We start from the raw sequence: 53,567 nt of genomic DNA on the forward strand, positions 1-53,567 counted from the left end.
ATGCCTACAGGACAGTTTCGGAGAAACAAGAAGAAATGGACAATAATCAGTAATTGGAAATAAGATGAAAAATAAAATTAAAAATATATTCAAAAAAGAAAACGATCCACTATCTCCTGAAGATAAGTTGAAGCTTATAGAAAGCTCTTCCAAATTAGTAGGCCCAGGTGTTTTCTACTCAACAATAATTGTAATTACATCCTTTTTGCCTGTATTTCTTCTCACAGGAATGGAAGGCAAGTTATTTGGACCATTGGCTTGGACGAAATCTTTTATTCTGATAGTTGATGCCTTTTTAGCCATTACACTTGTACCAGTGCTAATTAGTTTTTTACTAAAAGGAAAACTTCGTCCAGAAAATAAAAATCCAATTAACAAAAAATTGGAAAGCATTTATACACCCATTTTGATTTTTTGTTTAAAATGGAGGAAAACGGTATTGGGCATCAACATCATTGCCTTGCTGATTGGTGTATTAATGTTTACTCGTTTAGGTTCAGAATTTATGCCCCCTTTAGATGAAGGATCTGTACTGTTTATGCCAGTAACCTTACCCGATGTATCCAACTCCGAAGTAAAGAGAATTCTTCAAGTTCAAGACAAATTGATTAAGTCGATTCCCGAAGTGGCTCACGTGTTGGGAAAAGCAGGCAGGGCAAATACGGCAACTGATAACAGTCCAATAAGTATGGTTGAAACCATTATTTTGCTAAAACCTCAAGCAGAATGGCGAGAAGACAAAACCAAGAATGATATTATCACGGAAATAAACAACAAACTGCAAATCCCTGGTGTGACCAATGGTTTTACGCAACCTATTATCAACCGTATCAATATGCTTTCAACAGGAATCAGAACCGATGTAGGAATCAAAATCTACGGAGCAAGTTTAGACACCATCAATGTTTTGGCTCAAAAAATTAAAAAAACATTGGAAGGAACTTCTGGAGTTAAAGATTTGTATGCGGAACCCATAACAGGCGGAAAATATATTGACATTGAAGCAAAAAGAGACGTTATTGGTAGATATGGATTGACCATAGACGACATTAATAATGTGGTTGAAGCTTCTATTGGAGGTATGAAACTAACCACGACTATCGAGGGAAGACAGCGTTTTTCTGTAAATGCAAGATATGCTCAAGAATACCGTAACAGCATTGAAGCCTTAAAAAAACTACAGGTGCAAACAATGGATTTTGGCCCAATACCATTAGAAACTGTAGCTAATGTAAAAATAAGTGATGGCCCTCCAATGATAAATAGCGAAAATGCAATGCTTCGGGGCACTGTGTTGTTCAATGTTCGGGAACGTGATTTAGGAAGTACTGTAAAAGAGGCGCAGAAAAAACTCGATGCAATGATGACTAAAATGCCAAAAGGATATTATGTGGAATGGAGCGGTCAATGGGAAAATCAAATTAGAGCCAACAAAACATTAAGTTTAATACTGCCTATTGTTGTGGTCATTATATTTCTTGTTTTATATTTTACGTACCATTCAATGAAAGAGGCATTAATCACGATGATTACAGTACCCTTTGCTTTAATTGGAGGAATATTTATGGTTTATTTTTATGGCATTAATTTATCCGTTGCTGTTGCCGTTGGATTTATTGCCTTGTTTGGAATGGCAATCGAAACGGCAATGTTAATGACCATCTATTTGAATGAAGCAATGAATAAAATGGTAGAAAAGTACGGAAACACGAAGGAAACCATAACTGAAGAAATATTGAAACAATATATTATTGATGGTTCAGCCAAAAGGTTAAGACCAAAATTGATGACGGTTTCAGTTTCCTTATTTGGATTAATCCCTATTCTTTGGGCAACAGGAACAGGATCTGATATAATGCTTCCCATTACTGTTCCACTAATTGGAGGTACAATTACTTCCACGATTTATGTATTATTAGTAACACCGATTGTTTTTGAAATGGTAAAACTTCGAGAATTAAGAACAAAAGGAAAAATAGATCTTATAGATGTTAAAGAATAAATTATATATAGCAATAAGTTGTTTGATTTTGAGCGCCACTAATTTGGCAGCACAAACACTTTCCTTGGATAATGTCTTGAGTACAATCAAGACAAACAATCCTCAACTAAAAATGTACGATGCCGACATTCAAAGTATGGATGCAGCGGCAAAAGGTGCCAGAAGTTGGATGCCACCACAAGTGGAAACGGGTTTCTTTATGACTCCTTACAATTCCAATCTTTGGAAAGCAAGCGAAATGGGACAAGGAATGGGAAATTATATGTTGGGTGTTACGCAAATGATACCCAATGCATCCAAGTTAAAAGCTGATTTTAATCTTATGAATGCAATGTCATCTGTTGAAAAAGAAAACAAAAACTATACAGTTAATCAATTGAAAGCATTGGCAAAAACAAATTATTATCAATGGTTGGTTTTAAATAAAAAAATAAAAATAGCCGATGATAATTTGTTGCTTTTAGATTATATGATTAAAAGTATGGAAATACGCTACCAGTATAATATGGATAAATTGCCTACTTATTACAAAGCAAAATCGCAATACAGCGCATTAGAGAGTATGATTCTAATGTTGCAAAATGACATTTCCCAAAAGCGAATTATGCTAAACACCTTGATGGCAAGAGATAAAAACACCAAATTTGAAATTGATGAAACTTACGAAATAAAAGATTTTAATTTGGCCATATCAGATACAACTTCTCTTTCTAAAAACCGAAGCGATGTGAAAGCCATAGAAAAAACGATGGAAATAAATCAGCTCAAAATTGCAGCCGAAAAAACAAAATTATTGCCCGAGTTTGGTATAAAATACGACCATATGTTTGCTTTTGGAACACAACCTCAACAGTTCTCCTTAATGGGAATGATTACCATTCCTATGCCTTGGTCAACCAAAATGAATAAAGCCAACATCAATAGTTATCATATTAAAAATGAAAGTCTCAATTGGCAAAAAGAAATGATATTGAATGAAGCCACAGGAATGATTTCGGGTATGAGCAATGAATTGAACGCTTTAAAAAAACAATACGAAGTTGCCCAAAAAAGTATTATCCCTGCTTTGAAGAAAAATTATGAAACAGCAATTTTGGCTTGGCAAAATAACACCGGTGATTTATTTGCCACTCTCGATGCTTGGGAAGCATTAAATATGGCTCAAATTGATGCTTTAGATAAATTGCAAAATATTTTGGCAGCACAAGTAGAAATTGAAAAACAATTAGAAACCAAATAATTATGAACAAGTATATAAAGTATGGTTTAGCTCTTATTGGAATTTCCATTATCGGAATTGCAATCTATTTCTTTGCCAAAAAATCAGATAATCATTCGGAAATGGAGCATCAAAACGAGGTTTACACTTGTTCGATGCACCCGGAAATCATTAGAGATAAACCCGGAAATTGTCCCATTTGCGGAATGACTTTAGTAAAAAAAATAACGGAGAATAATTCAGTTGAAGATAATTCAATCGACAATCTTATAAAACCTACCGACAATTTTATAGTAGGAAATTATCAAACGACAACGGCAATAGACACTACTTTGAGCAGTGAAATAAATCTACCAGGAATTGTGGGGTATGATCCCAATTCATCGGTAAATATTGCAGCTCGAATGAGCGGAAGAATTGAGCGAATGTATGTCAATTATAAATATCAAAAAGTAAATAAAGGACAAAAACTATTTGATTTATACAGCCCTGAATTACTGACGGAACAACAAAACTTCATTTATATGGTCATTAATGATGTTGAAAATCCTTCGATTATTGATGCGTCCAGACAAAAATTGTTGCTTTATGGAATGACTCAAAATCAAATAAATGCGCTGTCTAATTCCAAAAAAGTAAACCCGCTAATAACAATTTATAGTCCTGCTTCCGGGATTATTGATGGAACAGCAACGATGGATAATACAACTATTCCTGTGATGCAAAGTGCGAATAACAACACTGAAGTTTTGAATGTTAAAGAAGGGAGTTATATAAAAAAGGGAGAAGTCATTTTTAAACTATTAAATACGGATAAAGTATGGGGAATATTCAATGTTATCCAAGGATACAATAGTCTAATCAAAGCCAATCAATCCATCAGAATTACTTCCGAACTTGACAAAGATGAATTTATGGATGCAAAAATAAATTTTGTCGAAACACAATTAAACGCAGCTGATAAAACCAATAGAATTCGAGTTTATTTAAATAACAATAAATTGAAATTACCAGTTGGTTTGCGATTGCAAGGCGCAGTGAAAACAAATGCCGTAAAAGGAATTTGGATTCAAAAACAGGCAATGGTAAGTATTGGAAACAAGAAAATAGTTTTCTTAAAAATGGAGAATGGCTTTAAGGCATCGTCCATAAAAACAGGAATTGAAATAGATGATTTTATCCAAATTATGGAAGGTATTTCAGTAAAAGACACCATTGCCAAAAACGCACAATATTTAATTGACAGCGAAAGCTTTATTAAAACCGAATAATGATGAAGACAATAAAAAAAATAAGTTTACTATCAATACTATTTATGGTAATGGTGGCTTGTAATACTAAAGAAAAAGAAGACCATAGCAAACACAATAAGAGTGCAGCAACAACATTTTACACTTGCTCAATGGATCCACAAGTCAAGGAAGACAAACCCGGAAAATGCCCTATTTGCCATATGGAGTTAACCCCAATAAAACAAGATGATACAGAGGCAAACGAAATAAGTTTGAGTAAACAGCAAATACAGCTGGGAAATATCACTACCCAAACTATTTCAGAAACCCAAAGCAGTTTAGAGCAAAATTATACGGGAGTCCTGACAATTAATCAAGAGAAAATCAAAACCATTTCTTCAAGAGCAATGGGAAGAATTGAAAAGTTGTATTTCAAGACCGTTGGTGATTATGTGGCTAAAAACCAAGCCGTATATCAATTGTATAGCGAAGATATTGCTATTGCTAAACAGGATTATTTTACGGCATACAAACAACTAACAATGCCTGGCGATTTTGGAAAGAATGCCCGAAATATGCTCAATGCAGCTAAACAAAAGCTGTTGTTCTTTGGTTTAACCAATGCCCAGATTGAAAGTATAAAAACCAGTAAGGAAGTTTCTCCTTATACCATTTTTTATAGCACTGCCAGTGGAACAATATCGGAAATAAGTACCACAGAAGGCAGTTATGCAATGGAAGGTTCCCCCATCATTAAATTGGCGGATTTAAACAGTCTTTGGTTAGAAACACAGGTAAACGTAAACTATGCCAAGAATCTAAAAATAGGACAAAAAGCCCAAATTACATTTTCCGATTTTCCTGATAAAACCATAAATGCGCAAGTTTCTTTTATCAATCCTGAAATAAATCCAGATACTCGTCTGCTTTTAATTCGAATGGAAGTGCCCAATCAAAACTTGCTGTTGAAACCCGGAATGCAGGCAATTGCAAGATTGACACAATCCAATATAAAAGGAGTATTCATACCTACTGATGCTGTAATCAGGGAAGAAAATGCTTCTTACATCTGGATTGAAAAAAGACCAGGAGTATTTGAAAGCATAATGGTGGAAACAGGAGTAGAAACCAATGGGATGATTGAAATTAAATCAGAAATGGATCCATCTAAAAAAGTAGTCATCACTGGAGCGTATGCCATAAATAGCGAATATAAATTCCGAAAAGGAAATGATCCTATGGAGGGAATGAAAATGTAGTGTTTAGAAAGAAATGACACATACCTATAGTATTATTGAGACGGCACGTGTTCAAAAATAATATTATATTCGATCTGCGTGCTTTGCAAAAATCATAGCCAAAGGTTGAAAACCATAATAAATAGAAAACGAATTGAAACTAGTATGAATGAATTATGTTCTACTTGCAATTTTAAAAGTGATGAAAATGGACAATCAAAAAGTAGATACCAATTGGTATGTTATTACAGGTGGACCTAGTACAGGTAAAACAACAGTAATTGATATGTTATCGAAAAGGGGCTACAAAACAACTATTGAACACGCCAGACATTACATTGATAGCATGAGGGAAGAAGGTAAAAGTCTAGAAGAAATAAGAGAAAATAAAAGACAATTTCAATTAGCTGTGCTAGATATGCAAATTGAACAAGAAGCGGAATTATCACCTATTGAAACTGTTTTTCTTGACAGGGCTATTCCTGATGCGATGGCCTATTATCAGTTTTTAAATCTTGATTATGACGAAAAATTACTTAATGCCATTAAGAGGGTGTCTTATAAAAAGATTTTTATTTTAGACCGATTACCTTTTACAAAAGACTATGCAAGAACAGAAGACCAAGAAGCACAAAAAACCATTCATAGATTAATTTTCGAGGTTTACAATTCATTAAGTTTTCCAGTCATTTTTGTTCCATTATTAACACCAAATGAAAGAGTAAATTTTATTTTAAAAAACATATGATACATACCTATAAAATTACCGGAATGACTTGCGATAGCTGTCGTTCTAAAGTGGAAAAAACATTGAATGCCATCGATGGAATTCAAGCAACGGTTACTTTGAATCCTCCAATTGCAACTATAACAATGGAAAAACACATTCCACTGGATCAATTTCAAGAGGCATTAACAACCGTTGGAAAGTACACTATAGAAATGAGTAGCGCTAACGATACAACTCACAAAACTGTCAATGAGCCAATAACAAAATCGTGTTGCAGTACTAAAACTAGTGATAACATGGATACAATACCTTCACTAAGTAATGCTCAAGGCAAATACTATTGTCCGATGCATTGTGAAGGAGACAAGGTTTACGATAAGCCCGGGAGTTGTCCAGTATGCGGAATGAATTTAGAAAAAGTTCATGAATTAAGTGCGGTTAAAAAATTATACACCTGTCCGATGCACCCGGAGGTAATCAAAGAAGAACCTGGCTCCTGCCCTATTTGCGGAATGGATTTAGTACCAATGGAACCTACAGATAGTGAAGACAAAAAGGTTTACAATGATTTGCTTAAGAAAATGAAAGTAGCAACAGCCTTTACAATTCCTGTTTTCGCAATAGCTACTATAGAAATGATGTCAAATAATCCGTTAGAAAAGATAATGGGCATTTCATACTGGAATTGGGTACAATTGATTTTGACGCTTCCCGTGGTTTTTTATGCGTGTTGGATGTTCTTTGTTCGCGCTTGGAAGTCAATTGTTACCTGGAATCTCAACATGTTTACGCTGATAGGAATTGGTACTGGAGTAGCTTTCTTGTTTAGTTTGGTTGGCATGTTTTTTCCTGATATTTTTCCAAATGAATTTAAAACCGAAAGCGGCACAGTGTTACTTTATTTTGAAGCAACAACGGTCATATTAACCTTGGTTTTGTTAGGCCAATTATTAGAAGCAAGAGCACACAGTCAAACTAGCGGTGCCATAAAAGAATTATTGAAATTAGCGCCCACCGAAGCGACTTTGGTTATCGAAGGAGGGGACAAAGTAATCTCGATTCACGACATCAAAAAAGGAGATTTATTACGAGTAAAACCGGGAGATAAAATTCCAGTAGATGGAAAAATTACTGATGGAGAAAGTACTATAGATGAATCTATGATTTCAGGAGAGCCTATTCCTGTTGATAAAAAGATTGATGATTCAGTTATAGCGGGAACCATAAACGGAAATAAATCCTTTGTTATGATTGCCGAGAAAGTTGGTTCGGAAACCTTGCTTTCGCAAATTGTTAAGATGGTAAATGATGCGAGCCGATCCAAAGCACCCATTCAAAAACTCGCGGATAGCATTGCAAAATATTTTGTACCGATTGTAGTTGTAGTTTCTGTCTTAACCTTTTTTGTTTGGGCAAAATTTGGACCGGAACCTGCCCTAGTCTATGGTTTTATCAATGCCATTGCAGTATTAATAATTGCCTGTCCTTGTGCTTTGGGATTAGCCACACCAATGTCGGTAATGGTCGGCGTAGGTAAAGGAGCACTATCAGGTGTTTTGATAAAAAATGCTGAAGCATTAGAGAATATGAACAAGGTAAATGTTCTGATAACTGATAAAACAGGTACCATTACCGAAGGAAAACCTTCTGTCGAAAAAGTGTTCTCCTTACAAAATGACGAAAATGGGCTATTGCAAAATATCGCTTCTTTAAATCAGTACAGCGAACACCCATTGGCGCAAGCCGTAGTCAATTTTGCAAAAGCAAAAAATATTTCATTAATCGAAGTCAACGATTTTGAAGCCATTGCTGGAAAAGGAGTTATTGGGACGGTAACCAATAAAAAAGTGGCCCTCGGAAATAAAAAACTAATGGAACAAGTGAACGCCACAGTTTCTGATGAATTGGAAAATAAAATTGTAGCCGAACAAAAACTAGGAAAAACAGTTTCTTATATTTCCATCGATGGGGTTGCTTTGGGTTTTGTAACCATTACAGACAAGATAAAAGAAACAAGCAAAGAAGCAATAAAAGAACTGATGCGTCAGGGTGTTGAAGTAATAATGATAACGGGCGACAATGAAAACACCGCAAAAGCCGTCGCTGCCGAACTCGATCTTAGTTCATTCATCGCAGGAGCCCTCCCCGAAGACAAACTAAATGAAATTAAGCGCCTCCAATCCCTCGGAAAAATTGTCGCGATGGCAGGAGACGGCATCAACGATGCCCCTGCATTAGCACAGTCAGACATCGGAATTGCCATGGGTACCGGAACTGACGTGGCGATAGAAAGTGCTAAAATAACTTTAGTAAAAGGCGATTTACAAGGTATTGTGAAAGCCAAAAAATTGAGCCACGCAGTAATGAGTAACATTAAACAAAATTTGTTTTTTGCCTTTTTCTACAATGTTTTAGGTGTGCCAATTGCAGCCGGAGTTTTATATCCATTTTTCGGGATTTTACTTTCTCCTATGATAGCAGCTTTGGCAATGAGTTTTAGTTCAGTATCCGTAATTGTAAATGCGTTAAGATTAAGACGTTTGAAACTTTAGAACATGTGAATAGAAATTTATATGGTAAATTAAAATGAATAACCTTACTCAAATAGTCCAACAATACAAAACCGATGCCGAAAGTGTTTATAATACTTGGTTTGTCGATAACGACCAAAGGCTAAAAGCATTTCGAACCATTCGTAGAGGAATTTTACAAGTCATTGACGATATCAAAGACAAGACTTTTCCAAATGATTTTAAAGGGAGTAGTTTAGAATTTGTGTTGAGTTGTATTGCAGAACAAAAACAAATTTTTGTAGGTGTGGCACATCCTTTTTATTGGAAACCAAAATTAAGAATTCCAGATATTTACGAAAATCCAAACAATAAAATTGCTTTCGGCCAATTTCTCGAAAACTGCATCAATGCCAAAACCGAAGAACAGATTATAAAAGAGATTGTTAAATTGGATGAGTTAAAAATAAAAGGTTTAGGTCCGGCGGTAGCCAGTATTTTATATTTCTTGCACCCCACTTGGTTTCCGCCATTCAATACGGCAATTCTCAACGGATTTAATTTTTTATTCAAAGACAAAAAGAAGTTAGGAAGTTGGACAGAATATTTAAAAATCCGAGAAACATTAATTGAAACTAACAGCAAACACAAAGCAGAATTATCTAACGATTTAGGAGCGATTGCCGGATTGTGTTTTGAGATTGGAACACAAAAAATGCTAATTGGTAACGATGAATATTTAAGCGAAGACGAACGCACAAAGTTCGAAAAGAATATACTAAAACGCCAAAAAGAAATTCAGGAAGAAAAATTAGCAGAAAACCTTCATAACGAAATGCAATACCATTTGTTAAAAATTGGCAGTTCATTAGGTTACGATGTTACTCCGGCCAGTAATGATAAAAGCAAAGCATTCAATGGTCAAAGTTTTTCGTTTATATCAATTAGTAAATTTCCTGAATTACCAACAGATAAGGACACCCAAAATACGATTAAACTCATTGATGTACTTTGGTTTAAAAAAGGAACAAACAAAATCATTGGAGCATTTGAAGTAGAAAAAAGCACCAGTATTTATTCAGGTATTTTACGTTTATCCGACTTGTATTTTAGTATTTCCAATGGCGAAGAGGTATTTTATATCATCATTCCAAACAGTCGCGAAAAAGATGTGATACAACAATTGAATAGACCTGTTGTTAAAAATTCAAAAATGAATATCAAATACATACTATTTTCAGAATTGCGAAGTCAATGTGATGCGATTTGCAAGTTTGGTTCAGATTATTCCATTATGGAAAAAATAGCAAAATCAACTTAAATAATAAAAAAATGAAAAATCTTGTAGTACTCAAAAAATTTCAGATTATGGTAGTATTAGTAGTGGCTGGCTTAATAATTGGCAGCTGCAATAATCCTAAAAAAACAATGCAATTAGCAAAAGTATATGTAGCCAATGAGGATGGAGGTAGCATTTCTGTTATAAACCTTCAGGACAGCACAAAAAATACAGAAATATCAATTAGTGACTCTTCAGGAATGATGTTTATGGCTCATAACGTACAAGTTGCACCTGATGGGAAATCCGTTTGGGTGACGGCGATACCTATGGATAGTACAGCAACAAATCAATTGATAGTAATCGATCCAAACACTAATTCAATAAAAAAACGTATTGAACTTGGTAAGGATTTGCATCTGGCTCATGTAGTTTTAGATAATAAATCTGAATATGCTTATGCAACTGCAAATGAAACAAATCAGATATTTCAAGTCGATGCTAAAACATATAAAATAACTCAAAAATTTGAGTTAGGAAAAGGATATTTACCACATGGTTTTAGACATCAAAACGGAAAACTTTATGTTGCAAATATGGATGCAAAAAGTATGTCGATTATTACTATTTCTGATGGCACAATAACAGACATTCCACTGGGAGGAGTGGCTGTGCAAGTTGCAACTACACAAGATGAAAAATTTATTTTTGCGAGTTTGTATGATACTAAAGAAGTAGTAAACTATGATATTAAAAATGCTCAAATAACAAGAATAAAATTACCAAATGATGCGCAAGGTCCAATTCAATTATATGCCACGCCCGACAGTAAATTGTTATATGTAGCCGATCAAGGGGAAACAATGGGTAGACCTGTTTCAAATAAAGTTTTTGTAATTGACATAACCAGTAACAAAGTTATTAAAACTATAACCGTAGGTAATAAGGCACACGGTGTAGTGGTTAGTAAAGACGGAAAAACAGTTTATGTTACCAATAGTGGTGACAATACTGTTTCAGTAATAGATGTGACAACTCAAAAAGTAATTAATACAATTGCAGTAGGCAAAAAACCGAATGGAATAAGTTATTCGTCCGAAAATGGCGGAATGGAATAGAAAATTAGGCAATGAATATTCTAATATATTCTGTTTTATATAATTGCAATTTTAATGCGATTTTCAAAGTTGGTTCAGTTTATTTAACAATTTAAAAAAAATTAAAAGGTAAATGATTAAAGGAAAAAAAGTAAAATGGATTAGAAAATCTCACCGATATTTAGGAATATTTTTAGGTCTTCAATTCTTAATGTGGACCATTAGCGGTCTGTATTTTAGTTGGTCTAATATTGATGATATTCATGGAATTCAATTTCATAAAAAAGGAATTGTTGCCGAGTCGTTTTCAGGTTTAATAAGTCCTTCCCTACTTCATCCTTCGATAGCAATTCAATCTATAGAATTAAGGGTAATAAATAATCAACCTTTTTATTGGGTTAATGACAAGATGCTTTACAATGCCAAAACAGGAGACTTAAAAAAAGGAATCACTAAAGAAGAAGCATTAGCAACTGCGGATAAAAATATTGTATCAGGTTTAAAAGTAAAAGAAATACAACTTATTAAAGAAGTAGGGAAACACCATGAATATAGAGAGCATTTACTACCTGCCTATGTTATTTCATACCAAGAACCAAATAATTTAAAGGCTTATATTTCAGCAAATGATGGAGCTTTTCAAACGATTAGACACCGCGATTGGAGATGGTTTGATTTTTTATGGATGACCCATACCATGGATTATGAGGGTAGAGACAATATGAATAATATTGTTTTGCGACTATTTTCATTATTGGGGTTAATAACCGTTTTAAGTGGTTTTTTACTTTGGTATATCTCATCGCCTACTATTAGAAAAATTTGGAGGAAAATAAAAAAATAATTTAAAATAATAAAAAACAGTAAAATCAATTTAAAATCAAAAACCATGAAAAAAGTAATTCTAATACACTTCTTTATTTTGCAAGCTTTAATAATTTCGGCACAAGAAAAAGTTCAAATAAAACTAACTTCTCCAAGTCCATCCGCATCGTTTGAACAAGAATTGGGTAGCACAATAATCAAAGTTTCTTACAGCAGACCACTAGCAAGAGGCCGTAAAATATTCGGTGAATTAGTACCTTTTGAAAAACTCTGGCGAACTGGCGCTAGTGATTGTACTTCAATAACTACCAACGAAGATATTGTATTTGGAAATACTACTTTAAAAATGGGTAGTTACTCAATATTCACAATACCTTCTAAAAAGGAGTGGACAATAATTGTAAATACAGATACTACATTACATGGAGAAACCGGATACGATGCCAAAAAAGATGTTTTTCGTTTTACAGTTCCAGTAGAAAGCATACCCAATTTATATGAAACATTTACAATCGAAATAAATGATGTTAACAGTAAAGGGGAGGGATTTCTAAAAATAATATGGGAAAATTCGATGGTGAAAATTCCATTGAAAAGCAAAGCAGATGAAAATATTTTAGCAGTAATAGATAAAAACATCATTAAAGAAAAAACTCAAGATGCTAATTTATTATTTCAAGCAGCAAACTATTATTACAGTACAAACAGAGATTCCAAACAAGCAATAGCTTGGCTTATTGAAGCCGAAAAATTAGATCCGCAGAATTTTTACTATCCTAATTTGAGACAAAAAATAGCAACGGAACTAAAAGACTATCCAAGTGCAATTGAAGCAGGGAAAAAAGCTTTATCAATAGCAGAATTAAAAAAAATGAAAAGTGTTGAATCACTTAAAAAACAAATTTTAGAGTTGGAGTTACTATTAAAAAAATAAATTAATTTTAAATCAAAAAATTATGGCAATGAAACACACAACAGAAGAGCATTCAAAAGAATTAAGTTTGACTATGTACAAGAAATTAGCGATTATGATAGTGTTATCATTTATAGCGATGTACATACTAATGTATTCAATGGTAGATGTTTTTGCCAATGTAATACCCAATATAAACCAATTTTACATGGCTGGACTGATGACCATGCCGATGCTCATAATTGAACTTCTAGTGATGGGTAGCATGTATGGAAATAAGAAATTAAATATTTCACTGCTTGTCACTGGTTTTATTGCTTTGATTCTATTTTTTGCAGGTATTAGGCAACAGACGGCAGTTGGGGATAAAGAATTTTTAAAATCAATGATACCACACCATGCCGCAGCAATATTAATGGGAAAAGAGTCATCGGTTACCGACCCTGAAATAAAGGAATTAATTAAAAATATTATTACCAGCCAACAGGCAGAAATTGAACAAATGAAAGCAAAGCTTAAAGAATTAGATAAATAACTCCAAAATAATTTGTAAATCAATTTTAAACTTAAAAAAATGAAAAAAATTATAGTATTAATATTCATCATGTCTATTTATTCCTTTGCCCATGCACAGGATATGAAAGGTATGGATATGTCAAAAAAGGAAAAGGCGCAAAAGGTGCAGCCCACAACGTATACCTGCTCAATGCACCCCGAAATTCACGCTGACAAACCGGGAAAATGTCCTAAATGCGGAATGACGTTGATAAAGGAGAAAGCTAAAACGGGTAAAAAAACGGTGGTGAAGAAGCATGATGAAATGCAAATTCCCATGAAAAAGACTTCTGAAAAGAAGGGTAGCATGGACAATATGAAAACGGATGCTAATGCTTCACATCAAAATCATAATATGAGCATTATGGATATGACAAAAGCAACTCTAGAAACCGTAACTAAAATTGAAAACAACACACCACCAAGAACAGTGCGTTACGATTTATATGTGCGAGACACCATCGTAAATTTTACAGGTAAACCTAAAAGAGCCATTGCTGTAAACGGACAAATACCGATGCCTACACTTACATTTACCGAAGGCGATACCGCTGAAATTTATGTACATAATGAACTGGATGAAGAAACATCGTTGCATTGGCACGGTTTGTTTTTACCTAACAAAGAAGATGGTGTGCCAAACTTAACACAAATGCCAATAAAGCCCAACACGACACACAAATATACATTTCCGATTATCCAACAAGGAACACATTGGTACCACAGCCATTCAGGATTGCAAGAACAAATCGGAATGTATGGTTCATTTATTATGAATAAAAAAACGGATGATCTAACTTTTAGAAAGGGTATTGATGATTTGCCAACCGTTCCTATAGTATTGAGCGAATGGACAGATCTAAATCCAAAAAATGTACATAGAATGTTGCACAACGCAAACGATTATCCAGCAATCAAAAAAGGAACAACCCAAAGTTATACAGAAGCCATAAAGCAAGGTTATTTAGGTGTTAAATTAAAAAATGAATGGAAAAGGATGAATGCAATGGATGTAAGCGATGTATTTTACGATAAAATCCTTATGAATGGTAAGCAAAGTACGGATGTGAAAAGTATTGATGGAAAACCTTTAAAAGCAGGTGATAAAGTACGTTTACGCGTATCTAATGGTGGGGCTTCTTCCTATTTTTGGCTTACTTATGCCGGTGGAAAAATAACGGTAGTTGCAAATGACGGTAACGATGTAGAACCTGTAGAAGTAGATCGATTAATTGTTGGTGTTTCTGAAACTTACGATGTTCTAGTTACTATTCCTGCCGATAAAACTGCTTTTGAATTTTTAGCCACCACCGAAGATAGATTGTATTCAGCTTCTTCTTTTATTGGGGATGGTATCAAACAACTTATTACACCTCTTCCCAAGCTTAAATATTTTGAGGGAATGAAAATGATGAATGGGATGATGAAAATGAACGGCGATTTAGACGATATGGGAATGAATATGTCCTACAATCAAATGGATATGAATGTAGTAATGTACCCAGAAATTACCGGAGAACAAAAAAAGAAAAGCGATAAAAAAATGAAGGATATGAAAATGACCGAAGCCGATTATAATAGTAATGCGCTTTCGGATATTACTACCTTAAATTATGCAATGTTAAAATCGCCAACTAAAACGATACTTCCTAAAGATGCACCAGTAAGAGAATTAAAATTTGAATTGACAGGAAATATGAACCGTTATGTTTGGAGTTTAGACAACAAAGTGGTTTCCGAAGCGGATAAAATATTAATTAAAAAAGGCGAAAATGTTCGCATCACAATTCACAACAATTCTATGATGCGACACCCAATGCACTTGCACGGTCACGATTTTAGACTATTAAATGGTCAAGAGGATTATGCTCCTCTAAAAAACGTTGTGGATATAATGCCAATGGAAACCGATGTATTCGAATTTAATGCCAATGTAGAAGGCGATTGGTTTTTCCATTGTCATATTTTGTATCACATGATGAGCGGAATGGGCAGGGTTTTTAGTTATGAAAACCAAGCACCAAATCCCGAAATACCAGATCCTAAATTAGCACGACGAAAATTGTTTGCTGACGATAGAGCTTTTCACTTTATGGCAGAAAATGATTTTGCAACAAACGGAAACGATGGAGAAGCTATGTATCAAAGTACACGTTGGAGTATTGGAACAGAATGGAGATTAGGATACAATGATATGCACGGTTACGAAACCGAAACCCACATAGGTCGATATATTGGTAAAATGCAATGGCTAATGCCTTTCATTGGTTTTGATTGGAGATATAGAAAAGGGGGAATAGACAATCAAGAAAGAAATCTTTTTGGGCAAACCAATACCAAAGACAACAGAGCTGTTTTTAGTGCAGGGGTTAATTACACATTACCAATGCTTATAGTCGCTCAAGCCGAAGTTTTTACCGACGGAAATGTACGTTTACAGTTTGAACGAAAAGACATTCCAGTTTCAAAAAGACTACGAATGAATTTAATGTGGAATACCGACAAAGAATATATGGCAGGTTTACGCTACATTGTCAAAAGAAACTTTGGAATCACTACACACTATGATAGTGATATGGGAATGGGATTAGGTGCTACTTTTAATTATTAAGAAACTCAAATTTCAAATTTGTATGGAGGATGCTTGTTCTAAAAGACAAGCGTCCTTTTTTTGCAATTACATTTTTTACAAACCAATATACATTCCTGATAATGTGTGAATTATATAATTTTTATTAGAATTTCACAATACTTTTTCAAGTTAAAAAGCTACCTTTAAACTGCGAAAATTAATTCGCAATTTAAATTTAAAAAAGATGAGTCATCAAAAATTTAAAGATTGTATCGATGCATGTTCAGAATGTGCAGTAGAATGTTCGCATTGCGAAAGTGAATGCTTGAATGAGCAAGACGTAAAAATGTTAGCGCGTTGCATAAAACTAGATCATGATTGTGCAGCTATTTGTTTATTTGCAATGCAGGCTATGGCAAGCGGAAGTGAGTTTACGGAAAAAATCTGCAAATTATGCGCCGAAATTTGTACAGCTTGCGCCGAAGAATGTGAAAAACATGCACACATGGAGCATTGCAAAAATTGTGCGGAATCCTGTCGAAAATGTGCTGTTGAGTGCAGTAATATGAGTAAGTTAAGCACCGTAAAATGAGTAAAATGTGAGTATTTCAATCTCTTAAATAAAGTTTCGTTTAGAGGAATTATTTAAGAGATTTTAAACAATCAAAATTATAAACTATGAAAACATTACAAAAAATCACATTAATTATTGTATCGATTGGTTTGTTTACATCGTGCCAATCCAAAACTGATGTAAATCAAATTCTTTCAAATTCAGATACAAAAAAGGCAATTATGGATACTATTGCTAACAATAGCGATATGTCTAAAGATATGATGCAAGCAATGATGAACAGTAGTAAAGGAAAAATGATGATGACAAATCACGAAAATATGATGAAAATGATGAAGGATAATCCAGCTATGATGAAAGGAATGATGACCGAAATGATGGAAGCATCTAAAACAGATACTACGATGATGTCTGAAATGTGTAAATCGATGATGGATAATCCTAAAATGATGGATATGATGAATGATAAAAAAATGCAATCACACAAAATGACTGGAATGGATAAAAATATGGATATGTCCAAATAATACAAATACAAACAACATTAAAATATAAAAAAAATGGAAACTCAAAAAACGTATACCTGCCCCATGCACCCAGAAGTTACTTCGGATAAACCCGGAAAATGTCCCAAATGCGGAATGAATTTAATGGAGAAAAAAGAATGAAAATTCTACTAGCAACCGATGGTTCAAAATATAGTAAAACAGCAATTAATGAAATTGCCAACAGGCCATTTCCGCCCAAAACCGAAGTGTGCATTCTTGCCGCATATGAAATTACCTCCATTTTAAACACTTTAGAACCAATGGGTGTTTCTCACGAATACAATGCGAAATTTGATGAAAACGCATTTAAAAATGCAGAAAAAAATGCAAAAAGTGCAGCCGAAATTCTTGAAAATAAAAATCCAAATCTGTTAGTAACCACAAAAATAGTTGCAGGTTCACCAAAAAGTGTAATACTTAACGAAGCCGAAAAATTTAAAGCCGATTTGATTATAGTTGGTTCACACGGATATGGAGCAATCGAGCGTTTTGTTTTAGGCTCTGTTTCGCATTCAGTTGCGTTACATGCAAAATGTTCGGTAGAAATTGTTCGTAAATAAAAAACTTAACAATGGACAAACACATTTCCATTTTGTAGTACGGTATTATTGAACTTACTGTTAGATTTAAGAACCTAATGTAAGTTCGTTACTGAAAATATATTGTGAAAAAGATTTATATTCATTAATTTTTCTTGGTCTGTTGTTTAATTCATTACCAATAGAGAATCTAATTTTTTTTCGGACGCTTGTGTCCATTAATAGGTTTTATGGGATAATTATCAAGAATGTCATACACAGCAGGATGTAAGTTATCCCCAATATAAGATGGGTCATATAAATCCCCTTTAGCAGTTCCTGTCCATACAAGTTTATTCAGTTTCCTGTCAATTATATTCAGCGTGATTGCGCCTTCTGTATATTCGACCTTTTGGGTTACATAAGTGGTATAGTTGTAATTATAGTGATGGAGGTAATAGTGATTGCTGGGATAATGATAGTAATAGGGGTTGTGATAATACCAACCCGAAGGATAAGTGTAACCAGGAGTACTGACTGATTTCTCCTTTTTAACGGCAGTGATAACTAAGTCAAGAAAAAACATCCGGTGTATCAATGCTTATTTTGTATCCTCTCTCTCCCATGCAATGAGTGAAATAGTTGCGTGTATTGTTGCGAATAATCTGATTATTGTATTCGCCTTGAGCTGTGTCTTTATTCGGTAGCCACGCAAACGTTTTGTATTTTGTAAAATCAACACTGCGATCATAATCGGAAGTGATTTTCGTATAAACCCCGCATCCGGCAATAGCGAGGAAAAGAAGACCAATTAAATAGTTAAATAATTTTCTATGTGTTTTCATGTTTCTATTTTTTTATGCAACACTTTCTTAGTGAAGCTATTGTTATTTGATTTGAATGGATTTCATTAGTTTGATTTCTTAAGTACAGTCTGAAAAATTTGTATCGTTATTTCATTGTTCCATCCTTCTGGCAAATCGATCCCAAAATCACTTAAACGCAATTTAAAGTTGAGTGTAAGTAAACAGGAAATGGTTTCGTTACTTGCAATGTGTATAAGCAATCCGTTTATATATATTCTTTTCGCCTTTCCATTCAAATGCAACTCAGCTTCAAAATTTAGTTTGTGATCTGGATGTTGTAATGTCTCCACGTAAGGAATGTTCAGTTGTCCTTTCAGGACTACCTGCCCCATGTTTGAGTTGATAAGCTTCACATTCAATGAATCTGTTTTAGTACGTAAAATAGCTGGATTAAACGTTAGTTCCATTACAGCAGTTTCATAATTGATTAAAACAAACAAACGATTGCTATAGGCTATTATTATGGAATCTCTGTACGAGCCAATAACCTCTATACTTCCTTCCCGGGTTCGGTATCTTTGCTGTGCCTTAGCTGAAAAGCTCCATAGTAGTAATACTATAGTGCATATCCATACTGTTTTTAGAATTTTTGCCATTACTTTTTGCTTAATTGCGAAATATATTTGTATGTAATTGCTTTTCTGAATCGGTTATTATCATTTGAATTATTTATGTTTTTTTCATTCATTTTCCTAATGATTTTGCCCTTGGTGTTCCATCATTTCGCCTGAATTTTTCAGAGAATTTACATAAACATAAACCGAAAGGATTTCTTCTTCGCTTAAAATGTTTTCCCATGCTGCCATTGCAGTTCCCTTCATTCCTTTTTTTATGAGGTATATTCGCCCCTGATCTGAATAAAATGATGAATGTTCAGGGTCAGTAAAATCGGCTGGCTTTGGTTGTAATGTTGCTGCTCCAGGACCATCGCCTTTACCGCCACTTCCATGACAAGTAAGACAATATTTTGTGAATATGTCTTTACCTTGTGCAAGTTGTTCCTCTGTGCCGAGAGATACGGACTGATTATATTTTTCGCCCAATTCCTGTTTTAACCATTTGCGCGTTTCATTCATTTGTTGTGAATGCCCACTATGTCCATAGTTGTCATTTTCTTCTCCCTTTTGTTGAGGGTGGTTCTGTTCAATTTGTTCTTGGTTTTTTTCGGAATTTCGGCAAGAAGTAAGCATCAGCAGTGCATACATCAATGCGGTAATGATTACAAACTCGATTTTGGCAGTTCGGAGCAGTTTACACAGAGTGTGACTGAAGAACTCACCATATTGTTTAGATTTTTTCATAGTTCTGTTTTAGTTTTTAAATTAAACCATCAACGAAATACAAATTCTCGATACTTTTTACTAAAAAACACTTGAATTAGATATAAAACACTATTCTTCAGTGATTTAATATAAATTTACGATTTATTTAAGTATGTAACTTGGAATTTTTTATTTTTTTATTTCCACAAATAAATAATATATATCATGCTGTAGGAATGATTAACTTCATAAAACGATTACGAGTTTTAGGATCTTTCCATCCTGCCATTACCGTCACCTCTCTCTAATAACACTTTGTCAATGCTTATAATGACTCAAGTCAAAGTATTTACCGATGGTAATTTGAGTACAGTTTGAATGAAAAGCAATACTAAATCATTTACTTTAAAAATTGAAGTATTCATTTCAAAGTAAAATGTTAAACTTATTTTTATTATTTAAGCATTTGCTTAAATAATAAAACAATTAACTACATTTGTTTAGTATTCAATTTAAACAATTACAACAATGGACAATAATCAAACGTGTATAAGAGTTTTGGCTGATAAAAATCAAATCAATACCTGTAAAAACAAATTAGAAAATAACAGCAACGCTTTTGAACAATTGAGTGGTTTATTAGCATTAGCTGGCAATGAAGTACGACTAAAAATAATGTTTCTTCTTGAAGAAGAAAATGAACTTTGTCCTTGCGACCTTGCCGATATTTTAGAAATGAGTATTCCTGCCGTTTCACAACATCTACGCAAAATGAAAGACGGAAATGTTATTGAAGCAAGACGGTCTGGCCAAACTATTTTTTATTCTCTAAAATCAGAACAATTACAAATACTTCGTCCCTTTTTTAAATACATTATTAGTCAAAATTCAAATTTAGAACTCATATGAACACAAATTCAAAATCAGGAAAACTTGCTGTAGCAAGTATTTTATCAGCAGTGACAGCATCACTTTGTTGCATAACGCCCGTTTTAGCTCTTATTTCTGGAGCTTCTGGCGTAGCATCAACGTTCTCGTGGTTAGAACCTTTTCGCCCTTACTTAATTGGAATAACTGTTTTGGTATTGGGCTTTGCTTGGACTCAAAAACTAAAACCACGAACGACCGAAGAAATACAATGTACTTGTGAAGAAGAGGATAAAATACCATTTGTGAAAACTAAAAAGTTTTTAGGCATTGTAACGGTGTTTACTTTTTTAATGATGGCTTTCCCATACTATGGACAAGTTTTTTATCCAAAAGCGGACAAACAGCTAATTGTTGTTTCTTCTGATAATATACAAGAAGTAAAATTTAATGTGAGTGGAATGACTTGTGCCAGTTGCGAAGATCACGTTAAAAATGAAATAAACAAATTACCGGGAATTGTAACCGTTTCTGCTAATAGCAACGAAGGAATCGCAGTTGTAAAATTTGACAATAGTAAAACGAACAAAGAGGCTATCATAAAAGCTATTAATACCACAGGTTACAAAGTATCAGGAGAAGTACCAACATCCGTAAATCCTCCACACTGACAAACTGGACACGTTTGTGGTCTAAACGGTTGCAAATAATTTTTTTGACTCTATTATTAAGCATTTAATTAAAATAAGAAAATGAAAACAGAAAATATAAAACTCGATATCGCAGGAATGACCTGCGACCATTGTGCCACAGGCATTGAAAAAATGCTTACCAAAAATGAAGGAGTAACAGAAGTAAAAGTGAGTTATCAAAACGGCAGTTGCGAATGTTCTTTCGACCCTTCTAAAACTAGTAAAGAAGAAATTATCAATACTATTAACAGCACAAAAAATTATAAAGTAGCTCATACTGCTGAAACTAAATGTTGTAATACAAACGCAAACCACTTCGATTTAATTATCATCGGTGGTGGTTCGGCGGCATTTTCGGCAGCTATAAAGGCCGAAAGTTTAGGATTATCGACCTTAATGGTAAACGGTGGTTTAGACTTTGGCGGAACTTGTGTAAACGTAGGTTGTGTCCCTTCTAAAACCCTTATTCGTGCAGCGGAAACAGCTTATCACGCAACACATTCCAATTTTTCGGGCATCAAACCCAAAGGTGTTGCTATAGATTTTGCTCAAGTAATTAAAGACAAAAAACAATTGGTAGCCACGCTCCAGAAGAAAAAATATATGGACGTGGTAAGTGATTTTCATAACCTGAAAATGCTAACGGGTTGGGCAGAATTTTTAGATACTAAAACCATTGTGGTCGATGGTAAAGTAAAATATACGGCTCTAAAATTTATCATTGCCACAGGAGCAACTACCAATATTCCAATTATTGAAGGGCTAAACGAAGTAGGTTTTCTTACCAACGTTTCGCTTTTTGATTTAGAAGAAAAACCCGAAAGCATGACCATTATGGGGGCTGGTTATATTGGTTTAGAAATTGCTATGGCTTACAATCGTTTGGGCGTAAAAGTGCGTATCATCGAGTTTACTGATCGTGTGTTGAGAACACAAACGCCCGACATCAGTGAAGCCTTGGAAACACAAATGCGTAACGAAGGTATAGAAATCCTGCCAAATTTTAGAGCAGTAAAATTTGATAAAAAAGGAAATGAAACCATTATCCATTGCAAATGCCCTGACGGTTCTTTTACACAAATTATCGAAAAAGGAAAAGTTGTAGTGGCATCTGGCACAACACCCAATATGCAAAAATTAGGATTGCAAAATATTGGTTTGGAACTTGCTAAAACAGGGCACATTTTGGTTAACGAAAAAATGGAAACCAATTTACCTAACATCTATGCAGTAGGCGATGTTACCAACACGCCTGCATTTGTTTACACGGCAGCCTTTGAAGGTAAAATTGCCGTAGAAAATGCTTTTACGGGAGCCAATAATGAAGCCGATTATTCTTCCTTGCCTTGGGTAGTTTTTACCGATCCACAAGTAGCAGGAGCAGGATTGGACGAAGCACAGGCAGAAGTCCAAAACATTCCTTTTGAAGTAAGCAAATTAGAATTAAATAACGTTCCAAGAGCTATTGCAGCCAATGACACAAGAGGATTTATCAAATTAATACGAAATACCGAAACCGATAAATTGATTGGTGCTAGAATTGTTGCTCCCGAAGGTGGCGAACTCATTCAGCAATTGAGTATGGCTATCAAGTATAATATAACCGTAAAAGAATTGGCAGAAAGTTTTTATCCTTATTTAACATTAGGCGAAGGCATAAAACTAGCAGCCATCACTTTCGGAAAAGATGTTGCCAAATTGAGCTGTTGTGCTAGTTAAATTTTAATATGAAAAACGCGACTACAATTCTATATGATGCACAAGTAATCGCTTTGGTCGATGCAGGAATTGCCAAGGGAGATTTAGGAAGCGATGCCACTATCGAAACTGCCGACATTGTTATTCAAAACGACCAGCCCACGAAAATTTTTACAGCAATAAATATTGGTAGAAAAACAAAACAAATCGTTTGGCAAAACATTGGGTTGGCATTCACAGTAAAAGCAATTGTAATGGTTCTTGGTGCCTGAGGTTTAGCCACCATGTGGGAAGCTGTTTTTGCCGATGTTGGTGTGGCTTTATTAGCTATTTTGAATGCAGTTAGAATACAGCGAATGAAGTTTTAATTTGGTATAGCTATTTTACAATTAATTATTAACATGAATCAAGGATTGAATCTATAACTTAAATTCGAAATACTTACTTGGAAATATTTTCTAATTTTTCCAAATCTTCAATAAAATAGTTCGACATTTGTTTGGACGGGGCTACTTGACCGAACAGTTCGAACCAACATTTCTCCTTAATGGATTAGATTTCTTATAGTCCTTTAACCAGTAATCATTGGAAATTAAAAGCCAAACTCCCCCTTTAAAGGACATGTATTATCTCCAATGTTGGTATTAAATACTTTTACATGAGATTTAAATAACAGATCGCCATGAAGCCATTTACTTTCGACCAAATACCCGTAATGATGAACAAAATTCATGATAAATTAGAGCATTTGGAAAAACTTATTATAAGAATCTCTAATGTAGAAGAAAATAAAGAAGAAGTTCTAAACATTCAAGAAGCATCAAAACTTTTAGATCTATCGGTATCAACAATCTATAGTAAAGTATGTAAAAGGGAAATCCCAGTTAATAAACAAGGTAAACGTATTTATTTTTATAGACATGAGTTAATGAAATGGATTAAGTCAGGTCGGGTAAAAACTTATTTAGAAATCCAAAATGATATTGAAAAAAGGTCAAAAATCTAATATTTAGATTTTTGACCTTTTACTTTTTAACCTCCATCTATAAGTACTCTAATCATACATCACTTAGTTTTTTTTTATGTCAGTGTTATAATCAATATTCAAAGTTTATAACTATTTTTGTATAAACAACTCCCATGAGTTATGTTATCTTGATAAGGATATCTTTGTTTTATTTTGCGATATTTTGCTTTAAATTGTACCATAATTGTACCACTGAAGTTTAAAACTCTATTAAAGTAAGGAAAGTTATTTTCTGTATCGGGAAGTAATTTCCAGCATCACCTTACTCCCAGTGTTTTGGCTGCCCATTCCTGCTATTCACTGCAAGTCCGCGGGAATCGCCTTAAAAACATAAACCCAAAACGAGCTTCCGTTGGTCGCTGTTTTGGGTTTTGTCTTTATTGGACTCCTACCCTTGCGGGCTTTTCGTTGCTATCAGGGGCAGGGAGAATTCGTTTCGTTCAGATAATCATCGCTGATAAATTTTATGCGCCGATTTTCACATCGAATTAATTTTTCTCCGCAAGTAACAAAAGACAAATTCAAAACAACAACCAAGGCTCCTCGCCTGTTGTAATTTTAGTAGCTACAAAAGGTGCGGTGTATGGAAAAGCAAAAGAAATAATCGGTTCTTGGTTCAACCACTTGTCTTCATCTTCAGGATTTAAAATGATCGGCATGCGCTTTTTATGATTGTGAATTTCGGCCATTAACGGATTGGCTTCGGTGGTCAAAATCGTATAGGTATTTTTAATTTCACCCGTACGAGCGTCTTTCCAATGCGAATAAAGGCCTGCAAAAGAAAAGAGTTCGTCATTGGCAATTCCGACTTGATATTTTACTTTGTTTTTTCCTTTACTGTCAAGCCATTGCCATTCATAAAAACCATTGGCAAGGACCAAGCAGCGTTGTTGTAAAATTTCTTTAAAAGAAGGTTTCTCTTTTACAGTTTCAATACGAGCATTTAAGGTTGATGCTTTGATTGTATCGTCCTTAGACCAACTCGGAACAAGGCCCCAATGATAATGTTCAATAACCGTAGGATCTGTGTTTGTAATTATAGGCGTTTTAGGAAAAGTAAAACCATTGTAATGTTCTTGTGGTGCAAACTCGTGTTTGTCCTTGAATTTTGCATTAAAACGCTTTTCAATTTGTTTGGAGAGTTTGTTTTGAATAGTATGAAAACACATGGCTTTACTTTATGAAATACAAAAAAATAACATCAGAACAAATATACTGAATCCTCGAGCAAAAGAATACGCTCGTTTTTACCAAAAGAATGCATCGAAAACTATCGTTTTTTACTCTTCAAAAACTAGCGAGTCGTTCCTTTGCGCCAACATTACCTTACGTGGGTATTTTTGTGCGTAGGCAAATAAAAGCTGCCTGATATATTGATTCGATTTATAAGGTGTAACATACTCCTTAACCTGTGTAGCATCATGAATTACAATATCAGTATCAAGGTAACCCATACCGTAAAAATGTCCTTTTTCGACCCAAATACAACTGCGTTCTTGCGGCGTTCGTCCAGCATCGATAATAGCAAAACTAGGTCTGCTATTGGTATAAAAATCCAAAGCTTCCTGTATTTGATCGTTATGAATATCCAAATCAGGTAATTCAGTAACAGCTACCGTTTTTGTAAAAACATCCTCGCTCATGCTGCCGTATTTACAAAAACGTTGGTCAATTTCAAATTTCTTACTGAGTTCCTGCAATACTTGTATGCCTTCGTAAAGCGTGTCAAAAGTTTCTAAGCAGGTTTGACTTTTGGTCAATTTTCCAATGGCCAAATAACGGTAACCGTTTCTGGCTTCGTATTCAAACAATCCAAATTTGGGTTCAAAACGCTTTAATGCCTTATTGTATACGGGCCATAATTGCTTTATTTCGCTACATTCGAGTAACAACGCCATGAGTTCAGTACCGCAAAGCTCGTAGCTAATAGCGTAAATATCTCGTAAAAAATGCTGTCGCTGAGGCGTAATTTTATGACCTGTAAAATGCGATGCTACACGTTTTTTTAGGTTCAATGCCTTACCAATATAAATTACTTTTTTATGTTCATCATAAAAATAATACACTCCAGGTTTTTCAGGCAATTGCTCAAAATCTTCGCGTGGCAAATTGGGTGGTAATCGCTGGTCTTGCGCTGTCTTTTTGATCATTTTACCCATTTCCTGCTCCGTATCCCAGGCTAATAATTTGGTGAATAAAATAGCGGTTGCATCGGCATCTCCTCCTGCTCTATGTCTATTCTCTAAATCAATTCCTAGCGAGGTACACAAACGCCCCAAACTGTAGGAAGGCAATCCTGGCTTGATCTTGCGGGCCGCTCGTACGGTACACAATTTTTTAGCATTCCAAGGCAAACCGGCACGCTCTAACTCATGTTTTACAAATGAGTAATCAAAATTTACGTTATGCGCCACAAAAATCCTATCAGATAGTAATTCAAAAACCGTGTTAGATATGGTTTCAAAACTAGGCGCATCTTGCACCATTTCGTTGGTAATTCCGGTTAGAGCAAAAATAGCATCCGGTATGTATTTTTGCGGATTAACCAAGGTTTCCCAGCGCTCAATTACTTGCGTACCATCATGTATGATAATGGCTATTTCGGTAATACGACTGTGACTGGCATTGCCGCCTGTGGTTTCAATATCGACTATAGCGTATTCTTGTTGTTTCATTTTTGTAGGTACTGTTTTGTTTTTTTGGGTTAAAAAGGTAAGCTGTACTCTGATACTAGTCTAACTATTTGTTAAGCCAATACTGTTTTTTACTTCGGCTAAATCTCTTTTTAATTCTACAAACATATTTTTGATCGCATCACTTTCTAACAACTCTGTGCGTTGGTCGTTTTTAGAAATGCTACACTGGTATTCCCAAATTTCAAGAATATCTGAGGCTTTAATTTCGTAAGGCGGATAAAAATAATTATCCGAAGCCACTACTAAGGCGTTCTTTTTATTTTTGTTGAGTCGTTTGTACACCATACCTTCGCTTCGGGTGATAAAAATATAGGTTTTCCCATCTAGTACTTCGCCCAATTGCTCTACATAACTGCCTACAATAATATCCCCATCTTGGTGCGGTGGCATCGAGTCGCCCTCAACCGGAAAACCACGGTATTTGCCCACCCCTAAAAATGGTAACGAAATTTGTTGCAATTGCTCGATATATTCCGGATCAGCATATCCGTTTAAGTATCCTGCTTTTACTTTTTGAGTGACTACTTCTATACGGTTTTCACCCATTTGATCGACTTGAATAGGCAAAATAAGGCGGTTATTTTCGAGTTTTAACAAATCAGTTACCTCAATTTTCCGAATATCAACAGAGAGCAACAAATCAATACTAATTTGGTAATACTGCCCTATTTTTTTTAAAATTTCATACGGCGCTTCTGAAGTTCCATCTTCGTATTTTACATACCTACCCCTAGTAATCATAAGGCTTTCGGCTACTTTTTCTTGCGAAATTTTGTGCTTTACTCGCAAGGCTCTGATATTGTCTGAAAATAACGACATAACTATTTTGTTATAATTTGGAACAACAAATATAATAAAAAATGTTACCATCTGTGCTAATTTTGTAATCTAAAATAAAAGGAAATGGCACGTGCAATTGTACATATGGATTTAGATACTTTTTTTGTTTCCTGTGAACGCTTGAACAACTCGCAACTAGAAGGGATTCCGCTTATTATTGGTGGTGGCGATCGCGGTGTGGTGGCCTCCTGCTCGTATGAAGCTCGACGTTTTGGAGTGCGCTCCGCAATGCCAACTGCTATGGCGCTCAAACTTTGCCCACAAGCCAAAGTAATAAAAGGCGACATGGAGCGCTACTCACAACTCTCACATACCGTGACCGAGGTGATTCAGGAAAAAGCGCCTATTATGGAAAAAGCCAGTATCGACGAATTTTACCTAGACATTACCGGCATGGATCGGTTTTATGGTTGCTACCAATGGACCAATGAGTTGGCACAACGCGTAGTCAAAGAGACGGGATTACCTATCAGTTTTGCACTTTCTATCAACAAAACAGTCTCCAAAATTGGTACCGGCGAGGGCAAACCCAAAGGCCACTTAGACATTCCAGAAGATCAGGTTCGGCATTTTTTGAATCCGTTATCTATACAAAAAATCCCCATGGTAGGCGATGTCACGTTTCAAACCTTATCACGTATTGGCATTCGAACCATACAAACTCTTGCCGAAATGCCTGCTGAAGTCTTACAACGCATGATTGGTAAAAACGGAATCGAAATCTGGAAAAAAGCCAATGGCATTGACCACAATCCCGTTGAACCGTATACCGAACGTAAATCCATAGCTACTGAACACACTTTTGTACAAGATACCATCGATATGGCACAACTAAAATCTGTTTTGTGTGGCATGGTCGAAAAACTATCCTTTCAATTGCGCTCTGAACAATGGCTTACCTCGACTGTAGTTGTTAAAATTCGGTATGCCAATTTTGACACCGAAACCAAACAATGCAAAATTCAATACACCTCCGCCGATCATGCGCTTACGCAAAAGGTACTCAGTCTGTTTGAAAGCTTGTATCATCGAAGGATGCGTTTACGTCTCGTTGGGGTTCGATTTAGCGGACTCGTTCGAGGCACCTACCAAATTGATCTTTTTGAAGATACGCAAGAAATGCTCTCGCTTTATGCCGCCATGGATAAAATGAAAAGCCGCTACGGATTTGATGCGGTTATGCGTTGCGCCGGTGCAGCCATAAAACCCAATACGAAGGATGTTATTTTGAAGAGGGTGAAAAGTGAAAAGTAAATTGTGAATGATGAGTGGTAAAATGTTCATCACTAATCTAAAAGAAGCGATTTATCTACTATTCAAATAGTTGATAGTGATTAAAAGATCTGTCAGTTCGAGTGTTTTTTGTGAAGTAAAACGGAACAAAACTTCTCGATTTGCTCCGCTACTCTAAGTGATATGTATCAAGAAGTATTTTAATAATTTCTTCTTGTTATCGATATACTTTTCTTCCTGATACTTCGGCAGAAAAGTGATCAACCTTGCAAAAATCATCCGTAAACTATCTCGGTACAAAACCCTAGATGTATTAATAAAATAGAATACAAATTTAGACGACCAAAAATCTGTGAAAATCTATGAAATCTGTGGTGAAAAAATAACGAACTAGAGCTTCAAGAGATTAAAAGTTAATTACTAAAATTACAAAACCGTATGTACTTAAATTGCCATTCGTACCATTCCTTGCGCTACGGAACGATTCCGCTAGAGGACCTCATCAATAAAGCGGTTCAATCTGGCGTTACGGCTATGGCGCTCACTGATATTAATACCGTGACCGGAATTTATGATTTCATAACAGCCTGTAATCAAGTAAACATTAAACCTTTGGTAGGAATCGATTTTCGCACCAATAACGAATTCAAATATATTGGCCTAGCCCAAAACACTCGCGGATTGGCAGCTATGAATCAGTTTTTGACACATCATAATTTTAAAAATATTCCATTACCTACTATCGCTCCTGAAATGGAATCGGTAGTGATTATTTACGCTTTTGCGAATGCGCCAACAACCTTAAAAACGAACGAATATATCGGCATTCGCCCCGAAGAAGTAGGAAAGTTATTTGGCTACAGAGGTAATCTGGACAAAATAGTAATCCTGCAACCCGTAACTTTTAGAACTAAAAAAGAATACCGCTTGCATCAAATTTTGCGCGCCATTGACACCAACACCTTACTCTCAAAACTGCAAGAAACAGATGTAGCAACGCCTTACGAAATGATGGTCAATCAAGACCGCTTGCTTGCTGCTTATAAGGATTACCCGCAAATCATTGCCACAACGCAAGCGCTCATCGATAGTTGCGATTTTCAATTTGATTTTGAAACCCCAAAGAACAAAAAATACTACACCAATTCTCAAGAAAGTGATATCGCACTGCTAACCACATTAGCGCATCAAGGCCTGCATTGGCGCTACGGAAAAAACGATACTGTTGCCTTAGCTAGAGTGCAAAAAGAATTAAAAGTAATTGACGAATTGCAGTTTAGCGGCTATTTCTTGATTACTTGGGACATTATTCGCTACAGTAACAGCCGTGGTTTTTTGCACATTGGTCGCGGCAGCGGTGCCAACTCGATTATTGCCTATTGTTTAGGAATCACAGACATTTGCCCCATTGAGCTCGACCTATATTTTGAACGTTTTTTGAACGAAAACAGAAAAAGTCCTCCTGATTTTGACATCGATTGGAGTTGGCAAGAACGCGATGTCATTTTAGAATATATTTTTAATCGGTATGGGTACGAAAATGTTGCGTTTTGTGGAACCAATGTGGAGTTTAAATACCGTTCTATTTTTAGAGAAGTGGGAAAAGTTTTTGGTTTACCCAAAGAAGAACTCGATCATTTAGCTAAAAATCCTATGCGTTTGCAACAAAGCAATAGCATTGTCAAAGAAGTACAAGAATACGGTATGTTGCTAGAAAAATATCCTAATCAACGCAGCATGCACTCATGTGGAGTCTTAATTTCTGAAGAACCCATTACTAATTATACGCCTCTAGAAATGCCTCCAAAAGGGTTTCCTATTGTGCTATTTGATATGTATGTGGCCGAATCAATTGGGTTTGAAAAGTTCGATATTTTGAGTCAGCGTGGCATTGGTCATATTGACGATACGGTAAAACTCGTAGCCAAAAACAGAGGTATCCGAATTAATATTAGAGACACCAGCATTTCTAAAAATGAAGCCACCGCCAATACGTATTTGGCAAGAGGCAAAACCATTGGCTGTTTTTATATCGAAAGTCCAGCTATGCGTGGTTTATTGCGACGTTTGCAATGCAACAATTATAAAACCTTAGTCGCTGCTTCATCAATAATTCGGCCTGGAGTAGCAAAATCGGGTATGATGAAAGAGTATATTTTTAGGCATAATCATCCCAACCAATTTGAATATTTTCATAGCGTTTTTAAAGAACAATTAAGTGAAACCTACGGAATTATGGTGTACCAAGAAGATGTCATCAAAATTGCACTGCATTTTGGTGGATTACCCGCTGCCGATGGCGATATTTTGCGTAGAGCAATGAGCGGCAAAGGGCGTTCCTTGGCGGCTTTGCAAAAAATTAAAGATGATTTTTTCGTGAGCTGCGCCAAACAAGGTCATGACGAAAAACTCAGTCAGGAAATTTACCGTCAAATAGAATCGTTTGCAGGCTATTCGTTTTGTAAGGCACACTCAGCTTCGTATGCCGTAGAAAGCTATCAGAGTTTGTATCTAAAAGTATATTATCCTATTGAGTTTATGGTGGCCGTAATCAACAATCAAGGTGGTTTTTATAGAACTGAAATTTATGTACACGAAGCACGAATGGCTGGCGCTACGATTCATAATCCTTGCGTGAATAAAAGTGAATTTACCACAACATTGTATGAAAAAGAAGTGTATTTAGGATTCATGCACATGCAAGGTTTGCCCACAAAACTAGCCGAAGAAATTGTAACCGAACGAGACAAAAATGGCGATTATCTTTCATTAGAAGATTTTTGTAATCGGGTTTCAATTGGGTTAGAAAGTCTTAAATTATTAATCTTCATAGGCGCTTTTAGAGACACAGGCAAAACCAAAAACGAACTCCTCATACTGGCTAGTTTGCTATTTAACTCGGCACCACAAGACCATCAAATTTTATTGTTGCAAGAAGCTGTCAAAGAATTTCAATTGCCTAAACTAGAACGTTCCTTCTTTGAAGATGCTTTTGACGAGATCGAATTATTAGGCTTTCCTGTTTCTTGCACACCTTTCGATTTATTACAAAGTCCTTACAGAGGTAATGTTATGGCCCAACATTTACTTCAATATCATAAAAAAGAAGTCCGCATGCTAGCCTATCTTATTTCTCGAAAACAGGTTCCTACGGTACGTGGCACGATGTTTTTTGGCACATGGATAGATCATGAAGGTACTTATTTTGACACCACCCATTTTCCGGATAATTTACAGCAATATCCGTTTCAGGGAGGCGGTTGTTACCTACTTTTGGGCGTTGTAGAGGTCGATTACCACTTCCCTACACTAACGATTAGCAAAATGGCAAAAATGCCTTTTGTACCTGACCCAAGATATTCTGATGCTAAAGACCATCAATTTTTAGCCCAACAACGCATCAAAGAAGATGTAAGCAGTACCAATAGAACGCCTTATCCGAGAGCACATGAAATTAATTTACCTAGATTTAAAAGCAGTTAATAAACGTAACCCATACCATTTACTCCCTTATTTGTCTCGAACTAAGATAAAAACCATTAAGAGAATTAAGAAAATTAAGTCCAAAACTTAATAAACTTACGTTTTTACTGAAAATTTTTTTTTGCCCTGAGTTTTTATCGAACGGTTAAATCCATTTTTTTATAGAGAAACGAACAGACGAAAAATTATCTTCAAAAACCAATTGCACCCAATACATTAGGCCCTAAAAAAAATTACTACAAACAAAAAAATCGGGATAGTAGACCATCCCGATTTTCAATTTGTATACAATATCTGTTTAATCTAAAATAAAACTAACCATCACATTAGCTGTAATTGTGATTTCGCCTAAGGCCAATGTTTCTCTTGGCTCGTTAACATCCATAGCCTCTGATTTTCTCATCATGGCATACATCGGTTGCGGATAATAGGTTTGTGAATTATCAGTAATTGTCAATGCTTTACCTACTTTTTGACCCAATACAGATACATAATCTTCCGCTTTTAACTTGGCATCTTTCATAGCCAATTTACGCGCCTCTGATTGGTATTGCGCCAATTTTGAAGACTGAAAAGTAACCGCATCAATTCTGTTAATTCCTTCATTTACCAAACCTTCCATCAATTCATCGTATTTACCTAAATCACGGAGCAAAATCACGATAGTTTGAGTGGCATTGTAGCTGTGTTTCTTTTTTTCGTAATCGTATTGCGGATTGAGTGCTACACGCTCTGTTTTAAAATCAGCTGGAGCTACATTCATTTTTTTGATGAATTTTAAAACCGCATCTATCTTCGTGTCATTTTGTTTTTTTACATCTTTTGCGTTGTTCCCCTTCGTTTCAACCGTTACCGAAATACTGGCTTGATCAGGCGTAACTTTTACTTTTCCTTCGCCGTTAGCGCTAATTTGCGGAATTTGTTTTGTTTCCTGCGCTTGCGCAAATGATAGAAAGAATACGGATAAAATGGTAAGTGCTTTTTTCATGATATGCTATTTTAGTTGTTTGTTGTTGTCTATTTCAAAAGTTATGCCACTATAATTTTCCGAGCTTAGCCATGATAAATAAAATCACGATTGGAATGGCTAGTAAAACAACCATAGTAATATTGTTGACTAACAAACTAGGCTCTTTCAAAAGCGTAATGGCATATCCACCAATGGCTCCTCCAAAATGAGCGGTATGACCAATATTATCATTTTTAGCGCGCATGCCATAAATAGAGTACAGTAAGTATAAAATCCCAAACAAATAAGCTGGTATTGGAACAATAAAAAAGAGGCCTAACATCATATCAGGCTGCAACAAAATAGCAGAATACAATACTCCTGTCACTGCGCCCGAAGCGCCTACTGCTCTGTAACTGTAATCGTTTTTATGAAATAACAAGCTGAGTAAATTACCAAAAATCAAACTCCCTAAATAGATCAAAACAAAAGAAAAATTGCCCAAATAACCCAGCACAACCGGAGCAAAAAACCACAGTGTCATCATGTTAAAAATCAAATGCAACATATCAACATGTAAAAAACCAGAACTTATCATTCTAATCTGCTCACCTGCTTTAATACTTCCTATATGAAACTCGTATTTCCTAAAAAAAGAAAGGTCGTTAAACCCTTTATAACTAAATAATACATTGATAACAATAATGGCGATAAGTGCGCTATTCATAACTAATTTGTTTTTATTGGTAAAGATAATCATTATCAAATAGGGTTGCGTGCTGAGGTGTAATTTTATAACAGCAATCATTTTTCCGTTATATTTGCAAAAAAAAATTCATGCAATTACTTGTCTTTATTATTGCTTATCCGTTTTTATGGATTGTTTCAATATTGCCTTTTCCTATATTTTATTTTCTTTCTGATTGTATTTACCTACTTGTATATCATGTTATTGGATACCGAAAAAAAGTAGTTCGTGCTAACTTAGCTTTGGCTTTACCTCATCTTACAGCAAAAGAACGATTGGAAATTGAAAAAAAATCATACCATCATTTGTGCGACATGTTTTTAGAAATGGTAAAAACAATGACCATCTCCTCAGCAGAAATGAACAAACGTTTTGTAGTTACGAACCTTGAGGTGATGACAGACTTGGAAAAAAAAGGAAAAAGTATCATGCTCATTGCCTCACATTACGCAAGCTGGGAATGGCTACTTTCTTTTAACCAAAAAGTATCTATCAAAGGTATTGGGGTTTATAAAAAATTGGCTAACAAGCATTTTGATAAATTGGTACGCGATATTCGTTCGAAATACAACACCGAATTGGTACCTACGAACCAAACGATTCCGTTAATTGCAAACAATCAGAGAAATAACATTCAGTGCATTTACGGCTTGGCAAGCGATCAATCGCCTAAAGCAGACCGAATTTTTCATTGGCAAAGTTTTATGGGTGTCGAAGTTCCCGTGCATACAGGTCCCGAAATGCTAGCAAAAAAATACGATATGAATGTAGTTTTTGCCAAGGTAAAAAAAATAAAACGAGGGTATTACGAACTCACGATTGTACCTTTGAGCGAAAACGCCAAATCGGTTCCTGATTTTGAAATCACACAAGCCTACATCAAAGAAGTCGAAAAACAAATTGCTGAAGCTCCTGAGTACTATTTCTGGACTCACAAACGTTGGAAACACAGAAGGTAAATGAAATAGTCGAACAGTCTCAGTTCTCAGTTTTACCTTTACTTTTTTAGAGATTCCTATTGCATTATTAATTAAGAAAACCAAGTTGTTACAAGAGCATCTTCCAGAGGCTGGGCTTGTTTATGAATAAACTCATTTGTGGCAGAATTGTACTCGTAATCTAAAGCCCAAGTTGCATGATTTTCTGCGAGTGCTTTAATGCCATTGCAAACAAATTCAATTTCGGCATTAGTTGTTGTTGGATGAATAGACATGCGAATCCATCCTGGTTTTCTGATTAAATCGCCTAATGAAATTTCATCAATCAATTTGTTAGAAGTTTCTTGGTCTACATGCAGTAAAAAATGCCCATAAGTACCCGCACAACTGCATCCGCCACGAGTTTGAATCCCGAATTTATCGTTGAGTAACTTTACACCTAAATTAAAATGTAAGTCTTCAATAAAAAACGAAATCACTCCCAAACGTTCTTGGTGTTGGCCAGCCAAAATTTTAATGTTAGGCACCCATTTTAACTCTGAAAAAATATAATCTACCAGTTCGTGTTCTCTATTCAAAATATTTTCAATCCCCATTTGATCCTTCAATTGAATGGATAAAGCGGTTTTAATAACTTGTAAAAAACCCGGAGTTCCACCATCTTCGCGCTCCTCAATATTGTCAATATACTTGTGCTCTCCCCAAGGATTTGTCCAACTCACTGTGCCACCACCCGGATTATCAGGTACTACATTCTGATACAATTTTTTATTAAAAACTAGGATTCCTGATGTTCCTGGGCCTCCTAAAAATTTGTGTGGCGAAAAGAAAATGGCATCCAAATAACTCTCTGAATCTTCCGGATGCATATCAATTTTTACATACGGACCTGAGCATGCAAAATCTACAAAACAAAGTCCGTTATGTTGGTGCATAATTTTAGCCACTTCATGATACGGCGTTTTGATACCGGTAACATTAGAACATGACGTTATTGATGCTATCTTAAACGATCTTTCTTTGTATTTATCGAGTAACAGCACCAAGTTTTCAATGCTAAACAAACCGTCTTCGGTAGCCGGAATTACCTCAACATCTGCAATCGTTTCAAGCCAAGAAGTTTGGTTAGAATGATGCTCCATGTGCGAAATAAAAACAATTGGCTTTTTTTCGGCAGGAATTGTGATGAAATTTTTGAGATTTTCTGGAACTTTTAAACCCAAAATACGTTGAAATTTATTGACCACGCCCGTCATTCCGGTTCCATCTGTAATTAAAACATCATCTGCATTAGCGTTCACGTGCTGCTTGATTAGGTGTCGCGCATGATGATAAGCTTTGGTCATCGCTGTTCCAGAAACCGTAGTTTCAGTATGTGTGTTGGCCACAAAAGGACCAAATTCATTCATTAATTTTTCTTCGATTGGTCGGTATAAGCGTCCGCTCGCTGTCCAATCGGTATAAATAATTTGTTTTTTCCCGTAAGGAGAATCAAATGTTTGATCAATCCCAATAATCTGCTCACGAAATTGCTTAAAATAAAGTTCTAAAGTAGTAGGTATTGTTGTCGTTGTCATCTGATTTGTAATTTGAGCTCAAAGATATTCAATTTTGTGAAATAGACTTTTTCAATTGCGTTAAAAAAATCGATTTCGTTCGGATAAAAATGATTCAAAAAACAGATTTTAAAATTTGAAATATAATGAAGTTAATTCCTAAAGATGATCGATTTATAAAAATAATTCGAAATGTAAAGTAGCTGACAAAAGTATCTGAATAAAGGTTTTAGATTTGAGGATCTATTTTAAAATCATAAGCTATGAAAAAACCATTCTATTTATTGTCGTTATTTATCCTCTTACTTTCTTGCGAAGTTGAAGGCGAATTAACGCAAGATGCCGTTAATGTTGCACCTCCTGCGAGTTCACCAACGCTTGCGCAAGGTACATTTACCCCATCACCAGGAATAAGGGTAACGGGATTAGCAAAAATTGTTTTTAACGGTATTCAAAATGAGATTCGTCTAGAAAATTTTAGTGTGTCTTCTGCACCTGATTTAAAAGTTTACCTTTCAAAAAGCAGTACTCCTAATGACTTTGTTAATTTAGGAAACTTAACCTCTTCAACAACCTATATTATTCCAACACAGGTAAATATTGAGGATTATAAATTCGTTCTTATACATTGCCAACAGTTTAACCGTGTCTATGCCTTTGCATCACTTTCTAAATAAAACCAATTACATGAAAAAAACAATTTTGCTCTTCGTCCTAACCTTGGCTTCGAATATTAACTTATTTGCGCAAGGATGCAGTGACGCTGGTATTTGCTCTATCAGTTCTATGTTTCAAAATGAAAACAACATAACACAAAATAACATTGAGTTTGGAACTATTTTGGGTGCTGGCGAAGCCGATGTAACTTATATTTCACCTTACGCAACGTACAGCCGAACTCTCAATAAAAGTTGGACTTTAAGCTCAAAAATTACATACTCCGTTGCTAGCGGTAGTTTTGGTAAGCGTGGTGCTTTTGGAGATGCTTATGCACTAGCAAATTACAATTGGAAATCAGAGAAAAAGACCAAATGGAGCACGCTAATTGGATTTAAAATTCCATTTACAAGCTCCAATTTAAAGATTAATGAATTCTCGATTCCGTTAGACTATCAATCCAGTTTAGGAACCTTTGATGCCTTATTAGGGATGAGTTTAATTTATAAAAAATGGGATTTTAATACCGCCTTGCAAATTCCAGTTTTTAACAATAACAAAAATTCATACTTTGCTGAATTTAGTGGTTCAACTGATTTTGCAAGTACTAATTTATTCGAGCGCAAATCCGATGTATTGTTACGAGCTACTTACACGCAGCAAACTACCAATAAAAAATTCACATTCAAGCCCAATGTTTTGTTTTTATACCATTTAGGAGAGGACACATTTGAAAACATTTTTGGTCAAAGAGAGGCGATTGCCAACTCCGATGGTTTAACCATAAATGGCAATTTAATTACCGCATATGCGCTTACAAAAACTAGTAGTTTAGAGTTATCTCTTGCCGCTCCATTTGTAGTCAGAGAAGCAAGACCTGATGGGTTAACACGTCAATTTACAGCGGGAATTATCTATAAAATTGCTTTTTAAAAAACAATCAAAAACTTTACCTACCACCATTGGCTCGCAAATCAGCAATACATTGCGAATCTAATTGTGGAGCCGCAGTTGCCGAAACCATGTTATTAATACCACTACCTACCTCGGCAGACCAATACATTAAACACGTTTTTTCAATACAATGCCTTGGATGTGCAGTGTCTTCATGATTGCTCTGCAAAGCCGTTCCAAAATTGGTCAGACCCAGAATATGACCAAATTCATGGGTAATAATTGTAGTTTCTAATACAGTGCGATTAGGTTCAAAAGGGCTATCGCTGAGTCCTTGAATCGTTTTTTCAAAAATTACAAACGATGTATTTCTGTAAGCTGTTCCTAACACTACACCTTCAGCGGTATCTTGTGATGATTTCCCATCGGCAAAGAAAGCCCAAACTGCAAGTTCCGTTCCTGAATTGTATTTTGTCCTGTTTGCCTCTTCAAGCGCCACTATTTGCTGAGTTGTATAGGTTGTATTGCCAGGCGATACAATGGCACGTTTGACCACATTTATACCTGCAGGCTTAAATGTTCTAGCACTAATAAATGCTACAAAATTATTAATTGCTGCTGCACTTGGCTCAAAACCATTTACATATACCACTTCAACTACAAGGCTTTTAAACTTTCTATCTGATAATAAATCATTGGCTGAACTTCCGGTCACTTGTTTATTAGCTACAACGTCAATAACTGCTGGTGCAGCAGATTCATTTTCATCCTTGGCACACGAAAAGAAAAATAACAGTACACCAAGGTTAAATAAATTTATTTTTTTCACAATCAAATCTTTTATGTTTTTTGGTAATAAGCAAGTTACTCTTAACTCAATTACGAAATAGAAATAGTTTTGGATTTGGTTTTAAAACAAAAAACCCTTCCAAAAATTGCTTTGAAAGGGCTTTTTGTTTGTTAAATTCCGAATTATATGCCGGCAATAACTTTTATTTCATCAATAATGCGTAGTGCCAAAGCATCTGCTATTTCTTGCGAAGCCGCTTCTGTATAAATACGAATTATAGGTTCGGTATTCGATTTACGTAAATGCACCCAATTGTCAGCGAAGTCAATTTTAACACCATCAATAGTTGTAATATCTTCGTTTTTGTACTTTTCAGTCATTGCAACAAGAATCGCATCCACATCAATTTGCGGCGTCAATTCAATTTTATTTTTGCTCATGTAGTATTCAGGATACGAAGCACGCAATGCCGAAACTGTCATTTTTTTGTTCGCCAAATGAGTCAAAAACAAGGCTACACCTACCAAGCTATCACGTCCGTAATGAAGCTCTGGATAAATGATTCCACCGTTTCCTTCACCACCAATAATCGCATTGTTCTTTTTCATTAATTCCACCACATTCACTTCGCCTACAGCACTAGCTTCATAGTTTCCGTTGTGTGCTTTTGTCACATCACGCAAAGCCCGAGACGAAGACATATTAGAAACCGTATTTCCTGGAGTTTTGCTCAAAACATAATCGGCGCAAGCCACCAAAGTGTACTCCTCGCCAAACATTTCGCCGTCTTCGCAAATAAATGCCAAACGGTCAACATCTGGGTCAACAACAATTCCTAAATGTGCTTTTTCTTTAACAACCAATTCTGAAATATCCGTTAAATGCTCTTTCAACGGCTCTGGATTGTGCGGAAAATGTCCGTTTGGTTCGCAGTACAATTCCACTACTTCCACTCCCATCAACTCTAACAATTTAGGGATAATAATTCCGCCTGACGAATTTACTCCGTCAACAACAACCTTAAATTTAGCTGCTTTAACAGCTTCAACATCTACAAGAGGTAAATTCAAGACTTCATCAATATGAATATCCATGTAAGCGTCATTGCTGATCACTTCTCCAAGCTGATCTACATCCGAGAAATCGAAAGCTTCTGCTTCGGCAATCGTTAATATTTTTTCGCCTTCAATACCATTTAAAAATTCCCCTTTTTCGTTCAATAACTTCAAGGCATTCCATTGTTTTGGATTGTGCGATGCAGTCAAAATAATTCCACCATCTGCCTTTTCTAAAGGAACAGCAACTTCAACTGTTGGCGTAGTCGAAAGTCCCAAATCAATCACATCAATACCTAAACCAATAAGCGTATTTAATACCAAATTGTGAATCATCGGTCCTGAAATACGTGCATCACGCCCTACAACCACAGTTAATTTTTCTTTTCCAGCATAATTTTTTAACCATGTTCCGTAGGCTGATGCAAATTTCACCGCATCAACCGGAGTTAAATTATCACCTACTTTACCGCCTATTGTGCCACGAATTCCTGATATTGATTTTATTAAAGTCATTTAGTATAAGTATTAAATTCTGATTTCAAATTAAAAAAGACTACAAATATAGGAATTGAAGAATTACAAACGTAAAATTGATTTTAAAATCAGCAGATAAATCCTTAAATTGTGCGAATGAATTTTTTAGCACACATATATCTTTCTGGTAACAACGAGCTCTTAAAAATAGGCAATTTTATGGCTGACGGTATTCGAGGCAAGCAATTTGAAACCTATCCTAAAGCCATTCAAAACGGCATACTTTTGCATCGAGCAATAGATTCTTTTACCGATTCGCATCCTGTTTTTAGACAAAGCACGAAAAAACTACATGAGAATTACCATCACTACTCAGGTGTAATTGTAGATGTTTTGTACGATCATTTCTTAGCCAAAAACTGGCAAGGCTATTCCTCTGAATCGCTAGCCGATTTTGTACATCAATTTTACCAATCGCTACACAAAAACTACGATTTACTATCTGATAAAACCAAGAACATTTTACCCATCATGGAAGAGGAAAATTGGTTGCTGAGCTATCAAACCGTTGATGGAATCAAACATATTTTAACGCAAATGGATCGACGCACGAAGAATCAATCGCAAATGCGTTTTGCCACGGAACAATTAACAATATACTACTCCGAATTTGAAAAAGAATTTGAGCTGTTTTTTGAAGACCTGCGTGTATTTGTACAGCAAAAAATTAACGAATTAGAAGCATAAAAAACTAGCTTTAAAACTAAAACAAACCAAAAAATGACCCTAACCAATCGAATTTCTATCCTTTTTTTAGCACTCCTTTGCAGCAGTGTTTTTTATGCGCAAAAGCAAAATACAAAACCAACAGGATTAGTAACATCTCAAGCCATGGTTGTTTCTGCTCGTGAAGAAGCATCAGCAATTGGTGTGGCTATTATGAAAAAAGGAGGCAACGCTTTTGATGCTATGGTTGCTACCGAATTAGCATTGGCAGTTGCCCACCCGCAAGCTGGAAATATAGGTGGTGGCGGATTTATGGTGTACCGAAAAGCCAACGGTGAAACAGGCGCAATTGATTACCGAGAAAAAGCACCTTTGTCAGCTTCCAGCACCATGTTTCAAGACGCAAACGGAAATGTGATTCCCGGTAAAAGCACTGCTACAGCCTTTGCCGTAGGAGTTCCAGGAACAATTGCCGGTATTTTTGAAGTGCACAAAAAATTTGGTTCTTTACCGCTAAAAGATATTTTAGAGCCTGTAATTGCATTGGCTGAAAAAGGAGTCGTTGTAACACCCAATCAAGCTAAAAGTTTGACTGTTTTTCGAGCTGTTTTTCAAAAAGTAAACGGTCCAGAAAGTCTTTTTTCAAAAGTATATCAGGCAAAAGATACCATCAAATACAAAGCCTTAGCAGCTACTTTAAAAAGGATTTCACAAAATGGTCGCGACGAATTCTACACAGGTGAAACAGGACAAAAATTAGTTGCTTTTCTCGCTAAAAAAAACGGAATCATGAGCACAACCGACCTGCAAAAATACCAAGCAAAATGGCGTACTCCCATTACGTTTAATTACAAAGATTTAAAAATCACATCGATGTCGCCTCCTAGTAGTGGAGGAATTTGCTTGAACCAAATCATGAAAATGATTGAGCCTTATCCGCTGGCGCAAATGGGACACAACAGTACAAAAAGCATTCAAGTCATTACCGAAGCGGAACGCCGTGCGTATGCCGATCGGAATTTTTATTTGGGCGATCCCGATTTTGTATCCATCCCGACAGCGCAATTATTGGATGATTCTTATTTAAAAAACCGCATGAAAAGCTTCACTTTCGACAAAGCGACCAAATCAGCCGATGTTGCTCAAGGAGAAATCGTAGGCCATGAAAGCGATCAAACTACCCACTATTCTATTGTTGATTCCTTTGGGAATGCAGTCGCAGCTACAACTACTTTAAATGACAATTATGGCTCCAAAATTTATTGTGATGAATTGGGCTTTTTTCTGAACAATCAAATGGATGATTTTAGCTCAAAGCCGGGCGTACCCAATTTGTATGGTTTAACAGGTAGCAAAGCCAACAGTATTGCGCCTGAAAAAAGAATGCTAAGCTCAATGACGCCAACCATTATCGAAAAAGACAATAAACTTTATATGGTAGTAGGAACTCCAGGTGGATCAACCATTATCACCTCAGTTTTGCAAACTATTTTAAACGTTTACGAATTTAATTTAAGCATGCAAGAGGCAGTAGATGCACCTCGATTTCACCATCAATGGTTGCCGGACTTAATAACTTTTGAACCCAATTCATTCCCAAAGGAAACTTTGAAAAAATTACAAGCAAAAGGTTACACAACCAACGAAAAAGACAAAGAAATCATCGGTGCAGTTGATGCAATTTTAGTTTTACCCAACGGAAAATTAGAAGGCGGTGCCGACAAAAGAGGTGACAACAAAGCAGTTGGATACTAATTAAAGCAGATTGCTAATTCCTGAGCAAAAAACAGCTAAAAATATGCCGAAGCGTAAAATAATAGTAGCTTTGTAGCCTTCCTATAAATTACAATATGTTCAAAAAAATTCTATCAAAACTAGAGGCCATTATTGCCATTGCTCAATCATTACTTAGTCCGAAACAGTTCATTTTTATGTCGGCAGTTTTGGTGGGTATTTCGGCTGCATTTGCTGTAATTGTTTTGAAAACATTTGCTCATGGCGTTTTTTCATTTGCTACCTATGTCAGTGGTATTTTGAAACTCGGATTTTTAAATAGTATTCTACCCATTATTGGAATTTTACTCACCGTTTTGGTTGTCAAAAAAGTGCTGGGTGGTTCTATTCAAAAAGGAACTTCTCAAATATTATATGCTGTTGCTAAAAAAGCGAGCATCATTCCCAAAAAACAAATGTATGCCCAAATTGTTACTAGTTCGTTAACCGTAGGCTTGGGAGGATCAGCTGGTTTAGAAAGTCCGATTGTAATTACCGGAGCAGCATTCGGGTCGAATTATGCTCAAAAATACAAACTCAGTTACAAAGACCGTACTTTGCTGATTGGTTGCGGAGTTGCTGCCGGAATTGCAGCTGCGTTTAACGCTCCAATTGCTGGTGTTTTATTTGCTATCGAAGTATTATTGGTCGATGTAAGCATTGCTGCCTTCACACCAATTATGATTGCAGCTGCAACAGGCGCTTTGGTATCGGTTATTGCCTTAAATGAAGAAATTCTGCTCTCGTTCAAGCGCCAAGAAGATTTTGATTACCACAACATCATTTACTACGTTTTACTTGGCATGTTTACTGGTTTTGTATCAGTTTATTATTCTCGTAATTTTCAACGCGTCGAACATTTCTTTTCTCGATTAAAACTAACTCCTTACAAAAAAGCGCTTTTTGGCGCCTCTATTTTAGCCATATTAATTTTTATTTTTCCGACACTTTTTGGCGAAGGCTACGAAAGTATTAAAACTTTATCCGAGAGCGATCCCGGTAAATTGTTAGAAAACACCTTGTTTGAAGGTTTTAGAGACAACAATTGGGTTTTACTTCTTTTTGTGGGTGCAACTATGATGATCAAAGTATTTGCTTCAGGAATCACTCTTGGCAGCGGCGGAAACGGGGGTAATTTTGCGCCCTCACTATTTTTAGGATCGTATGTTGGTTTTTTCTTTTCAAAACTGATTAACCTTATCGGGTTGACAAAACTACCTGTGAGCAATTTCACCTTGGTAGGAATGGCTGGAATTTTAAGTGGTTTGTTTCATGCGCCACTCACAGCCATATTCCTTATTGCTGAAATTACGGGTGGTTACAACTTGATGATTCCGCTTATGATTGTAGCATCAATCAGTTTTGCCATCTCCAAACGTTTTGAAAAACACTCAATGGATGTGAAAAATTTAATCAAAAAAGGACACGCCTTTACCAGCAACAAAGACACGAACGTACTCTCGACTCTTGAAACAAGCGCCATCATACAAACTGATTTTTTGACTGTAACTGCTAACGAAAATTTAGAGCGCTTAGTCGACCTAATTTCACACTCCAACCAAGTGATATTTGCAGTGGTAGACACGGAACAAAACCTAGTTGGAATTGTACATTTCAATGACATTCGTGAAATTATTTTTAACAATTACCGCGTAAAATACACTTTGGTACACGAAGTCATGACAGCCCCAACTGCGGTAATTTCGCCCGAAGATTCTATGGGAGTGGTTATGAATAAGTTCGAAAGCGCTAACAAAGCCTTTTTACCCGTGTTAAAAAACGATAAATATTACGGATTCATCTCTAAATCAGTTGCTTTAGAGGCTTACAGAAGCAAGCTAAAATCGATGACAATAGAATAATTGAATGTAGAAAAAAAGCAGACCTATAAGCCGGATTCTGTATCTCGATTACTCGAAACCCTTATCATTTATCTAGATCCAAAATTACTTTTGAACTCAAGCTATCTACCCTTCAGCAACGAACGAGAAGCCCTTAAATGCTGATATACTTGATATTTCACCGCATAGAGTTTACCTGGTTTCACTACAGCATTACCTGTACATACTTTCTGTTGCACTTGTCCTAATCGCGTTCGTAAAAACGCAACCGACGGGTGTTACCCGCTATGCTTCTCTGTGGTGTCCGGACTTTCCTCCCTCCCGATAAATCGGGACGACGATAAGGCGGTCTGCGAGGCAAATTTACACTATTAAATCGATTTTCATTCAGCACAAAGCTACTTTATCCCCTAACTAAGCAAGCAACTGATATCAAATCATTTAAAGCTGTACATGTTGTCAATTTGAACAAAGAAGCATACGGAACTTGGAACAAGTAGATTCAAAAAAGACGTTCAAACTAATTTTTCATGTCTTTAAAATACTCTTTTTTAGGAGCTTTTTCCAGCTATCCGCTACAATCTTATGCGCCATCCCGAGGTGTCGGGATTGGCGCATAAGGATTTTCACTACTATCTGGGCTAAGTCTATCCATCGTTAGGTTACACGCTTAAAATTCTAAAATCTTTCAATCCTTAAATTTTTAAAGCAGCAAATTAAAGTCTATATTTGCTATCCAAAATTAAGATTTTTATGGAGCAATTTGTAGTATCGGCACGTAAATACCGCCCGCAAACATTTAAAGACGTTGTAGGGCAAAAAGCCATTACCAATACTTTATTGAACGCCATAGAAAGCAATCACTTGGCTTCCGCACTATTGTTTACGGGACCACGTGGAGTGGGAAAAACTACCTGTGCCAGAATCCTAGCTCGCAAAATCAATCAACCCGGTTATGATGACCCAAATGAAGATTTTGCTTTCAATGTTTTTGAACTTGATGCCGCCTCAAACAACTCTGTTGATGACATTCGTAATTTAATTGACCAAGTTAGAATTCCACCACAAACAGGTCAGTACAAAGTATATATTATTGATGAGGTGCACATGCTATCATCGGCAGCTTTTAATGCTTTCTTGAAAACGTTAGAAGAACCGCCTAAGCACGCCATTTTTATTTTGGCCACGACCGAAAAACACAAAATCATTCCAACGATACTTTCTCGTTGTCAAATTTTCGACTTCAAACGCATCACTGTAAAAGACGCTAAAGAGCACTTAGCCGAAGTCGCAACTAGTCAAGGTGTCGTTTTTGAAGATGACGCACTGCATATCATTGCCCAAAAGGCTGATGGAGCCATGCGTGATGCTCTATCTATATTTGATCGTGTGGTGTCGTTTTGTGGTAAAAACTTAACACGACAAGCAGTAACTGAAAACTTAAATGTTTTAGATTACGAAACCTACATCAATGTCACCGATTTAATTCTGGAAAATAAAATTCCAGACCTATTGATTGCCTTCAATGAAATTTTAGCCAAAGGTTTTGATGCACATCATTTTGTATCGGGCTTGGCTACACATTTTAGAGATTTATTAGTATCAAAAAACCCTGCTACTTTAACACTTTTAGAAGTTGGCGAAGCAGCACAGCAAATGTATGCAACGCAATCACAAAAATGCAGTCAAGATTTTTTACTTCAAGGAATTGAAATTGCAAACGACTGTGATTTGAAATACAAAGTCAGTCAAAACCAGCGACTCTTAGTCGAACTTTGCTTGATGCAATTGGCCTCCATCACTTTTGATGGAGAAAAAAAAAAGTTGAGCAATTTATAATCCCGCCCATACATTTCCGTAAATCTGATTATTCAATTGTTGATAATAGTTCTAACACAACCGCTGCTGCTACAACAGCCGAAGTAGTAAACGTAACTACGACAACTACAGCTGAACAACCTAAACCATTGGCGCCCGTTGAAGCAAAACCAAATCCTATTGTAGCACCCGCAGCATCTAGACCAACAGAAGGAAAAGTATCTGCATTTTCACTCGCCAGCATTAGAGCTAAAAAAGCACTAGAGGAAAGCACCAAAGGCATTGTAAAAGAAGTATTGCACTTACCAACAGAACCTTTTACCGAGACTGAAATGCTTGTATATTGGAACAAATATGCACAACGCTTAGGAGAAAAAGGTTTTAAAATAATGGAGTCGCTTCTTTTGATTAACGACCCAAAATTAAACGGAACAGCTATTACTATTGAACTTCCTAATGAGGGTTCAAAGTTAGATTTTGAAAGAGAATTGATTGGATTGTTGGGCTATTTACGTGGTCACTTACACAATCACGACATTACTATTGAGGTGATAGTAAATGAAACAATAGAACATAAACGCAGTTTTACAGATCAAGATCGCTACAACCGCTTTTTAGAAATCAATCCAAACATTGAGCTTTTACGCACAACATTCGGATTGGATTTAGATGCTTAATTTATATTTTACCAAAGTACATGGCTTTTACAATTCCGTCAGAAAGTCCAATTTTTGGCACATAAATCTGTCGAGCTCCACTCCATTTCATGGCATTCAAATAAATTCGAGTAGCCGGAATAATTACATCAGCACGATCCGGATTTAAGCCTAATTCTGCAACTCTTTGCTCATACGATAAGGAGTTCAAAAATGCATATTGAGAGTTGATATAAATGTATGAGAGAGGCTTTTCTTGTGGCTTTCCAGACATTTTAAACAACTTATTGATGTTTCCTCCAGAACCAATTAAAGTTACCTCTTCGTAATCTTGCGTGTTGGTTTTGATCCATTTTTCAATTTCGTCCCAAACCACATCGCAAACCATATTATTTAACAAGCGCACCGTTCCTGCTTTAAACGATCTCGAATTAATCATTTTACCATTCGAAAACAGAGTGAATTCAGTACTTCCGCCGCCTACATCAACAAACAAATAGGTTTGATCTGTTTTTAGCAAATGATGCAAATCTGTTGAAGCAATAATAGCTGCTTCCTTTTTTCCATCAATAATTTCAATCTTAATATCAGCCTTTTTCTTAATGATTGCCACCACCTCTTTGGCATTGTAAGCTTCGCGCATGGCAGAGGTTGCAAAAGCCATATAACGCTCTACTTTATGCACTTTCATAAGCAAGTTGAATGCCTTCATAGCATCGCACATGCGGTCAATATTTTCAGGTGAAATTTCACCTACTGTAAAGGCATCCTGCCCCAAACGAATGGGCACACGTACCAGGGAACTTTTATTAAATTGTGGCTCTTTACCGTCTTGCTCTACAATGTTTGCAATCAGCAATCGCATGGCATTTGAGCCAATATCTATTGCTGCATACTTTTTAATTTTAATCATTTTTTACTGCTGTTATTTCTTTGCAATTACACTGTTTTTTTCATAAAAATCGAATACAAAAAAGACTCGCTAATTTTGTGCCAATTCTTCGTTATGAGCAAGTTCATCTAATTTTTTTTGGTAATATTTGTACGTTTCTAATTGTGCTCTAAAAATAGGATTATGATTGCGCGCTCGGTATTTGTTATCTAATTTATAGGAGTGAAAACGGGCTTTTACATTTCCTTTCCAAGCGATATCAAAATTAGCAATCAATTCATTTTTAATATTTTGATCATAAATAGGACATGTAACTTCTACACGGCCGTCTAAATTACGAGTCATAAAATCGGCCGAAGAAATATACACTTCTGTTTGCCCTGCATTGCCAAAAATATACACTCTTGAATGCTCTAAATAATTATCAACAATACTGATGGCTTCGATATTTTCACTCATGCCTGCAATGCCCGGAATCAAAGAACAAATACCTCTAATTTCGAGCTGAATTTTTACACCTGCTCTACTCGCTTCGTATAATTTATCGATCATTTCTAAATCAGACAAACTATTCATTTTAAGTTTAATATGTGTTTTTCTTCCCGCTAATGCGTGTATGATTTCTCGATCAATCAGTTTAATAAATCTCGTTCTGGTGTAATGCGGAGAAACGATCAAATGCTTGTAACGATGCACGCGATAATTGATGTCAAAAAACTCAAAAATACGCATGATGTCTTTTAGAATTTGTTGGTGACTTGTAAAAAGAGTAACATCAGTATATATCTTGGCTGTTGACTCATTGAAATTACCCGTTGAGATAAATCCGTAACGTTTGATTTTGAGATTTTCTACTCTTTCAATAACACATATTTTACTGTGTACTTTCAGTCCTTTGATACCAAAAATAAGTTCAATACCTTCGAGCTGCATTTGCTCTGCATACGAAATATTTGAAGCTTCATCAAAGCGCGCTTGTAATTCTATTTGAACCGTAACTTTCTTACCGTTTTTCGCAGCATTAATCAATGAACTGATAATTTGCGAATTCTTGGCTAAACGGTATAACGTAATTTTAATTGAAATTACTTTTGGGTCTAATGCCGCTTCGCGCAAAAACTTAGTCAAATACGAAAATGATTGGTAAGGAGCATGAAGCAAATAATCGCGTTCGCTAATTTTTTCGAGCATACTTCCTTCTAAACTCAAACCAGGAATTGGCAACGGATCATTGGTTTGATAGAGTAAATCTTGTCTTCCTAAATTTGGAAAATTCATATAATCTCTCCTATTATGATACCTTCCTCCAGGAATGATACTATCGGTAGAAACGATTTTCATTTTATCCAAAAAGAAATTCAAGGTGTCTGGCTCAATCAATTGATCGTATATAAAACGAACCGGCTCACCAATACGTCGGTCTTTGACACTAAGAGTGATTTTTTCAATCATACTTTTACTTAAATCACTATCGATATCTAATTGCGCATCTCTAGTAATTTTAATCATGTGTGCAGAAACACTTTCGTAGTCGAAAATATTAAAAATGTTGCTAAGATTGTGACGGATTACATCATCAAGCAAAATAATGTATTGTTTTTCATTGACTGTAGGCAATACCACAAAACGATTTATCGCAGTTGGAATTTCGATGACTGCGTAACGCACCTCGGCAGTTTGATTCATCACTAATTTTACCGCCAAGTAACCAGAAGTATCTTTTAAAACAGGAAACTCAGCCAAATCGTTAAGGATAATTGTAACCAACTCAGGGCTGACTTTTTGGATAAAAAAATCTTTCAAAAAAAGTTCTTGCTCGGCATTGATATCAGCCTCAGTGATGATGAAAATGTTTTTAGTTTCCAATTCACTTTCGATGATATTCAGAATTCGCAAACTTTCGGACTGCTGTTGAATTACAATTTCGGTAATATCTTTCACTAATTGTTGCGCCGAGATACCACCAAGATATTTTTCGCCAGTAATTCCAGTTAAGCTCAAACGTCTAATTGCGGCAAAACGAACTCTAAAAAATTCGTCTAAATTATTCGAAAATATACCTAAAAACCGAAGTCGATCGAGCAAAGGAACCGATGAATCTCCCGCCTCCTGCAACACGCGAGCGTTAAATGCCAACCAACTTTTTTCACGATCAATATATTTGTATGCAACTGCTTTATTCATTTTAAATCTTTGGGAAATAGAACCTTTATTGTTTTACCTTTTTTCTTAAAATTCCAATCTTCGCTTTCAAATTGCATTGCCACAAAACCTGAAGTGGATACATTACCCACAGGTACAGAGCCAAATTTATTTACAAAATCAGTCAAGGCATTATTATGTCCGAAAACGATTAAATTATCAATATCCTTTGGACAACTTCTTATAACTTTTTCCAGCTGCTTGGATTCAAAAGTATAAAGGTCGTGTTTGTAAATGATACTATCAAGAGGGAAGCCAACATTTTGAGCAAAAATTAACGCCGTACTGGTTGTTCTTTTTGCCGCACTACACCAAATCGTATATGATTTTGGCAAAAAATCCTTTGCATGAAGCGCTATTAGATGAGCATCATTGATACCTTGACACGTTAAACCTCGGTCAAAATCTTGCATTGGAACTTCCCAACTAGATTTAGCATGTCGAATCAAAATAAGTTCTTTCATAAATTCTCATATTAAAAACCCTAATTAATAAACATTGAAAGTTACAAGAAATAAAACACTATTACAAACAAATATAACTTTGGAAAAAGAAAACAAACTGAAACAAATAGCTCCCAGCACTAAAATATGGAATACTAATTGCCTGCTTACAATACCAAAAAAGTAGTTCTTAATGAAAAAAGTTACCTCAAATAAAAAAACAAGTAGAAGTACGTAGAAAATGTAATTCAACGGTTATTTGAGTTTTTAAAAGAAAAAATAATGTTAATAGAGTTTTAACATATAATTTAGCCGAGTATTAATGGCTGCATACGCAGATACGAAATCAATAAGATTTAAATTATTAGTTAATAATTAAAATTATTTTCGCTTAAAGGACTAATTTAATGAAATATAAGTAAAAATAGGTGCGAAAAAAACAGAATCTATCAACTGAAATTTTACTAAAATGAAGGCGATTTAAAACCATAGCTTTGCTTTTTTCGAATACAGAAGACACAAAACATTAAACAAACAGGAACCAATAATAAAATAAGGCTGTTTTTCCTCAAAATAAAATAAAAATATGAGCAACATTACTCACAGAAATTTAAAATTAATCCAGGGATTTTTATTCATTGTATTTTTTTTCATCTCCCTTGCTAGTTACAGCCAAACACCGAGATTTACTGACCCTACATTGTACTCTGGAACTGACAAAACAGTAGGTGCTAAATACCGATATACAAATGTAACTACTGTGAACGGTACAAATGTTGATGCAATTTTGTCGATTGTTCGCATTAGCGACGCCACAATAGTCGACATCGATAACCCTAATAATGGTAGCGGAAGTTTGAGAGATCGCTTTCAGCCTGTAATATCAACAAGAAGAGCAAATGGTTTTGTTGAATTTAATTTTGATTTTTACAAAGCAGGTACTTATGGTACAGCTCAAGAACTAAAAATCGATTTAAGTTCCTTCACCTTTGAAGCACTAGATTTGGATGGAAGTGAATTTTTTGATGTAGTAAGACCATCAAACGAATTGATAATTTTAGAATTAAATAGTTTTCTAACTATTCTTCCAAATTTAATTAATCAATTTACTAGAATCCAAGGACCATCCAATTCTGTAGATCCAATAAGTATTAGTAATACGAGATATATTGCTGCGATCAATTATGGTAATGTTAATTCTTTGCCTTTCAGATTAGGAAATAGCACTCAAACAAGTAATAGACAAAGTTCAATAAGTTTTGGGGAAGTTACGTTTTCAATCCCAACAGCTCCAATTGCAAATAACGATAGTAAATTATGTAATACTAGCGGAGCGGTAAGCATTGATGTCACAGCTAATGATGTAGATGCAAACAGAAATTTAAATACGAATTCAGTTGATTTGAACCCAACTGCTGTGGGTAGACAGACCACTTTATCTGTAACCAATCAAGGTAATTGGTCTGTAAGTAATACTGGTGTGGTAACTTTTACTCCATTAGCAACTTTTAAAGGAGACCCAACTCCTATTAAATATACAATCAGTGATAGTACACCATTAGTATCGAATGAAGCTACCATAACAATTACATACACTCCCGAAAAACCAAGTGTATCCGTAACCTCTCAGCCTACTTGTTCTGTAGCAACAGGAACAATAACTGTTTCTTCACCAATAGGAAATGGACTGACATATAGTATTGACGGAACAAATTATCAAAACACAAGTGGGATTTTTACAAATGTCGCAGCAGGGACTTATTCTGTAACAGCAAAATCATCTAGTGGTTGCATATCAAGTACTACTTCTGTAACAATTAATAACCAGCCGGTAACTCCTAGTGCTCCAGTTTCTGGAGGAAATCAAACTGTATGTAGTGATGGCACTACAACTCAAACATTAACGGCAACTGCAACAGGTGGAACCATAACTTGGTACGATGCATCAACTGCTGGAAATGTAGTTAATGCTCCAACCCAAGTTGGTGTAGGAACTAAAACTTATTACGCGGAAGCGTCAAACGGAAGTTGCTTTAGTTTGACTAGAACTGCAGTTACTTTAACAATTACTCCTTTACCAGGACAACCAATTGCAACAAATTACGAATACTGCCAAGATGCAATAGCCCAGCCGCTAAGCGCTAATGCAAGTTCAGCTGGAGGGACATTATTTTATTTTAATTCGTTAACAGGCACTGCACAAACAAGTATAACTCCAAGTACGAGTACTGCAGGGCAGTTTACCTATTATGTTGCCGAACAACGTAATTCGTGTTTTGGTCCAAAATCTCCGATAACTGTAATTGTTCACCCTAAAACAATTATTACTTCACAACCGACTTCAAAATCTATTGTCTACGGAAATAGTACTTCGTTTACCGTTTCAAGTTCTAATGCCACTGCTTTCCAATGGCAAGTGAATACTGGATCTGGTTTCAGTAATATAACAAACAATACTATATATGGTAATGCAACAACTTCAACACTTACAGTAACTAATCCTACTGTAAATATGAATTCATACCTATATAGAGCAATATTGACTGGAACAGGAAATTGTAACCAAATAACATCAAATGAAGCAACACTTACTGTTACACCTAAAACTGCAACTGTAGTAGCTGCTGATAAAACGAAAGTATACGGTGACGTTAATCCAGCTTTGACTGCAACTGT

Annotated in this window: 46 protein-coding genes, 1 other RNA gene and 2 pseudogenes (1 of these 49 cut by a window edge); 33 read left to right on the forward strand and 16 right to left on the reverse strand. The window is 35.6% G+C overall.

Annotation, left to right across the window (positions count from 1 at the left end; genetic code table 11):
* From G9Q29_RS14935 to G9Q29_RS12405, 17 genes and pseudogenes are all read left to right on the forward strand, one after another.
* Positions 1 to 53, forward strand: the final stretch of a protein-coding gene (locus G9Q29_RS14935) for an efflux RND transporter permease subunit (protein WP_086452984.1). The gene continues 1,228 nt to the left of window position 1, outside the view; 53 of the gene's 1,281 nt are visible here — the last part of the coding sequence; its start codon lies beyond the left edge, outside the window; the stop codon is at positions 51 to 53.
* An 11-nt stretch (positions 54 to 64) separates the two neighbouring features.
* Positions 65 to 2,002 carry an efflux RND transporter permease subunit gene (locus G9Q29_RS14940; RefSeq protein ID WP_086452983.1) on the forward strand — a complete coding sequence of 646 codons (1,938 nt, stop codon included), beginning with the start codon at positions 65 to 67 and terminating at the stop codon, positions 2,000 to 2,002.
* On the forward strand, positions 1,989 to 3,242 hold the full coding sequence (locus tag G9Q29_RS12340) for a TolC family protein (protein WP_086452982.1): 1,254 nt from the start codon (positions 1,989 to 1,991) through the stop codon (positions 3,240 to 3,242). Before G9Q29_RS14940 ends, G9Q29_RS12340 begins: the two co-directional genes overlap by 14 nt.
* Before the next feature lie 2 nt (positions 3,243 to 3,244).
* A complete protein-coding gene (locus G9Q29_RS12345) occupies positions 3,245 to 4,492 on the forward strand; it encodes an efflux RND transporter periplasmic adaptor subunit (protein ID WP_113634455.1) in 1,248 nt (415 codons plus the stop codon).
* Positions 4,492 to 5,712, forward strand: coding sequence for an efflux RND transporter periplasmic adaptor subunit (locus tag G9Q29_RS12350; protein WP_225872938.1), 1,221 nt, complete (start codon positions 4,492 to 4,494; stop codon positions 5,710 to 5,712). The genes G9Q29_RS12345 and G9Q29_RS12350 overlap by 1 nt, the downstream gene beginning before the upstream one ends.
* A 148-nt stretch (positions 5,713 to 5,860) precedes the next feature.
* Positions 5,861 to 6,439: an AAA family ATPase gene (locus tag G9Q29_RS12355; protein ID WP_225872939.1), complete on the forward strand. Its 579-nt coding sequence runs from the start codon at positions 5,861 to 5,863 to the stop codon at positions 6,437 to 6,439.
* Positions 6,436 to 8,973 (forward strand): heavy metal translocating P-type ATPase, encoded by a 2,538-nt coding sequence (locus G9Q29_RS12360; protein WP_099715373.1) that lies wholly within the window; start codon positions 6,436 to 6,438, stop codon positions 8,971 to 8,973. The genes G9Q29_RS12355 and G9Q29_RS12360 overlap by 4 nt, the downstream gene beginning before the upstream one ends.
* 34 nt (positions 8,974 to 9,007) lie before the next feature.
* On the forward strand, positions 9,008 to 10,252 hold the full coding sequence (locus G9Q29_RS12365) for a hypothetical protein (protein ID WP_099715372.1): 1,245 nt from the start codon (positions 9,008 to 9,010) through the stop codon (positions 10,250 to 10,252).
* 11 nt (positions 10,253 to 10,263) lie between these two features.
* Positions 10,264 to 11,328 (forward strand): Vgb family protein, encoded by a 1,065-nt coding sequence (locus G9Q29_RS12370; RefSeq protein ID WP_166137794.1) that lies wholly within the window; start codon positions 10,264 to 10,266, stop codon positions 11,326 to 11,328.
* Positions 11,329 to 11,440: 112 nt separating this feature from the next.
* Entirely contained in the window at positions 11,441 to 12,151 is a 711-nt protein-coding gene (locus G9Q29_RS12375; RefSeq protein ID WP_099715370.1) for a PepSY domain-containing protein, read from the forward strand.
* A 45-nt stretch (positions 12,152 to 12,196) separates the two neighbouring features.
* On the forward strand, positions 12,197 to 13,066 hold the full coding sequence (locus G9Q29_RS12380; RefSeq protein ID WP_166137797.1) for a DUF2911 domain-containing protein: 870 nt from the start codon (positions 12,197 to 12,199) through the stop codon (positions 13,064 to 13,066).
* Positions 13,067 to 13,094: 28 nt separating this feature from the next.
* A complete protein-coding gene (locus G9Q29_RS12385; protein ID WP_225872940.1) occupies positions 13,095 to 13,580 on the forward strand; it encodes a DUF305 domain-containing protein in 486 nt (161 codons plus the stop codon).
* 39 nt (positions 13,581 to 13,619) lie between these two features.
* Positions 13,620 to 16,211, forward strand: coding sequence for a multicopper oxidase domain-containing protein (locus tag G9Q29_RS12390; protein ID WP_166137802.1), 2,592 nt, complete (start codon positions 13,620 to 13,622; stop codon positions 16,209 to 16,211).
* Between the two features lie 205 nt (positions 16,212 to 16,416).
* A complete protein-coding gene (locus G9Q29_RS12395) occupies positions 16,417 to 16,764 on the forward strand; it encodes a four-helix bundle copper-binding protein (RefSeq protein ID WP_099715367.1) in 348 nt (115 codons plus the stop codon).
* Between the two features lie 86 nt (positions 16,765 to 16,850).
* The gene (locus tag G9Q29_RS12400; protein ID WP_099715366.1) at positions 16,851 to 17,273 is read left to right on the forward strand and encodes a membrane or secreted protein; all 423 of its coding nucleotides are present in this window, start codon (positions 16,851 to 16,853) and stop codon (positions 17,271 to 17,273) included.
* Positions 17,274 to 17,318: 45 nt separating this feature from the next.
* Positions 17,319 to 17,411: pseudogene (locus G9Q29_RS14905) on the forward strand (heavy metal-binding domain-containing protein); the annotation flags it as partial.
* On the forward strand, positions 17,411 to 17,854 hold the full coding sequence (locus G9Q29_RS12405; RefSeq protein WP_158234602.1) for a universal stress protein: 444 nt from the start codon (positions 17,411 to 17,413) through the stop codon (positions 17,852 to 17,854). The pseudogene G9Q29_RS14905 and the gene G9Q29_RS12405, both read left to right, overlap by 1 nt.
* A gap of 169 nt (positions 17,855 to 18,023) precedes the next feature.
* Here G9Q29_RS12405 and G9Q29_RS12410 read toward each other — a convergent pair whose 3' ends face one another.
* From G9Q29_RS12410 to G9Q29_RS12425, 4 genes are all read right to left on the reverse strand, one after another.
* Positions 18,024 to 18,398 carry a DUF4136 domain-containing protein gene (locus tag G9Q29_RS12410; protein ID WP_086452971.1) on the reverse strand — a complete coding sequence of 125 codons (375 nt, stop codon included), beginning with the start codon at positions 18,396 to 18,398 and terminating at the stop codon, positions 18,024 to 18,026.
* Positions 18,385 to 18,657, reverse strand: coding sequence for a DUF4136 domain-containing protein (locus G9Q29_RS12415; RefSeq protein ID WP_086452970.1), 273 nt, complete (start codon positions 18,655 to 18,657; stop codon positions 18,385 to 18,387). The genes G9Q29_RS12410 and G9Q29_RS12415 overlap by 14 nt, the downstream gene beginning before the upstream one ends.
* 65 nt (positions 18,658 to 18,722) lie before the next feature.
* Complete coding sequence (locus G9Q29_RS12420; protein ID WP_225872941.1) at positions 18,723 to 19,085, reverse strand: hypothetical protein; 363 nt, start codon at positions 19,083 to 19,085, stop codon at positions 18,723 to 18,725.
* Positions 19,086 to 19,370: 285 nt separating this feature from the next.
* Positions 19,371 to 19,979, reverse strand: coding sequence for a c-type cytochrome (locus tag G9Q29_RS12425; RefSeq protein WP_086452968.1), 609 nt, complete (start codon positions 19,977 to 19,979; stop codon positions 19,371 to 19,373).
* Between the two features lie 489 nt (positions 19,980 to 20,468).
* Between G9Q29_RS12425 and G9Q29_RS12430 the strand changes: the two genes are divergently transcribed.
* The 5 genes and pseudogenes from G9Q29_RS12430 (at position 20,469) to G9Q29_RS12450 (ending at position 24,203) form a co-directional block, all read left to right on the forward strand.
* Positions 20,469 to 20,849, forward strand: a complete 381-nt coding sequence (locus G9Q29_RS12430; protein WP_099715364.1) for an ArsR/SmtB family transcription factor — start codon at positions 20,469 to 20,471, stop codon at positions 20,847 to 20,849.
* Positions 20,846 to 21,478, forward strand: coding sequence for a mercuric transport protein MerTP (gene merTP, locus G9Q29_RS12435; protein WP_099715363.1), 633 nt, complete (start codon positions 20,846 to 20,848; stop codon positions 21,476 to 21,478). Before G9Q29_RS12430 ends, merTP begins: the two co-directional genes overlap by 4 nt.
* An 81-nt stretch (positions 21,479 to 21,559) precedes the next feature.
* The gene (merA, locus tag G9Q29_RS12440; RefSeq protein ID WP_132067384.1) at positions 21,560 to 23,218 is read left to right on the forward strand and encodes a mercury(II) reductase; all 1,659 of its coding nucleotides are present in this window, start codon (positions 21,560 to 21,562) and stop codon (positions 23,216 to 23,218) included.
* A gap of 35 nt (positions 23,219 to 23,253) precedes the next feature.
* Positions 23,254 to 23,565 (forward strand): annotated as a pseudogene (locus G9Q29_RS12445) (heavy metal translocating P-type ATPase); the annotation flags it as partial.
* 314 nt (positions 23,566 to 23,879) lie between these two features.
* On the forward strand, positions 23,880 to 24,203 hold the full coding sequence (locus G9Q29_RS12450; protein ID WP_099715361.1) for a helix-turn-helix domain-containing protein: 324 nt from the start codon (positions 23,880 to 23,882) through the stop codon (positions 24,201 to 24,203).
* Positions 24,204 to 24,745: 542 nt separating this feature from the next.
* On the opposite strand, the gene G9Q29_RS12455 is transcribed toward G9Q29_RS12450, so the two are convergent.
* The 3 genes from G9Q29_RS12455 to G9Q29_RS12465 all read right to left on the reverse strand — a co-directional run bounded on the left by G9Q29_RS12455 (position 24,746) and on the right by G9Q29_RS12465 (position 27,739).
* A complete protein-coding gene (locus tag G9Q29_RS12455) occupies positions 24,746 to 25,393 on the reverse strand; it encodes an SOS response-associated peptidase (RefSeq protein ID WP_166137805.1) in 648 nt (215 codons plus the stop codon).
* A 111-nt stretch (positions 25,394 to 25,504) separates the two neighbouring features.
* Positions 25,505 to 26,899, reverse strand: coding sequence for an exonuclease domain-containing protein (locus G9Q29_RS12460; RefSeq protein ID WP_166137808.1), 1,395 nt, complete (start codon positions 26,897 to 26,899; stop codon positions 25,505 to 25,507).
* A 60-nt stretch (positions 26,900 to 26,959) separates the two neighbouring features.
* On the reverse strand, positions 26,960 to 27,739 hold the full coding sequence (locus G9Q29_RS12465) for an XRE family transcriptional regulator (RefSeq protein ID WP_166137811.1): 780 nt from the start codon (positions 27,737 to 27,739) through the stop codon (positions 26,960 to 26,962).
* Between the two features lie 84 nt (positions 27,740 to 27,823).
* Between G9Q29_RS12465 and dinB the strand changes: the two genes are divergently transcribed.
* Positions 27,824 to 29,014, forward strand: coding sequence for a DNA polymerase IV (dinB, locus tag G9Q29_RS12470; protein WP_166137814.1), 1,191 nt, complete (start codon positions 27,824 to 27,826; stop codon positions 29,012 to 29,014).
* 417 nt (positions 29,015 to 29,431) lie between these two features.
* Entirely contained in the window at positions 29,432 to 32,476 is a 3,045-nt protein-coding gene (locus tag G9Q29_RS12475; RefSeq protein ID WP_166137817.1) for a DNA polymerase III subunit alpha, read from the forward strand.
* Between the two features lie 298 nt (positions 32,477 to 32,774).
* Here the strand turns inward: G9Q29_RS12475 and G9Q29_RS12480 are convergent, their stop codons facing one another.
* Both G9Q29_RS12480 and G9Q29_RS12485 read right to left on the reverse strand, forming a co-directional pair.
* Positions 32,775 to 33,464 (reverse strand): SIMPL domain-containing protein, encoded by a 690-nt coding sequence (locus tag G9Q29_RS12480; RefSeq protein ID WP_166137820.1) that lies wholly within the window; start codon positions 33,462 to 33,464, stop codon positions 32,775 to 32,777.
* Positions 33,465 to 33,513: 49 nt separating this feature from the next.
* Positions 33,514 to 34,152, reverse strand: a complete 639-nt coding sequence (locus G9Q29_RS12485) for a rhomboid family intramembrane serine protease (RefSeq protein WP_166137823.1) — start codon at positions 34,150 to 34,152, stop codon at positions 33,514 to 33,516.
* 110 nt (positions 34,153 to 34,262) lie between these two features.
* On the opposite strand from G9Q29_RS12485, the gene G9Q29_RS12490 reads away from it, so the two are divergent.
* Complete coding sequence (locus G9Q29_RS12490) at positions 34,263 to 35,132, forward strand: lysophospholipid acyltransferase family protein (protein WP_166137826.1); 870 nt, start codon at positions 34,263 to 34,265, stop codon at positions 35,130 to 35,132.
* Positions 35,133 to 35,203: 71 nt separating this feature from the next.
* Here the strand turns inward: G9Q29_RS12490 and G9Q29_RS12495 are convergent, their stop codons facing one another.
* Entirely contained in the window at positions 35,204 to 36,688 is a 1,485-nt protein-coding gene (locus G9Q29_RS12495) for an aminotransferase class V-fold PLP-dependent enzyme (RefSeq protein ID WP_166137829.1), read from the reverse strand.
* A gap of 242 nt (positions 36,689 to 36,930) precedes the next feature.
* Here G9Q29_RS12495 and G9Q29_RS12500 point away from each other — a divergent pair, with 242 nt between their 5' ends.
* A complete protein-coding gene (locus G9Q29_RS12500; RefSeq protein ID WP_166137832.1) occupies positions 36,931 to 37,344 on the forward strand; it encodes a DM13 domain-containing protein in 414 nt (137 codons plus the stop codon).
* Between the two features lie 10 nt (positions 37,345 to 37,354).
* Positions 37,355 to 38,257, forward strand: a complete 903-nt coding sequence (locus tag G9Q29_RS12505) for a hypothetical protein (RefSeq protein ID WP_166137835.1) — start codon at positions 37,355 to 37,357, stop codon at positions 38,255 to 38,257.
* A gap of 16 nt (positions 38,258 to 38,273) precedes the next feature.
* On the opposite strand, the gene G9Q29_RS12510 is transcribed toward G9Q29_RS12505, so the two are convergent.
* Positions 38,274 to 39,047 carry a membrane metalloprotease gene (locus G9Q29_RS12510; RefSeq protein ID WP_317164746.1) on the reverse strand — a complete coding sequence of 258 codons (774 nt, stop codon included), beginning with the start codon at positions 39,045 to 39,047 and terminating at the stop codon, positions 38,274 to 38,276.
* A gap of 143 nt (positions 39,048 to 39,190) precedes the next feature.
* Positions 39,191 to 40,579, reverse strand: coding sequence for a phosphoglucosamine mutase (gene glmM / locus G9Q29_RS12515; protein WP_166137838.1), 1,389 nt, complete (start codon positions 40,577 to 40,579; stop codon positions 39,191 to 39,193).
* A 117-nt stretch (positions 40,580 to 40,696) separates the two neighbouring features.
* On the opposite strand from glmM, the gene G9Q29_RS12520 reads away from it, so the two are divergent.
* From G9Q29_RS12520 to G9Q29_RS12530, 3 genes are all read left to right on the forward strand, one after another.
* The gene (locus G9Q29_RS12520; RefSeq protein ID WP_166137841.1) at positions 40,697 to 41,287 is read left to right on the forward strand and encodes an acyl carrier protein phosphodiesterase; all 591 of its coding nucleotides are present in this window, start codon (positions 40,697 to 40,699) and stop codon (positions 41,285 to 41,287) included.
* A gap of 33 nt (positions 41,288 to 41,320) precedes the next feature.
* Positions 41,321 to 43,021: a gamma-glutamyltransferase gene (gene ggt, locus G9Q29_RS12525; protein WP_166137876.1), complete on the forward strand. Its 1,701-nt coding sequence runs from the start codon at positions 41,321 to 41,323 to the stop codon at positions 43,019 to 43,021.
* A 95-nt stretch (positions 43,022 to 43,116) separates the two neighbouring features.
* Positions 43,117 to 44,901, forward strand: coding sequence for a chloride channel protein (locus G9Q29_RS12530; protein ID WP_166137878.1), 1,785 nt, complete (start codon positions 43,117 to 43,119; stop codon positions 44,899 to 44,901).
* Positions 44,902 to 44,911: 10 nt separating this feature from the next.
* Here the strand turns inward: G9Q29_RS12530 and rnpB are convergent.
* Positions 44,912 to 45,237: RNase P RNA component class A (rnpB, locus tag G9Q29_RS12535), an RNA gene on the reverse strand.
* A gap of 396 nt (positions 45,238 to 45,633) precedes the next feature.
* Between rnpB and dnaX the strand changes: the two genes are divergently transcribed.
* Complete coding sequence (gene dnaX, locus G9Q29_RS12540; RefSeq protein ID WP_166137880.1) at positions 45,634 to 46,719, forward strand: DNA polymerase III subunit gamma/tau; 1,086 nt, start codon at positions 45,634 to 45,636, stop codon at positions 46,717 to 46,719.
* Positions 46,720 to 46,847: 128 nt separating this feature from the next.
* The gene (locus tag G9Q29_RS12545) at positions 46,848 to 47,375 is read left to right on the forward strand and encodes a DNA polymerase III subunit gamma/tau (protein WP_225872942.1); all 528 of its coding nucleotides are present in this window, start codon (positions 46,848 to 46,850) and stop codon (positions 47,373 to 47,375) included.
* Between the two features lies 1 nt (position 47,376).
* Here G9Q29_RS12545 and G9Q29_RS12550 read toward each other — a convergent pair whose 3' ends face one another.
* From G9Q29_RS12550 to G9Q29_RS12560, 3 genes are all read right to left on the reverse strand, one after another.
* Positions 47,377 to 48,267, reverse strand: coding sequence for a Ppx/GppA phosphatase family protein (locus tag G9Q29_RS12550; protein WP_166137883.1), 891 nt, complete (start codon positions 48,265 to 48,267; stop codon positions 47,377 to 47,379).
* Positions 48,268 to 48,336: 69 nt separating this feature from the next.
* The gene (gene ppk1 / locus G9Q29_RS12555; RefSeq protein ID WP_166137886.1) at positions 48,337 to 50,430 is read right to left on the reverse strand and encodes a polyphosphate kinase 1; all 2,094 of its coding nucleotides are present in this window, start codon (positions 50,428 to 50,430) and stop codon (positions 48,337 to 48,339) included.
* Positions 50,427 to 50,912 (reverse strand): SixA phosphatase family protein, encoded by a 486-nt coding sequence (locus tag G9Q29_RS12560; RefSeq protein WP_166137889.1) that lies wholly within the window; start codon positions 50,910 to 50,912, stop codon positions 50,427 to 50,429. Before G9Q29_RS12560 ends, ppk1 begins: the two co-directional genes overlap by 4 nt.
* A gap of 565 nt (positions 50,913 to 51,477) precedes the next feature.
* On the opposite strand from G9Q29_RS12560, the gene G9Q29_RS12565 reads away from it, so the two are divergent.
* Positions 51,478 to 53,567, forward strand: a 2,090-nt coding sequence (locus G9Q29_RS12565) for an Ig-like domain-containing protein (RefSeq protein WP_166137892.1), incomplete at its 3' end; no start/stop codon positions are given.

The organism is Flavobacterium turcicum (assembly GCF_011365745.1).
Classification (GTDB): domain Bacteria; phylum Bacteroidota; class Bacteroidia; order Flavobacteriales; family Flavobacteriaceae; genus Flavobacterium; species Flavobacterium turcicum.

Excerpts from the sequence above, each read along its gene's own strand:
- G9Q29_RS14940 (WP_086452983.1), top strand. The coding sequence starts at position 65 with ATGAAAAATAAAATTAAAAATATATTCAAAAAAGAAAACGATCCACTA.
- G9Q29_RS12340 (WP_086452982.1), top strand. The coding sequence starts at position 1,989 with ATGTTAAAGAATAAATTATATATAGCAATAAGTTGTTTGATTTTGAGC.
- G9Q29_RS12345 (WP_113634455.1), top strand. The coding sequence starts at position 3,245 with ATGAACAAGTATATAAAGTATGGTTTAGCTCTTATTGGAATTTCCATT.
- G9Q29_RS12350 (WP_225872938.1), top strand. The coding sequence starts at position 4,492 with ATGATGAAGACAATAAAAAAAATAAGTTTACTATCAATACTATTTATG.
- G9Q29_RS12355 (WP_225872939.1), top strand. The coding sequence starts at position 5,861 with ATGAATTATGTTCTACTTGCAATTTTAAAAGTGATGAAAATGGACAAT.
- G9Q29_RS12360 (WP_099715373.1), top strand. The coding sequence starts at position 6,436 with ATGATACATACCTATAAAATTACCGGAATGACTTGCGATAGCTGTCGT.
- G9Q29_RS12365 (WP_099715372.1), top strand. The coding sequence starts at position 9,008 with ATGAATAACCTTACTCAAATAGTCCAACAATACAAAACCGATGCCGAA.
- G9Q29_RS12370 (WP_166137794.1), top strand. The coding sequence starts at position 10,264 with ATGAAAAATCTTGTAGTACTCAAAAAATTTCAGATTATGGTAGTATTA.
- G9Q29_RS12375 (WP_099715370.1), top strand. The coding sequence starts at position 11,441 with ATGATTAAAGGAAAAAAAGTAAAATGGATTAGAAAATCTCACCGATAT.
- G9Q29_RS12380 (WP_166137797.1), top strand. The coding sequence starts at position 12,197 with ATGAAAAAAGTAATTCTAATACACTTCTTTATTTTGCAAGCTTTAATA.
- G9Q29_RS12385 (WP_225872940.1), top strand. The coding sequence starts at position 13,095 with ATGAAACACACAACAGAAGAGCATTCAAAAGAATTAAGTTTGACTATG.
- G9Q29_RS12390 (WP_166137802.1), top strand. The coding sequence starts at position 13,620 with ATGAAAAAAATTATAGTATTAATATTCATCATGTCTATTTATTCCTTT.
- G9Q29_RS12395 (WP_099715367.1), top strand. The coding sequence starts at position 16,417 with ATGAGTCATCAAAAATTTAAAGATTGTATCGATGCATGTTCAGAATGT.
- G9Q29_RS12400 (WP_099715366.1), top strand. The coding sequence starts at position 16,851 with ATGAAAACATTACAAAAAATCACATTAATTATTGTATCGATTGGTTTG.
- G9Q29_RS12405 (WP_158234602.1), top strand. The coding sequence starts at position 17,411 with ATGAAAATTCTACTAGCAACCGATGGTTCAAAATATAGTAAAACAGCA.
- G9Q29_RS12410 (WP_086452971.1), bottom strand. The coding sequence starts at position 18,398 with ATGTTTTTTCTTGACTTAGTTATCACTGCCGTTAAAAAGGAGAAATCA.
- G9Q29_RS12415 (WP_086452970.1), bottom strand. The coding sequence starts at position 18,657 with ATGAAAACACATAGAAAATTATTTAACTATTTAATTGGTCTTCTTTTC.
- G9Q29_RS12420 (WP_225872941.1), bottom strand. The coding sequence starts at position 19,085 with ATGGAACTAACGTTTAATCCAGCTATTTTACGTACTAAAACAGATTCA.
- G9Q29_RS12425 (WP_086452968.1), bottom strand. The coding sequence starts at position 19,979 with ATGAAAAAATCTAAACAATATGGTGAGTTCTTCAGTCACACTCTGTGT.
- G9Q29_RS12430 (WP_099715364.1), top strand. The coding sequence starts at position 20,469 with ATGGACAATAATCAAACGTGTATAAGAGTTTTGGCTGATAAAAATCAA.
- merTP (WP_099715363.1), top strand. The coding sequence starts at position 20,846 with ATGAACACAAATTCAAAATCAGGAAAACTTGCTGTAGCAAGTATTTTA.
- merA (WP_132067384.1), top strand. The coding sequence starts at position 21,560 with ATGAAAACAGAAAATATAAAACTCGATATCGCAGGAATGACCTGCGAC.
- G9Q29_RS12450 (WP_099715361.1), top strand. The coding sequence starts at position 23,880 with ATGAAGCCATTTACTTTCGACCAAATACCCGTAATGATGAACAAAATT.
- G9Q29_RS12455 (WP_166137805.1), bottom strand. The coding sequence starts at position 25,393 with ATGTGTTTTCATACTATTCAAAACAAACTCTCCAAACAAATTGAAAAG.
- G9Q29_RS12460 (WP_166137808.1), bottom strand. The coding sequence starts at position 26,899 with ATGAAACAACAAGAATACGCTATAGTCGATATTGAAACCACAGGCGGC.
- G9Q29_RS12465 (WP_166137811.1), bottom strand. The coding sequence starts at position 27,739 with ATGTCGTTATTTTCAGACAATATCAGAGCCTTGCGAGTAAAGCACAAA.
- dinB (WP_166137814.1), top strand. The coding sequence starts at position 27,824 with ATGGCACGTGCAATTGTACATATGGATTTAGATACTTTTTTTGTTTCC.
- G9Q29_RS12475 (WP_166137817.1), top strand. The coding sequence starts at position 29,432 with ATGTACTTAAATTGCCATTCGTACCATTCCTTGCGCTACGGAACGATT.
- G9Q29_RS12480 (WP_166137820.1), bottom strand. The coding sequence starts at position 33,464 with ATGAAAAAAGCACTTACCATTTTATCCGTATTCTTTCTATCATTTGCG.
- G9Q29_RS12485 (WP_166137823.1), bottom strand. The coding sequence starts at position 34,152 with ATGAATAGCGCACTTATCGCCATTATTGTTATCAATGTATTATTTAGT.
- G9Q29_RS12490 (WP_166137826.1), top strand. The coding sequence starts at position 34,263 with ATGCAATTACTTGTCTTTATTATTGCTTATCCGTTTTTATGGATTGTT.
- G9Q29_RS12495 (WP_166137829.1), bottom strand. The coding sequence starts at position 36,688 with ATGACAACGACAACAATACCTACTACTTTAGAACTTTATTTTAAGCAA.
- G9Q29_RS12500 (WP_166137832.1), top strand. The coding sequence starts at position 36,931 with ATGAAAAAACCATTCTATTTATTGTCGTTATTTATCCTCTTACTTTCT.
- G9Q29_RS12505 (WP_166137835.1), top strand. The coding sequence starts at position 37,355 with ATGAAAAAAACAATTTTGCTCTTCGTCCTAACCTTGGCTTCGAATATT.
- glmM (WP_166137838.1), bottom strand. The coding sequence starts at position 40,579 with ATGACTTTAATAAAATCAATATCAGGAATTCGTGGCACAATAGGCGGT.
- G9Q29_RS12520 (WP_166137841.1), top strand. The coding sequence starts at position 40,697 with ATGAATTTTTTAGCACACATATATCTTTCTGGTAACAACGAGCTCTTA.
- ggt (WP_166137876.1), top strand. The coding sequence starts at position 41,321 with ATGACCCTAACCAATCGAATTTCTATCCTTTTTTTAGCACTCCTTTGC.
- G9Q29_RS12530 (WP_166137878.1), top strand. The coding sequence starts at position 43,117 with ATGTTCAAAAAAATTCTATCAAAACTAGAGGCCATTATTGCCATTGCT.
- dnaX (WP_166137880.1), top strand. The coding sequence starts at position 45,634 with ATGGAGCAATTTGTAGTATCGGCACGTAAATACCGCCCGCAAACATTT.
- G9Q29_RS12550 (WP_166137883.1), bottom strand. The coding sequence starts at position 48,267 with ATGATTAAAATTAAAAAGTATGCAGCAATAGATATTGGCTCAAATGCC.
- ppk1 (WP_166137886.1), bottom strand. The coding sequence starts at position 50,430 with ATGAATAAAGCAGTTGCATACAAATATATTGATCGTGAAAAAAGTTGG.
- G9Q29_RS12560 (WP_166137889.1), bottom strand. The coding sequence starts at position 50,912 with ATGAAAGAACTTATTTTGATTCGACATGCTAAATCTAGTTGGGAAGTT.